Origin of the sequence: Lentzea sp. NPDC004782 (assembly GCF_040609115.1) — a bacterium.
GTDB lineage: Bacteria > Actinomycetota > Actinomycetes > Mycobacteriales > Pseudonocardiaceae > Lentzea.
Genome location: NZ_JBEXJN010000003.1, coordinates 185,909 through 241,678, shown reverse-complemented (window position 1 = coordinate 241,678; position 55,770 = coordinate 185,909). Strand labels below are relative to the sequence as shown.

General features: G+C 69.8%; 58 protein-coding genes and 1 riboswitch (1 of these 59 running past the window's edge). Of the genes, 20 read left to right on the top strand and 38 right to left on the bottom strand.

The genetic code is table 11. The features are described from left to right. Positions 1-25 carry the beginning of a transketolase C-terminal domain-containing protein gene (locus tag ABZV40_RS04440; RefSeq protein WP_355435604.1) on the bottom strand. The gene continues 869 nt to the left of window position 1, outside the view, so 25 of the gene's 894 nt are visible here — the first part of the coding sequence; its start codon is at positions 23-25; its stop codon lies beyond the left edge, outside the window. Next, complete coding sequence (locus ABZV40_RS04435) at positions 25-687, bottom strand: thiamine pyrophosphate-dependent enzyme (protein WP_355435601.1); 663 nt, start codon at positions 685-687, stop codon at positions 25-27. Before ABZV40_RS04435 ends, ABZV40_RS04440 begins: the two co-directional genes overlap by 1 nt. 55 nt (positions 688-742) lie before the next feature. On the opposite strand from ABZV40_RS04435, the gene soxR reads away from it, so the two are divergent. Continuing rightward, positions 743-1,207, top strand: a complete 465-nt coding sequence (gene soxR, locus ABZV40_RS04430; RefSeq protein ID WP_355435599.1) for a redox-sensitive transcriptional activator SoxR — start codon at positions 743-745, stop codon at positions 1,205-1,207. On the opposite strand, the gene ABZV40_RS04425 is transcribed toward soxR, so the two are convergent. Next, positions 1,151-2,026, bottom strand: coding sequence for an alpha/beta hydrolase (locus ABZV40_RS04425; protein WP_355435596.1), 876 nt, complete (start codon positions 2,024-2,026; stop codon positions 1,151-1,153). The genes soxR and ABZV40_RS04425 overlap by 57 nt on opposite strands. Before the next feature lie 52 nt (positions 2,027-2,078). Between ABZV40_RS04425 and ABZV40_RS04420 the strand changes: the two genes are divergently transcribed. Continuing rightward, positions 2,079-2,603 (top strand): RNA 2'-phosphotransferase, encoded by a 525-nt coding sequence (locus ABZV40_RS04420; RefSeq protein ID WP_355435593.1) that lies wholly within the window; start codon positions 2,079-2,081, stop codon positions 2,601-2,603. After that, positions 2,600-3,202: a class I SAM-dependent methyltransferase gene (locus ABZV40_RS04415; protein ID WP_355435590.1), complete on the top strand. Its 603-nt coding sequence runs from the start codon at positions 2,600-2,602 to the stop codon at positions 3,200-3,202. The genes ABZV40_RS04420 and ABZV40_RS04415 overlap by 4 nt, the downstream gene beginning before the upstream one ends. Here the strand turns inward: ABZV40_RS04415 and ABZV40_RS04410 are convergent. From ABZV40_RS04410 to hisD, 5 genes are all read right to left on the bottom strand, one after another. Further along, complete coding sequence (locus ABZV40_RS04410) at positions 3,189-5,828, bottom strand: hypothetical protein (RefSeq protein ID WP_355435588.1); 2,640 nt, start codon at positions 5,826-5,828, stop codon at positions 3,189-3,191. The genes ABZV40_RS04415 and ABZV40_RS04410 overlap by 14 nt on opposite strands. 132 nt (positions 5,829-5,960) lie before the next feature. Beyond that, positions 5,961-6,116: a hypothetical protein gene (locus ABZV40_RS04405; protein ID WP_355435586.1), complete on the bottom strand. Its 156-nt coding sequence runs from the start codon at positions 6,114-6,116 to the stop codon at positions 5,961-5,963. Beyond that, positions 6,116-6,715, bottom strand: a complete 600-nt coding sequence (gene hisB / locus ABZV40_RS04400; RefSeq protein ID WP_112273084.1) for an imidazoleglycerol-phosphate dehydratase HisB — start codon at positions 6,713-6,715, stop codon at positions 6,116-6,118. The genes ABZV40_RS04405 and hisB overlap by 1 nt, the downstream gene beginning before the upstream one ends. Beyond that, positions 6,712-7,818 (bottom strand): histidinol-phosphate transaminase, encoded by a 1,107-nt coding sequence (locus ABZV40_RS04395; protein ID WP_355435583.1) that lies wholly within the window; start codon positions 7,816-7,818, stop codon positions 6,712-6,714. The genes hisB and ABZV40_RS04395 overlap by 4 nt, the downstream gene beginning before the upstream one ends. Continuing rightward, positions 7,815-9,131: a histidinol dehydrogenase gene (gene hisD / locus ABZV40_RS04390; RefSeq protein ID WP_355435580.1), complete on the bottom strand. Its 1,317-nt coding sequence runs from the start codon at positions 9,129-9,131 to the stop codon at positions 7,815-7,817. The genes ABZV40_RS04395 and hisD overlap by 4 nt, the downstream gene beginning before the upstream one ends. A gap of 133 nt (positions 9,132-9,264) precedes the next feature. Here hisD and ABZV40_RS04385 point away from each other — a divergent pair, with 133 nt between their 5' ends. Beyond that, a complete protein-coding gene (locus tag ABZV40_RS04385) occupies positions 9,265-10,563 on the top strand; it encodes a M14 family metallopeptidase (protein ID WP_355435577.1) in 1,299 nt (432 codons plus the stop codon). On the opposite strand, the gene ABZV40_RS04380 is transcribed toward ABZV40_RS04385, so the two are convergent. Beyond that, a complete protein-coding gene (locus ABZV40_RS04380; RefSeq protein WP_355435574.1) occupies positions 10,544-11,668 on the bottom strand; it encodes an aminotransferase class V-fold PLP-dependent enzyme in 1,125 nt (374 codons plus the stop codon). The genes ABZV40_RS04385 and ABZV40_RS04380 overlap by 20 nt on opposite strands. Positions 11,669-11,701: 33 nt before the next feature. Here ABZV40_RS04380 and ABZV40_RS04375 point away from each other — a divergent pair, with 33 nt between their 5' ends. Beyond that, entirely contained in the window at positions 11,702-12,193 is a 492-nt protein-coding gene (locus ABZV40_RS04375; protein ID WP_355435571.1) for a hypothetical protein, read from the top strand. Here the strand turns inward: ABZV40_RS04375 and ABZV40_RS04370 are convergent. Further along, positions 12,186-13,685 carry an ABC transporter substrate-binding protein gene (locus ABZV40_RS04370; RefSeq protein ID WP_355435568.1) on the bottom strand — a complete coding sequence of 500 codons (1,500 nt, stop codon included), beginning with the start codon at positions 13,683-13,685 and terminating at the stop codon, positions 12,186-12,188. The two genes, ABZV40_RS04375 and ABZV40_RS04370, sit on opposite strands and share 8 nt — an antisense overlap. A 25-nt stretch (positions 13,686-13,710) precedes the next feature. Here ABZV40_RS04370 and ABZV40_RS04365 point away from each other — a divergent pair, with 25 nt between their 5' ends. From ABZV40_RS04365 to ABZV40_RS04355, 3 genes are all read left to right on the top strand, one after another. Further along, a complete protein-coding gene (locus tag ABZV40_RS04365; RefSeq protein ID WP_355435566.1) occupies positions 13,711-14,484 on the top strand; it encodes a carbon-nitrogen hydrolase family protein in 774 nt (257 codons plus the stop codon). A 5-nt stretch (positions 14,485-14,489) separates the two neighbouring features. Beyond that, on the top strand, positions 14,490-14,897 hold the full coding sequence (locus tag ABZV40_RS04360) for a cupin domain-containing protein (RefSeq protein WP_355435563.1): 408 nt from the start codon (positions 14,490-14,492) through the stop codon (positions 14,895-14,897). A 256-nt stretch (positions 14,898-15,153) separates the two neighbouring features. Beyond that, the gene (locus ABZV40_RS04355) at positions 15,154-15,561 is read left to right on the top strand and encodes a hypothetical protein (RefSeq protein WP_355435560.1); all 408 of its coding nucleotides are present in this window, start codon (positions 15,154-15,156) and stop codon (positions 15,559-15,561) included. A gap of 57 nt (positions 15,562-15,618) precedes the next feature. On the opposite strand, the gene nadC is transcribed toward ABZV40_RS04355, so the two are convergent. Genes nadC through nadA form a run of 3 tightly spaced genes read right to left on the bottom strand, consistent with a single transcriptional unit; the run spans position 15,619 to position 19,087 of the window. Beyond that, positions 15,619-16,458, bottom strand: a complete 840-nt coding sequence (nadC, locus tag ABZV40_RS04350; protein WP_355435557.1) for a carboxylating nicotinate-nucleotide diphosphorylase — start codon at positions 16,456-16,458, stop codon at positions 15,619-15,621. Continuing rightward, on the bottom strand, positions 16,455-18,068 hold the full coding sequence (locus ABZV40_RS04345) for an L-aspartate oxidase (protein ID WP_355435554.1): 1,614 nt from the start codon (positions 18,066-18,068) through the stop codon (positions 16,455-16,457). The genes nadC and ABZV40_RS04345 overlap by 4 nt, the downstream gene beginning before the upstream one ends. Then, the gene (gene nadA, locus ABZV40_RS04340; RefSeq protein ID WP_355435551.1) at positions 18,068-19,087 is read right to left on the bottom strand and encodes a quinolinate synthase NadA; all 1,020 of its coding nucleotides are present in this window, start codon (positions 19,085-19,087) and stop codon (positions 18,068-18,070) included. The genes ABZV40_RS04345 and nadA overlap by 1 nt, the downstream gene beginning before the upstream one ends. Positions 19,088-19,187: 100 nt before the next feature. Between nadA and ABZV40_RS04335 the strand changes: the two genes are divergently transcribed. From ABZV40_RS04335 to ABZV40_RS04320, 4 genes are all read left to right on the top strand, one after another. After that, the gene (locus tag ABZV40_RS04335) at positions 19,188-19,856 is read left to right on the top strand and encodes an NUDIX domain-containing protein (RefSeq protein WP_355435806.1); all 669 of its coding nucleotides are present in this window, start codon (positions 19,188-19,190) and stop codon (positions 19,854-19,856) included. Between the two features lie 10 nt (positions 19,857-19,866). After that, positions 19,867-20,547: an LON peptidase substrate-binding domain-containing protein gene (locus ABZV40_RS04330; RefSeq protein ID WP_355435548.1), complete on the top strand. Its 681-nt coding sequence runs from the start codon at positions 19,867-19,869 to the stop codon at positions 20,545-20,547. A gap of 298 nt (positions 20,548-20,845) precedes the next feature. Beyond that, complete coding sequence (locus ABZV40_RS04325; RefSeq protein ID WP_355435545.1) at positions 20,846-22,090, top strand: MFS transporter; 1,245 nt, start codon at positions 20,846-20,848, stop codon at positions 22,088-22,090. Then, complete coding sequence (locus tag ABZV40_RS04320; RefSeq protein ID WP_355435542.1) at positions 22,087-22,809, top strand: putative hydro-lyase; 723 nt, start codon at positions 22,087-22,089, stop codon at positions 22,807-22,809. The genes ABZV40_RS04325 and ABZV40_RS04320 overlap by 4 nt, the downstream gene beginning before the upstream one ends. A 54-nt stretch (positions 22,810-22,863) precedes the next feature. On the opposite strand, the gene ABZV40_RS04315 is transcribed toward ABZV40_RS04320, so the two are convergent. The 4 genes from ABZV40_RS04315 to bioD all read right to left on the bottom strand — a co-directional run bounded on the left by ABZV40_RS04315 (position 22,864) and on the right by bioD (position 25,471). Next, on the bottom strand, positions 22,864-23,454 hold the full coding sequence (locus ABZV40_RS04315) for a DUF2567 domain-containing protein (RefSeq protein ID WP_355435539.1): 591 nt from the start codon (positions 23,452-23,454) through the stop codon (positions 22,864-22,866). A 13-nt stretch (positions 23,455-23,467) separates the two neighbouring features. After that, positions 23,468-23,662 (bottom strand): hypothetical protein, encoded by a 195-nt coding sequence (locus ABZV40_RS04310; RefSeq protein WP_355435536.1) that lies wholly within the window; start codon positions 23,660-23,662, stop codon positions 23,468-23,470. Between the two features lie 2 nt (positions 23,663-23,664). Next, positions 23,665-24,681 (bottom strand): biotin synthase BioB, encoded by a 1,017-nt coding sequence (bioB, locus tag ABZV40_RS04305; RefSeq protein WP_355435533.1) that lies wholly within the window; start codon positions 24,679-24,681, stop codon positions 23,665-23,667. A 70-nt stretch (positions 24,682-24,751) separates the two neighbouring features. Beyond that, positions 24,752-25,471, bottom strand: a complete 720-nt coding sequence (gene bioD / locus ABZV40_RS04300) for a dethiobiotin synthase (RefSeq protein ID WP_355435530.1) — start codon at positions 25,469-25,471, stop codon at positions 24,752-24,754. A 154-nt stretch (positions 25,472-25,625) separates the two neighbouring features. On the opposite strand from bioD, the gene ABZV40_RS04295 reads away from it, so the two are divergent. After that, the gene (locus ABZV40_RS04295) at positions 25,626-25,868 is read left to right on the top strand and encodes a glutaredoxin family protein (RefSeq protein ID WP_355435527.1); all 243 of its coding nucleotides are present in this window, start codon (positions 25,626-25,628) and stop codon (positions 25,866-25,868) included. Here ABZV40_RS04295 and ABZV40_RS04290 read toward each other — a convergent pair. From ABZV40_RS04290 to dnaE, 3 genes are all read right to left on the bottom strand, one after another. Beyond that, a complete protein-coding gene (locus tag ABZV40_RS04290) occupies positions 25,841-27,043 on the bottom strand; it encodes an adenosylmethionine--8-amino-7-oxononanoate transaminase (RefSeq protein WP_355435804.1) in 1,203 nt (400 codons plus the stop codon). The two genes, ABZV40_RS04295 and ABZV40_RS04290, sit on opposite strands and share 28 nt — an antisense overlap. A 64-nt stretch (positions 27,044-27,107) precedes the next feature. Beyond that, positions 27,108-28,313, bottom strand: coding sequence for a cytochrome P450 (locus ABZV40_RS04285; protein ID WP_355435524.1), 1,206 nt, complete (start codon positions 28,311-28,313; stop codon positions 27,108-27,110). Positions 28,314-28,369: 56 nt separating this feature from the next. Next, a complete protein-coding gene (gene dnaE / locus ABZV40_RS04280) occupies positions 28,370-31,915 on the bottom strand; it encodes a DNA polymerase III subunit alpha (RefSeq protein WP_355435522.1) in 3,546 nt (1,181 codons plus the stop codon). Between the two features lie 169 nt (positions 31,916-32,084). Between dnaE and ABZV40_RS04275 the strand changes: the two genes are divergently transcribed. Then, a complete protein-coding gene (locus ABZV40_RS04275; protein ID WP_355435519.1) occupies positions 32,085-32,927 on the top strand; it encodes an AsnC family protein in 843 nt (280 codons plus the stop codon). A gap of 252 nt (positions 32,928-33,179) precedes the next feature. Here ABZV40_RS04275 and ABZV40_RS04270 read toward each other — a convergent pair whose 3' ends face one another. After that, the gene (locus tag ABZV40_RS04270; RefSeq protein WP_355435516.1) at positions 33,180-33,986 is read right to left on the bottom strand and encodes an inositol monophosphatase family protein; all 807 of its coding nucleotides are present in this window, start codon (positions 33,984-33,986) and stop codon (positions 33,180-33,182) included. A 23-nt stretch (positions 33,987-34,009) separates the two neighbouring features. Here ABZV40_RS04270 and ABZV40_RS04265 point away from each other — a divergent pair, with 23 nt between their 5' ends. Next, positions 34,010-34,912: a LysR family transcriptional regulator gene (locus tag ABZV40_RS04265; RefSeq protein WP_355435513.1), complete on the top strand. Its 903-nt coding sequence runs from the start codon at positions 34,010-34,012 to the stop codon at positions 34,910-34,912. Here the strand turns inward: ABZV40_RS04265 and ABZV40_RS04260 are convergent. From ABZV40_RS04260 to ABZV40_RS04235, 6 genes are all read right to left on the bottom strand, one after another. Continuing rightward, positions 34,884-35,492: an NAD(P)-binding oxidoreductase gene (locus ABZV40_RS04260; RefSeq protein ID WP_355435511.1), complete on the bottom strand. Its 609-nt coding sequence runs from the start codon at positions 35,490-35,492 to the stop codon at positions 34,884-34,886. The genes ABZV40_RS04265 and ABZV40_RS04260 overlap by 29 nt on opposite strands. Positions 35,493-35,565: 73 nt before the next feature. Beyond that, the gene (locus ABZV40_RS04255) at positions 35,566-36,450 is read right to left on the bottom strand and encodes an RluA family pseudouridine synthase (protein WP_355435801.1); all 885 of its coding nucleotides are present in this window, start codon (positions 36,448-36,450) and stop codon (positions 35,566-35,568) included. A gap of 41 nt (positions 36,451-36,491) precedes the next feature. Continuing rightward, positions 36,492-37,262, bottom strand: coding sequence for a signal peptidase II (gene lspA, locus ABZV40_RS04250; RefSeq protein ID WP_355435508.1), 771 nt, complete (start codon positions 37,260-37,262; stop codon positions 36,492-36,494). A 23-nt stretch (positions 37,263-37,285) separates the two neighbouring features. Then, positions 37,286-38,614 (bottom strand): aminotransferase class V-fold PLP-dependent enzyme, encoded by a 1,329-nt coding sequence (locus ABZV40_RS04245; RefSeq protein WP_355435505.1) that lies wholly within the window; start codon positions 38,612-38,614, stop codon positions 37,286-37,288. A 37-nt stretch (positions 38,615-38,651) separates the two neighbouring features. Beyond that, positions 38,652-38,766, bottom strand: a riboswitch (SAM riboswitch). 73 nt (positions 38,767-38,839) lie between these two features. Then, on the bottom strand, positions 38,840-40,318 hold the full coding sequence (locus tag ABZV40_RS04240) for a potassium/proton antiporter (protein ID WP_355435502.1): 1,479 nt from the start codon (positions 40,316-40,318) through the stop codon (positions 38,840-38,842). 158 nt (positions 40,319-40,476) lie between these two features. Further along, entirely contained in the window at positions 40,477-41,037 is a 561-nt protein-coding gene (locus ABZV40_RS04235) for a TetR/AcrR family transcriptional regulator (protein ID WP_355435500.1), read from the bottom strand. A gap of 57 nt (positions 41,038-41,094) precedes the next feature. On the opposite strand from ABZV40_RS04235, the gene ABZV40_RS04230 reads away from it, so the two are divergent. Continuing rightward, positions 41,095-41,553 carry an SRPBCC family protein gene (locus tag ABZV40_RS04230; RefSeq protein ID WP_355435497.1) on the top strand — a complete coding sequence of 153 codons (459 nt, stop codon included), beginning with the start codon at positions 41,095-41,097 and terminating at the stop codon, positions 41,551-41,553. Here ABZV40_RS04230 and ABZV40_RS04225 read toward each other — a convergent pair whose 3' ends face one another. Both ABZV40_RS04225 and ileS read right to left on the bottom strand, forming a co-directional pair. Beyond that, positions 41,554-42,183, bottom strand: a complete 630-nt coding sequence (locus tag ABZV40_RS04225) for a class I SAM-dependent methyltransferase (protein ID WP_355435495.1) — start codon at positions 42,181-42,183, stop codon at positions 41,554-41,556. A 221-nt stretch (positions 42,184-42,404) separates the two neighbouring features. After that, complete coding sequence (gene ileS, locus ABZV40_RS04220) at positions 42,405-45,509, bottom strand: isoleucine--tRNA ligase (RefSeq protein ID WP_355435492.1); 3,105 nt, start codon at positions 45,507-45,509, stop codon at positions 42,405-42,407. Positions 45,510-45,770: 261 nt separating this feature from the next. Between ileS and ABZV40_RS04215 the strand changes: the two genes are divergently transcribed. The 3 genes from ABZV40_RS04215 (at position 45,771) to ABZV40_RS04205 (ending at position 47,775) form a co-directional block, all read left to right on the top strand. Next, a complete protein-coding gene (locus ABZV40_RS04215) occupies positions 45,771-46,115 on the top strand; it encodes a DoxX family protein (protein ID WP_355435490.1) in 345 nt (114 codons plus the stop codon). Then, positions 46,112-47,263 (top strand): BTAD domain-containing putative transcriptional regulator, encoded by a 1,152-nt coding sequence (locus ABZV40_RS04210; protein ID WP_355435487.1) that lies wholly within the window; start codon positions 46,112-46,114, stop codon positions 47,261-47,263. The genes ABZV40_RS04215 and ABZV40_RS04210 overlap by 4 nt, the downstream gene beginning before the upstream one ends. Before the next feature lie 68 nt (positions 47,264-47,331). Then, positions 47,332-47,775 carry a hypothetical protein gene (locus tag ABZV40_RS04205; RefSeq protein ID WP_355435484.1) on the top strand — a complete coding sequence of 148 codons (444 nt, stop codon included), beginning with the start codon at positions 47,332-47,334 and terminating at the stop codon, positions 47,773-47,775. Between the two features lie 110 nt (positions 47,776-47,885). On the opposite strand, the gene ABZV40_RS04200 is transcribed toward ABZV40_RS04205, so the two are convergent. The 9 genes from ABZV40_RS04200 to crtI form a co-directional block, all read right to left on the bottom strand. Beyond that, positions 47,886-48,410, bottom strand: coding sequence for a hypothetical protein (locus tag ABZV40_RS04200; protein ID WP_355435481.1), 525 nt, complete (start codon positions 48,408-48,410; stop codon positions 47,886-47,888). Between the two features lie 15 nt (positions 48,411-48,425). Next, complete coding sequence (locus tag ABZV40_RS04195; protein ID WP_355435478.1) at positions 48,426-49,244, bottom strand: DivIVA domain-containing protein; 819 nt, start codon at positions 49,242-49,244, stop codon at positions 48,426-48,428. Between the two features lie 47 nt (positions 49,245-49,291). Beyond that, positions 49,292-49,576: a YggT family protein gene (locus tag ABZV40_RS04190; protein WP_355435476.1), complete on the bottom strand. Its 285-nt coding sequence runs from the start codon at positions 49,574-49,576 to the stop codon at positions 49,292-49,294. A gap of 10 nt (positions 49,577-49,586) precedes the next feature. After that, positions 49,587-50,240 carry a cell division protein SepF gene (locus ABZV40_RS04185; protein ID WP_355435473.1) on the bottom strand — a complete coding sequence of 218 codons (654 nt, stop codon included), beginning with the start codon at positions 50,238-50,240 and terminating at the stop codon, positions 49,587-49,589. A 67-nt stretch (positions 50,241-50,307) separates the two neighbouring features. Then, positions 50,308-51,006, bottom strand: a complete 699-nt coding sequence (locus ABZV40_RS04180; RefSeq protein WP_355435470.1) for a YggS family pyridoxal phosphate-dependent enzyme — start codon at positions 51,004-51,006, stop codon at positions 50,308-50,310. Continuing rightward, a complete protein-coding gene (pgeF, locus tag ABZV40_RS04175) occupies positions 51,003-51,707 on the bottom strand; it encodes a peptidoglycan editing factor PgeF (RefSeq protein WP_355435467.1) in 705 nt (234 codons plus the stop codon). Before pgeF ends, ABZV40_RS04180 begins: the two co-directional genes overlap by 4 nt. A gap of 71 nt (positions 51,708-51,778) precedes the next feature. Further along, positions 51,779-53,098, bottom strand: a complete 1,320-nt coding sequence (gene ftsZ, locus ABZV40_RS04170) for a cell division protein FtsZ (protein ID WP_355435464.1) — start codon at positions 53,096-53,098, stop codon at positions 51,779-51,781. A 300-nt stretch (positions 53,099-53,398) separates the two neighbouring features. Continuing rightward, positions 53,399-53,887, bottom strand: coding sequence for a DinB family protein (locus ABZV40_RS04165; protein WP_355435461.1), 489 nt, complete (start codon positions 53,885-53,887; stop codon positions 53,399-53,401). Between the two features lie 27 nt (positions 53,888-53,914). Further along, positions 53,915-55,330 carry a phytoene desaturase family protein gene (crtI, locus tag ABZV40_RS04160; protein WP_355435458.1) on the bottom strand — a complete coding sequence of 472 codons (1,416 nt, stop codon included), beginning with the start codon at positions 55,328-55,330 and terminating at the stop codon, positions 53,915-53,917. A 94-nt stretch (positions 55,331-55,424) separates the two neighbouring features. Between crtI and ABZV40_RS04155 the strand changes: the two genes are divergently transcribed. Beyond that, on the top strand, positions 55,425-55,547 hold the full coding sequence (locus tag ABZV40_RS04155; RefSeq protein ID WP_355435455.1) for a hypothetical protein: 123 nt from the start codon (positions 55,425-55,427) through the stop codon (positions 55,545-55,547). Positions 55,548-55,770 lie beyond the last annotated feature (223 nt).

Sequence of the window (55,770 nt, the reverse complement as noted above, 5' to 3'; positions counted from 1 at the left end):
TGAACGCCTGGCGCATCGTCGTCATCAGCGGCTCTTCTCGATCTTGGCGACCACCGCGTGCGGGCGGTCGTGCGGCGCGGTCAGTGCGGTGTGGATGGCCTCGTGGTCACGACCGTCGATCTCGGCGGTCTGCCAGCCCTCGACGGCGAACCGCCGCGCGATGCCACCGGGCCACCCGTGCATGGCGGACTGGTTGTCGATGACGATCGCGGTGAGGTTCGCGACGCCCAGCCGAGCCGCCACCGCGATCGCCTCGTGGTTGCTGCCCTCGTCCAGCTCACCGTCGCCGACCAGCACGAACGTCCGCCCCGGGCTCTTGCGGATCCGCTGCCCGATCGCCGTGCCCACCGCGATCGGCAGCCCGTGCCCGAGTGAGCCGCTGCTGATCTCCACGCCTGGGACGAGCACCCGGTCGGGGTGCTGGCCGAGCGGGCTGTCCCACGACGTCCAGTCGTCCAAAGTGGACTCGTCGATGAACCCCTTCTCCGCCAGGACCGCGTAGTACGCCATCGGCCCGTGCCCCTTGGAGAGCAGGAACCGGTCGCGGTCGGGGTCGTCGGCGGTGGCGGGCGTGACGTTGAGAACGCGGTCGTAGAGGACCCAGAGCACGTCGATCGTGGAGGCCGCCGCCCACTCGTGCTTCTCGTCCCCGGTCATCCTGGCGAAGAGCTCCGGTATCCGTTGCATGCCACCAACTGTTCAACCTCGACCAAGCTGGAGGTCAAGCGGCTACCATGATCCGGTGAGCAAGTTGCCGGAAATGCTGACCATCGGCCAGGTCGCCGAGCGCAGCGGCGTCCCCCACACCGCGCTGCGCTTCTACGAGGACCGCGGCCTCATCGCGTCCGTCCGCACCGCGGGCAACCAGCGCCGCTACCAGCGCTCGGTGCTGCGCCGCCTCGCCTTCATCCGCACCGCGCAACGCGTGGGCCTCACCCTGGAGGACGTCCGCGACGCGCTCGCCCAGCTGCCGGACAACCGCACGCCGACCAAGTCCGACTGGGAACGCCTCTCCCGTTCCTGGAAGACCGAGCTCGACGCCCGCATCGACGCCCTGTACCGGTTGCGCGACCGGCTGACCGGCTGCATCGGGTGCGGCTGCCTGTCGCTGCGCAGCTGCGCCCTGCAGAACATCGACGACGAGCAGGCGTCACACGGCCCCGGCGCGCCCCGCCTCAAGCCCGTCCTCGAAGGCGGCACCCGTTAGCCACCCCCGCACGGCCGCGAGATAACCGTCGGGGTCGTCGACGTGCAGCATGTGTCCCGCCTCCTCCAGCACGACGGCTCGGGCCCGCGGGATCAGCGCCAGCGTCGGCTCCACCAGGCCGACCGGGAACGTCATGTCCTGTCGTCCGTGCAACAGGAGCACCGGGATGCCCAGCTCCGCGATCCGTTGCGCCGCGTCGGGGAGCCGCACCGGGGCGAGGGTGCCGGCGAGGAACGGCCGCACCCACTCGGCACCGAACCGGACCTCCTCCAGCCGCCGCAGGTAACCGGGCATCGCCCCGGCACGCCGGATGTTGGCGGGCGCGGCCGCGAACGCCTCCGCGCGCACGCACTCCTCCGGCGACAGGTCCTGCCGCTGCCAGGGATCTTCCTGACGCGCCAGGACCGCGTCCCGTTCGGCCCATCCGGCGAAGGCGTCCGGCGGCACCGGCAGCACGCTGCTGCCCGAGACGATCAGGCTGCGCACCCGTTCCGGATGACTGATCGCGAGCCGCTGCGCCACCGTTCCGCCGTACGAGTGCCCCAGCACGTCCGCGCGCTCGACGCCGAACGCGTCCAGCACCCGCACCAGATCCCGCACCACGTCGTCCGGGTGGTACTCCCGCACCCGCTCCGACCTGCCGCACCCGCGCAGGTCCGGCAGGAGCAGCCGGCGGTCCAGCCGTTCCAGCGGGTCGCGCAGATAGCTGTGGTCCCAGTCGGGCCCACCGTGGATCGCGAGCAACGCCCGCTCGTCGCTCCCCTCCTGCCACGCCACGAAGATCTCGGCCTCACCCGGCACCCGCCGCTCTCGCCACACGGGGTCCATCGAACCGCAAAACCGGTGGACGCGCCGTGGTTTCCTGTGAGCGATGGAAGAAGACAGAATGATCCGCCTCTCGAAGCGGATGTCCAAGGCGCTGCGGCACAAGCCGGAGCGCGTCGGTCTCACCCTCGACCCCGCGGGCTGGGTGCCGGTGACCGACCTGCTGACCGCCCTCGGCATCACCGAGGCCGAGCTGCGCGAGGTCGTCGACAGGAACGACAAGAAGCGCTTCACGATCGACGGCGACCGCATCCGCGCCAACCAGGGCCACAGCGTCGAGGTGGACCTCGGCCTGCCGGCCGCGATCCCGCCGGACACGTTGTTCCACGGCACGGTCGCGCAGTTCCTCGACGACATCATGCGCGACGGCCTGCGCCCGATGTCACGCCACGACGTGCACCTCTCGCCCGACCGGGAGACGGCGCGCCGGGTGGGTGCGCGGCGTGGGCGGCCAGTGATCCTCACGGTGGACGCCAAGGCGATGAGCGATGCCGGGCACGAGTTCCGGCTCAGCGCCAACGGTGTCTGGCTGACCGGCCACGTCCCGGCCCGCTACCTTGACGCATCGTGAAGAAGATCGTCGAGGCCGGCTACGACGCGATAGCCGAGCACTACCTCTCCTGGTCCGCCCAGATCGCCGACGACCCGCGCCTGCGCTACCTCGAAGACTTCGACGGCCGCCTCGGCGACAACGCCCAGGTCCTCGAGCTCGGCTGCGGCGCGGGCATCCCGGTCGCGAGGAAGCTCGCCGAACGCCACGACGTCCTCGGCATCGACCTGTCGCAGCAGCAGATCGAGCTCGCCAGGGCCAACGTGCCCGGCGCGCGGTTCGAGAAGGCCGACATGACGCAGCTCGACTTCCCGGACGGCACGTTCGACGGCATCGCCGCGTTCTACTCGATCCTGCACGTCCCCCGCGCCGAACAACCCGGCCTCATCGCGAAGATCGCGCGGTGGCTCAAGCCCGGCGGGTTCTTCCTGGCCTCGCTCGGCACCGGGACGCCGGACGTCACCGAGACCTGGCTCGGCGTCGAGATGTTCTTCGGCAGCCACACCCCCGAGAAGAACCGCGAGCTGCTGGCCGGCCATCTGGAGATCGTCACCGACGACCTCGTGACCATGCACGAGCCGGACCCGGCCACGTTCCACTGGGTGCTCACCCGCAGGTGAGGTCCGCGGGCGGCTCCGTGCCGACGAACCGCCGCCACTCCGCGGAAGTCAGGGCACGGCCGGCGGACGCGCAGGCCGTGCGCACCCAGTCGTCCTCCGCCAGGTCCCACCGGAACAGCGGCAGGTCCGACACCGCGGTGACGACGGTCCGGTCGTCCGCGAACGCCATGCCCGCCCGGCCGAACCGGTCGCGCTCGCCGACCACCGGCACCTGGCCGACCAGCTCGCCGCTCACCAGGTCCGTCACCACCAGCACGTAGTCGCGGCGCAGCTGCGTGACCAGCGTCGTGCCGGGGTTCACCGCGATCCCCGGCAGGTAGGCGGGATCGCGCGGAACCGTGCGGCGCAACGAGGTACCCGCCGCATCCCACACCTCGACCGACCTCGCCCGTTGCACCACCAGGCTGTCGGACGTGAACGCCACCGCAGAAGCCGCACCGGGGAGCTCACGCCGCGTACCCCCAACGGTGTCGACGAGCACCACCGAGTCCTCGGTGGCGACGGCGGCTCTCGACGCGTCGGCGCTCACCGCGGCGGACAGCGAGCCCTGCCGCCCCAACGGGACAGTGCGCGCCGACGCCAGTGAAGTGCCCTCGAACACCTGCACGTCACCGAGCTCGTTCACCGTGACCAGCCGCTGCTCGTCCGGTGCCACGCCCATCGCCGACACGCGTTCGCCGATCACGTCTCCCTGCCACCGCACGGACTTCCGCAGGCCGTCGCGCACGTCCCAGATCTCGCCGATGCCCTCCGGCGAGGTCACGACGAACACCTTGTCACCGGCGGAGTTCCACACCACCGGGCCGAACCCGCTGGGCGGGCTGACGGACTCCGCGGACGTCCCCACCGCGACCCCGGAACCCGCTGCGACCGCGAACTTCCCGTGCGACGACGAGATGAGAGGCGGCGGGCAGGCGCGGCACGACAAGGGAACCCGCGTGGGCAGCGCCGAGCCGAGGCGCGTGTTGCGGGTCAGGTCCCACAGCACCAGCCGGTCGCGCGTCGACGAGACCAGGCGGTCGTCGCCGCCCAGGAACTCCACGAACGACGTCTCGCTGTTGCCCTCCAGCTGCAGCCGTTCGCCCGCGGCCGGGCCGGTCGTGTCGTAGACGTGGATCGAGCCGGTGTCCGCGACGGCCATCCGCGTACCGTCGCCGGCGATCGCCACGGCGGCAGGGTCGGCCCTGCCGTCCGGCAGCAGGAAGTCCTGGGTGTCGAAGCCGTACGCGGGCTGGGTGGTGTGCCAGACCCTGCTCGTGCCCTTCGCCGAGTAGCCGAAGTAGTCGCCGTTGCCCGAGAGGCCGACCGCGAAGCCACCGGCCGGCACCGCGTTGCCCGCCGCGGTCGCCGTGACGTCCAGTGTCGAGGGCGCCCGGCGGACCCAGTCGAAGAACGACACCTCCAGCAGCACGTCCTCGCTCGGCAACCTCAGCAGGTACACCGGGTAGCCGGTGTCGTCGCGCTCGGCCCGCCGACCCGTCTGTCCATCGTGGACGATCCGGTGGCCGCGGGTGCGACCGTCGGCGTCGGCGTTCTCCCGGACCGTGCTGTACACGACGGTGAACCGGCCCGACGGCGACACCGCGACCAAGCCGTCCTTGAGATCCGGCGTGCCGAACTGTTGCGTGGCACCGGAACTCACCTCCCAGCGCAACGCCGAGCCCGCGCCGAAGGCCGCGACCACGCCACCGTTCGCGCTCGTCGCCACCGCCGTCACCGGGCGCGTGCCGACCCGTTGCTCGGCACGCCTGCCCGAAGCGAGATCCACCCGGACCACGCGGCCGTCCTCGGTGCCCGCGACCGCGACCTTGCCGTCGGCGGACGACGCCAGCGCGGACACCTCACCACCGACCGGCACGTACCGGTCGAGCTGCGGACCGGCCGTCAACGACGAGAACAACGCGGCACGGGTCTGCGCGTTCGGCTCGACCCGGTACGCCTGCGCCGCGAGCACCTGGCTCAACGCGAGATCGGTCCGCAGGTTCGCCATCGCGGCCGACGCGAGGCCGCGCGCGGTCGCCGCACGAGCCTGCGCCTCTGCGGAACCGCGCTGGCCCACCACCACCAGCCCGGCGACCAGCAACGCGACGGTGAGCAGCACCAAAGCTCCGCGAGCTAACCGCACGGTCTGGCGGTGCTGCCGGGCGTGCTCGCCGACGAGGTCGTCCTCGGGCACCCCGCGCACCGCACTCGCGATGGAGGCCACGGCCTGGCGCAGCCGCGGGTTCGAGTCGTCGACGGGCCCGGCCGCACGGAGGTCGACCCAGCGCGGGTCCTCGCCCAGCGCCCTGCGCACCGCGGGCGGCACCGACCGCGCGTACTCGCCGGACGTCAGCACGACGAGGATCTGCCGCGCGGACCGGTGTTCCAGCCACCACGCCAGCTCGCGCCCGACCCGCTCCGACGCCGCCGCTTCCGGCGAGGCCAGCAGGACCAGCCGGCGCGAGCGGCTCAGGGCCGGTTCGATCGACGACCAGTCACCGGTGCCGTCGAGGAACACCCGTGCGGCGCGCAGCCGGTACCAGGGCTTGGCGAACCGCTGCACGCCGCGCCGGAGCACCGCGGCGAGCGGGCCGTCCAGAGCCCGGCCGCACGAGAGGAACGCGTCGTAGTCAGGCTCGCTCACGGGTCCGGATTCTGTCGGTTCGGAACTGAATGAGCCAGCGAGCCCGGCGGCCCGGGTGCTCGATGAAGGGCTCATTCATCCACCTGAGGTGGAACAAGGAGCCCTTCATCGAGGACGGCCAGGGCCAGGTGGTCAGATGAGCCAGAGAACCGCGCCGCCGACCGCGAGCACGATCAGCACCAGCAGGATGACCGCCATGAACCTGGCGGTCTTCCACGTGGTGTAGACGCCACCGGCCAGAAAGCCCGCGAGGGCCAGCAGGCCGATGACGACGACCTCTTTCGGCATCAGAGCACGCCCTTGGTCGACGGGATGCCGCCGACGCGCGGGTCCGGCTCGACGGCCGCACGCAGAGCGCGCGCGATCGCCTTGTACTCGGCCTCCGCGATGTGATGCGGGTCGCGGCCGTACTCGACGCGCACGTGCAGCGCGATCTGGGCGTGGAAGGCGAGCGACTCGAACACGTGCCGGTTCAGCACGAACGGGTAGTTGCCGCCGATCACGAACGAGTTGAACTGCTCCGGCTCGCCGCGGTGCACGGTGTAGGGGCGGCCGGAGACGTCGACCGCCGCGTGCGCGAGGGTCTCGTCCATCGGGATCCAGCAGTCGCCGAACCGGCGGATGCCCTTCTTGTCCCCCAACGCTTCCCGCAGCGCCTGGCCGAGCACGATCGCGATGTCCTCGACCGAGTGGTGGGCGTCGATCTCGACGTCACCGGTCGCGCGGACGATCAGGTCGAAGCAGCCGTGCACGCCGAACGCGGTGAGCATGTGGTCGTAGAACGGCACGCCGGTGCTGATCTCGACCTGGCCGGTGCCGTCCAGGTCGATCTCCACGTAGACCGACGACTCCTTGGTGGTGCGCTCCACCTTGCCCACACGGCTCACCGGCCGACCTCCTTGCTGGCCGCGAGGAAGGCGTCGTTCTCCTCGGGCGTTCCGATGGTCACCCGCAGGTGACCGGTGATTCCGACGTCCCTGATGAGCACGCCGTGGTCCAAATAGGACTTCCAGGTCTCGCGGGCGTTCTCGAACCAGCCGAACAGCACGAAGTTCGCGTCCGAGGGCACGACCTGGAAACCCATCTCCTTCAGCGCCGCCACGACGCGGTCGCGCTCGGCGGCGAGCAGCGCCACCGATCCCAGCGTCTCCGCGGCGTGCCGCAACGACGCCCGCGCGGCCGCCTGCGTCAGCTGCGACAGGTGGTACGGCAACCGCACCAGCTGCAGCGCGTCGACCACGGCCGGCGCGGCGGCGAGGTAGCCCAGCCGGCCGCCCGCGAAGGCGAAGGCCTTCGACATCGTGCGCGAGACGATCAGCCGCGAGCCGTACTCGTCGAGCAGCTTGATCGCGCTCTCCTGCGGGGAGAACTCCGCGTACGCCTCGTCGACCACGACCATGCCGGTGGACGACGCGATCAGCAGTCGCAGGTCCGCGAGCGGGATCGACTGTCCCGTCGGGTTGTTCGGCGACGTCACGAACACGATGTCCGGCCGCGTCTCGGCGACGATCGCGGCGGCCTTCTCCACGTCCAGCGAGAAGTCCGCGCGGCGCGGCGTCGGCACCCACTCGGTGCGGGTGCCGGCGGCGATGATCGGGTGCATCGAGTACGACGGCTCGAAGCCCAGCGCCGTGCGGCCGGGACCGCCGAACGCCTGCATGATCTGCTGGAGGACCTCGTTGGACCCGTTGGCGGCCCACACGTTCTCGGCCGTCAGCGGCACCGACGTCGCCTCGGCCAGGTACGCCGCCAGGTCCTCGCGCAACGCCACCGCGTCGCGGTCCGGGTACCGGTGCAGCTCACCCGCGATCTCCGCGACCGCCGCCACGACGTCGGCCGCGAGGGCGTCCGTCGGCGCGTAGGGGTTCTCGTTGGTGTTCAGGCGGTACGGCACGTCGAGCTGCGGCGCGCCGTAGGGCGTGCGGCCGCGCAGATCCTCGCGCAGGGGCAGGTCGGAAAGCTCCACCCGTGCGCCGACGACTGGCTTCATCGCGCGAACCTCGCTGTCACGGCCTGCCCGTGCGCGGGCAGGTCCTCCGCGTCGGCCAGCGCGACGACCTTGTCCGCGACCTCGCGCAGTGCTTCCTCGGAGTATTCGATCACGTGGATGCCGCGCAGGAACGTCTGCACGGACAGCCCCGACGAGTGCCGCGCGCAGCCACCGGTCGGCAGCACGTGGTTCGAGCCCGCGCAGTAGTCGCCGAGCGACACCGGCGAGTGCGCGCCGACGAAGATCGCGCCGGCGGACCGGATCCGCGCCGCCACCTCACGTGCGTCGGCCGTCTGGATCTCCAGGTGCTCCGCGGCGTAGGCGTCGACGACCCGGACGCCTTCGTCCACGGAGGACACCAGCACGCACCCGGACTGCTTGCCGCTCAGCGCCGTGCGGATCCGCTCGTGGTGCTTCGTCGCACCGATCTGGCGCTCCAGTTCGGCGTCGACGCGATCGGCCAGCTCGACGGAGTCCGTCACCAGCACGGACGCGGCCAGCGGGTCGTGCTCGGCCTGGGAGATCAGGTCGGCGGCCACGTGCACCGGGTCGGCCGTGGCGTCCGCGAGGATCGCGATCTCGGTCGGCCCCGCCTCGGAGTCGATGCCGATCAGCCCGCGCAGCAGCCTCTTGGCCGCCGTCGTGTAGATGTTGCCGGGACCGGTGACGATGTCGACCGGGGCCAGTTCGCCACCGTCGGTGTCCACGCCGCCGTGCGCCATCAACGCCACGGCCTGCGCACCACCCGCGGCCCACACCTCGTCGACGCCGAGCAGTGCGGCGGCGGCCAGGATCGCCGGGTGCGGCAGACCGCCGAACTCGGCCTGCGGCGGCGAGCACACGACCAGCGACTCGACGCCGGCGATCTGTGCGGGCACGACGTTCATGACGACCGTCGACGGGTACACGGCGAGGCCACCGGGCGCGTAGAGACCGACGCGCGCGACGGGCACCCACTTCTCCGTGACGGTGCCGCCGGGCACGACCTGCGTGGTCGTGTCCGTACGTCGCTGGTCGGCGTGCACGCGCCGGGTGCGCGCGATGACCTCTTCCAGCGCCTCGCGCACGGCCGGGTCCAACGAGGACAAAGCGGACGAAATCTCGGAAGCGGGCACTCGGACGGAACCGGGACGAACGCCGTCGAACTTCTCGGTGTACTCGAACACGGCCTCGACGCCGCGCTCCGCCACCGCGTCCACCACCGGCCGCACGTGATGCAGCACCGCGTCCACGTCCACCTCGGCGCGCGGCACAACGGCGCGCAACTGAGCAGGGGTCGTGGTGCGACCTCGCAGGTCGATGCGGCTGAGCATGCCCTACAGGGTAGTTCCTGCCGAATTCTGTCAACCGTCAGCCCGCGAACGGCGCTACCTCAGCGAGTGACACCCCAGCCACGCTCGGTCGAGCACAACTCCGTCGTAAACCCCTGCTGATGATGGAGGATCAATGTTCAACAAGCGCCGCGGTCTCGTGGCCGCAGTGCTCGGACTCAGCCTGCCGCTGCTGGTGGGCACGAGCGCCCCGACCCAGGCAGCCGGTTCCGGCCGCACGGTCTACGAGATCACCGTGCGGAACGTCGAGCAGCTCAGGCAGGTCGTCTACACGGGCACCGACCTGATCGACGAGACCACGAACGGTCCGGTGACCGTGATCGCCAGCGCGGCGGAGGCCCGTGCGCTGCGCAGGACCGGGTTGCCGATGAAGTACATCGGTGACGCCGAGGCCGAGTTCGCGAAGCTCGGCAAGGTCGACTTCACCGACCCGGTCCCCGGTCAGGTGACGACGCAGGACTTCCCGTCCGGCTACACCGGCTACCACAACTACGCCGAGATGAAGGCCGAGCTCGACAAGACCGTCGCCGCCCACCCGAACCTCGCGAAGCTCTCCAGCATCGGCAAGTCGTACGAAGGCCGCGACCTGTGGATGCTGAAGATCAGCAACAACCCCGCGGTCGACCAGGCCAAGCCCGAGGTCATCGTGACGTGCAACCAGCATGCGCGTGAGCACCTGACCGTCGAGATGTGCCTGCACTTCATCCAGCGCCTCACGGACGGTTACGCGTCGAACGCCTCTCTCAAGGCGCTCGTCGACTCCCGTGAGATCTGGGTCATCCCGAGCGTCAACCCGGACGGTTCCGAGTACGACATCGCGTCCGGCTCGTTCCGCGGCTGGCGCAAGAACCGCCAGGGCCCCGGCACCGACCTGAACCGCAACTGGGGCTACAAGTGGGGCTGCTGCGGCGGATCCAGCGGCAGCACGTCGTCGGACACCTACCGCGGCACGGCGGCGTTCTCCGCGCCGGAGACCGCCCGCGTCCGCGACTTCGTGAACTCCCGCGTGGTCGGCGGCGTGCAGCAGATCAAGACGAACCTCGACTTCCACACCTTCTCCGAGCTGGTGCTCTGGCCGTTCGGCTGGACCACCAACAACACCGCGCCCGGCCTGGACGCGAACGAGGAACGCGCGTTCCGCACGCTCGGCCAGCAGATGGCCGCCACCAACGGCTACACGCCCGAGCAGTCGAGCGACCTCTACATCACCGACGGCACCATCGACGACTGGATGTGGGGCCAGTACAAGATCTGGTCGTACACCTTCGAGATGTACCCGAGCAGCGGCGGCCTCAACGGCTTCTACCCGCGTGACAACGTCATCGCCGCGCAGACCAGCCGCAACGACCAGGCGACCGACCTGTTCCTGCAGTACTCCGACTGCGTGAAGCGGGTCATCGGGCAGACCTGCTGATCCTCTCCAGGGCCTGGTCGATCTCCTCAGGTGTGACGAAGTAGTGCGGGGAGGCCCGCACTACTTCGTCCAGGCCCCGCTTCGTCATGTCGATCATCGTCGACCCGCGCAGCGACACCGTCACGGCCACGTTCTGCGCCCACAGCCGTTCCTTGAGCTCCAGCGCGGGCACGTGCTCGGACGTGAAGGTGACGATGCCGGACTGCCGTTCGCCGAGATCCCGCACGGTGATGCCGGGGATGGCGCGCAACCCGTCGCGCAAGCGCTTGGCCCGGTCCGCGACCTCGGCCTCGATCACGTCCATGCCCCTGTCGAGGGCGTACCGCGCGGCGGCGATCAGCCCCAGCCGGTCGGCGACGCTGAACTCCCACAGCTCGAACACCCGCGCGTCGTCGCGCGGCTCGTACCGGTCGAGCGCGGCCCACGCGGCGGCGCTGTGGTCCATCAGCCGCGGCCGCAGCTTCTTCCTGACCTCGTCGCGCACGACCAGCGCGCCCGTGCCGCGAGGCCCGCGCAGCCACTTCCGCCCCGTGCAGACGAGCATGTCGTAGTCGTACCCGCGCAGGTCCAGCTGACCGGTCGACTGGCAGGCGTCGAGCAGCACCAGCGCGCCTGCCTCGCGGGCCTTCGCGGTCACCTCGTCGACCGGGTTGACCAGCCCGCCGTTCGTGGGCACGTGCACGAGCGAGATCAGCTTGACCCGCTCGTCCAGGTTCAGCGCCTCGACGTCGAGCTGCCCGTACCGGTCGGACGGCATCACCTCGACGGTCGCGCCGGTCTCCTCCGCGCGGCGCAGCATCGCCACGGCGTTGCCGCCGTACTCGACCTCGGTGACCAGGATCCGGTCACCTTTCCGCAGCTCAACGGCGTCGAAGGCGGTGAGCCACGAGCGGGTCGCGCTGTCGGTGAACGCGACCTCGGACGGCTTGCAGCCGAAAAACTCGGCCATCACGCCGTAGCCGGCTTCCAGGTCGTCACGGCGTTCGGCGGCGGCCCGGTAGCCACCGATCTCGGTCTCCCTGCGCAGGTGCCCGACCACCTCGTCGACCACCGGTGCGGGGGCGATCGACGAACCGGCGCTGTCCAGGAAGATCAGGTCGCTCACGCCCGCACTCTGCCACGAAATAGGCTCACCGCCATGGTGGAGATCCCCTACGGCAAGCGCATGCGGCCGCGGTACTGGCGGTTCCTGATCATCACGGCGGTCGGGATCGCGTTGGTCGCGTTTGCGCTGGACATCCCGTGGCTGCTCATCACGTTGATCGTGCTCGGCGTGCTGAACACCATCGTGTGTGTGGGTGCTCTCTACGTCCTGCACAAGCAGCCGCACACGATCTCCGACGACGAGCTGCGGTTGCGCCAGCTGGGGTTCTTCGACTGGCGCATCCCGACCGCGGACCTCGGCACGGCCCAGGTCGCCGAGCGCAGCCACACAGGCCGGCGCAGCGTCGAGGTGATCGGCGACTCGCTCGTCATCCAGTCGCTGACCAGGACGAACGTGTCGGTGCCGTTCCACGAGCCGCAGCTGGTGAACCTCGGCAAGACCGGCGTGCAGCGGGTCGAGCGCGTCGAGTTCTGGGCGGACGACCCGCAGCGAGCCGTCCGCGAGATCAACGCCAGGACTACTTAGGCTCCCACTTCTCCAGGTTCCACCACGGACCCCAGGCCAACGCGCCGTAGGAGTTCGGGTCGACCACGGGCTGATAGCCGTTCCACGAGTCACGCATCACGTACGCGTGCTCGGGGAAGACCAGCACGGCCATCGACGGTGCCGCGACGAACGCCTGCTGGAAGAGCTTGTACGCCACCGCCCGCTGTGCCGGGTCGATGAGCCTGCGCCCGTTCTCCAGCGCCGCGTCGGCCGCCGGGCTGCCCTGACCGCGCAGGTCGTAGAGCATCAGGTCCGGGTCGAACGGCGAGCCCTCGCCGTAGAGCAGCGCGTCCTGGGCGATGCGCGGCCGGATCGCCTCCCACGACAGCCCGGCGAGCTGCACGTCCACGCCCACCGCCTTGGCGTCCGCCGCGAACGCCGTGGCCAGGTCGGCGCGCAGGTCGTCACCGAGCGGGTACATCAGCGTGAAGCGCGCGGGCACGCCGTCCTTGACGCGGATGCCGTCCGCGCCGGGAACCCAGCCGGCCACGTCGAGCTGGCGAGCGGCCTCGGTCTTGTCGTAGCGGAACTTCGCGGTCGGGTCGAACTCCTCGGCCAGCGCGTCCGGCACCGGCGTGTAGGCGATCGTGCCCTTGCCGTCGAGCAGGCTGTCGATCATGCCCTGGCGGTTCGACGCGTAGTTCAGCGCGAGCCGGATGGCGGCGTTGCCGGTGACCGGGTTGGCCGACGGCAGCCGCACCGCGCGGTAGTCGGCGCTGCGGTGGTACCGCACGACCAGGTCCGACTTGCCGGTGAACTGCGTCGCGATCTTGGGCGGCAGCACCGTGCCGTCGAACTCGCCGTCCCGCATGCGGCGCGCGCGCTGGTTGTCGTCGCTGACGAACACGACGGTCAGCTTCTTGACCTTGGGCGCGCCGTCGAAGTAGCTCTCGTTGGCGTCCAGCAGCAGCCGGTCGCCCTTCTTCCACTCGGTGACCTTGTACGGTCCGGTGCCGATCGGCTGACCGTCCGGCCTGGCCTGCTCGCGGGGCAGGATCCCGAGGGTGAGCAGGTGCGGGAACGCCTCCTGCGTCTGGTTCAGCGTGAAGCGGACCGTGGACGGGTCGACCTGCTCGACGCCCTTGAGCGTGCCGAACCGCTCCTTGACCGGGTTCTGCAGCGCGGCGGTGTAGGTGGCGACGACGTCCTCCGCGCCGAACGTGCTGCCGTCGGTGAACTTCACGTCGCCGCGCAGCTTGACCGTCCAGCTGAGCCCGTCCGCGGCCGGTTCCGGCAGGTCCGCGGCGAGCTGCGGCTTGAGCGAACCGTCCTGGCGGTGCTCGACGAGCCCGTCGTAGATCTTCGAGACGCCCTGCGCGCCGTAGCCGAGCAACGGGTTCAGCGTCGTCGGCTCGTCGCGGTCGGCGAGCACGATGGACGTGCCGTTCGTGCCACCGTCCGGGCGGGGTGCGGCGGTCTCGGTGCAGCCCGCGACGGCCAGCAACACGACGAGGAGCAGTGGGAGACGCACGGTTGGGGACCCTACAGTGATCCGCATGCGCATCGCTGTGAGTCAGATCAGCTCCACCACCGACCCCAGGTCCAACCTGGAACTGGTCCGCGACGCGGTGCGCAGGGCCGAGGGCGCGCGGGTCGTCCTGCTGCCCGAGGCGACGATGTGCCGCTTCGGCGTGCCGCTCGCTCCCGTCGCCGAACCCCTGGACGGGCCGTGGGCGGCCGCGGTGCACGAGATCGCCGCATCGCACGACGTCGTGGTGGTGGCGGGCATGTTCACCCCGTCCGGCGACCGCGTGACGAACACGATGCTGGTGACCGGACCGGACCTCCACCTGGGTTACGACAAGATCCACCTGTTCGACGCGTTCGGTTTCCAGGAGTCGCGCACGGTCGCGCCGGGTTCCGAGCCGGTGACCTTCGAACTGGACGGGGTGACCCTGGGCGTCGCCACCTGCTACGACATCCGCTTCCCCGAGCTGTTCCGGGCGCTGGCCGACAAGGGCGCGTCGGCGGTGCTGGTCGGGGCGTCGTGGGGTGCCGGACCGGGCAAGAAGGAGCAGTGGGAGCTGCTGGTGCGGGCGCGGGCGCTCGACTGCACGTCGTGGGTGGTGGCGTGCGGCCAGGCCTACCCCGGCGAACTGGGTTCCTCCGCACCGACCGGAATCGGGTACTCGACCGTCGCCGACCCGTTCGGCAACGTCGTCCTGCAGCTCTCCGGCCAGCCGGAGGTCGTGGTGACGGAAATCGACCCGAAGTCGGTGGAACAAGCGCGCGAAGTACTGCCGGTGCTGGCGAACCGACGGCTACGTTGACCTTCATGCGCATCGTTTCGGCCGTAGTGGCCGCTTTGCTGTTGTTCTCCGGCGTCGCCAACGCAACGCCCTCGCGCGGCGTCACCGGCAAGATCCTCGCCCAGTGGACCGCCGGCGACCGCGACTACGTCCTCCGCGAGATCACCATCGACGCCGGCGGCAGCACCGGCTGGCACCACCACGACGGCACGCTCTACGCCGTGGTGAAGCAGGGCGTGCTGACCCGCACCGAGTCCGACTGCACGACGAACTTCGTGAACCGCCGCGGCGACACGCTGATCGAGCAGCCGCACCAGGTGCACATCGGGCGCAACCTCGGCACCGAACCGATGGTGCTCGACGTGCTGTACGTGAACCCTGTCGGTGCGCCGTTGTCGCGTGACGAGGCGAACCCCGGCTGCTCCTTCGAGTGAGCTCGACCCCGGCTTGGCCCGAGATCACGGGAGTCCGCGTGCGCTGAGCACCGGTCAGGAGTTCTTTGCGTTACGCGCCCGAACGCAGCGCGCCAGGTGCTCGATGATGGGCTCCTTCCTCCGCCTCAGGTGCGGGAAGGAGCCCATCATCGACGGCGAACAGCGCCGGGGTGCGGGGCCGCAGCTTCGTTCCGAAGGAGGAGCTGGTTCGCCTGGGCTTGACCTCGAGCCAGCTGGAGATCACAGGATCGGGGGCATGACTCTTCCAGTCCTGCCCCCGTTCGTCCGCAGCCGCACCGAGCTCGACGGCTACACGCTCTACCGATCCGCAGGCCCCAGCGGCGACGAGGAGGTCGGCTGCGTCGTCCTGGTGACCGTCGGCACCGAGGACGAGGCCACCGCGCGGGCGTGGATCGACTCCGTGTTCGCCGCCCTCGCGAGCGAGCCGAACCCGCATCCCGGTGGCATCTCCGCCGCCTTCCACATCCGCGACGACGGCAAGCGCGTCATCAACTACGCGGAGTGGGTCAGCGCGGAGGACCACCTGGACGCCGTCTCGGCCGGCAGCAACGGCGTCGGCTCGCGGACCGCCGACTGGCACCGGGTGCAGAACTTCCCCGGTGTCCGGCACGTCGCCGTCGAACGCCACCAGCCGCCCGCTTGACCACACGCGGGGAGCTTTCGTACTGCACGAGAGTACGAAAGCTCCCCGCGTACTCCTTCAGCGCAGGTCCATGCCGAGGTCGAGTGACGGCGACGAGTGCGTGAGGCCGCCGACCGCGAGGTAGTCCACGCCGGTCTCGGCGTACTGGCGGGCCACGTCCAGCGTGAGCCCGCCGGACGCCTCCAGCTTCACTCCGGCCGGCCGCCTGGCGACGGCCTCAGCGCACTGCTCGGGGGTGAAGTTGTCCAGCAGCACCAGTTCCGCGCCCTCGGCCAGCGCCTCGTCGAGCTGGCCGAGGCTGTCGACCTCGACCTCCATCAGCAGCTCCGGGGCGTGCGCACGGGCGGCGCGGATCGCCGCGCCGACGGAGCCCGCCGCGGCGACGTGGTTGTCCTTGATCAGGATCGCGTCGCCCAGGCCCATCCGGTGGTTCACGCCACCGCCGGTCCTGACCGCGTACTTCTGCAGAAGCCTGAGCCCCGGCAACGTCTTCCGCGAGTCGCGCACAGCGCATCCGGTGCCCTCGATCGCGTCGACCCAGCGCGAGGTCTGCGTGGCGATGCCGGACAGGTGGCAGATCAGGTTCAACGCCGTGCGCTCGACGGTGAGCAGGCCGCGGGTCGGGCCGGTCAGCACCAGCGCGGGCTCGCCGGGCACCGCCTTCGAGCCGTCCACCGCCTCGGACAGCACCTCGACCTCGGGCAGGTAGCGCTGGAAAGCCGCACGGGCGATCGAGACCCCGCACAGCACGCCGCCCGCGCGCGGGGTGATCTCCGCGGTCGCCACGGCCTTCTCCGGCACGGTCGCCAGCGTCGTGGCGTCCAGGCCGTAACGGAGGTCCTCCTCCAGCGCGAGCTGGATGACCCGGTTCGCGTCGTCCCAATCAATGGTGGTCATGCGACACCCTCTGCGAGAACAGGATCGGCCAGCACCGGCTGGCCGGTCGGGGTGAGCCGGACGAGCTGACTGCGTTGCCACTCCTCGGAACGCGAGGTGAAGTCCGTGCGGACGTGGCAGCCGCGCGATTCGGTGCGTTCCTGCGCCGCCGCGATCAGGGCACGGGCGGCCATGGTCAAAGCCGCGTCCTCGACCAGTTCCCGCGACTCCAGCTGCTTGTCCACAGTGGACACGTCCAGCACCGAGCCCACGACGGCGAGTCCTTCGGCGTCACGGCCGATCGCGGCGTAGCGGGACATCACGCGCTGGAGCAGGTCCCGGTCCGCGACCGGTGCGGTCGGCAGCACGGGGTCGACCGCGCGCACCGGCGCGATCAGGCCGAGCGCGAGGTCGGAGGCCACGGCCTCGGCGGCACGGGTGCCGCAGACCAGGCCTTCCAGCAAGCTGTTGGACGCCAGGCGGTTCGCACCGTGCAGACCCGTTCGCGCCACCTCGCCGACGGCGTACAGGCCGGTCACGCCGGTGCGACCGTCGACGGTGGACACCACGCCACCGCAGGCGAAGTGGGCCGCCGGGGCGACCGGGATCGGGTCCACGGCCGGGTCGATGCCCACCGAGACGCACGCCGCGTGCACGGTCGGGAACCGGGAAGCCATGTCGTGCAACGAAGTCGCGTCCAGGAACACGTGGTCGTCGACACCGCCGGGCTCCAACGCCATGTGCCGGGTGATCGCGGCCGCCACGACGTCGCGCGGGGCGAGGTCCTCCAGCGGGTGCACGCCCTTCATCACCCGCGCGCCGGTCGCGTCGATCAGCACGGCACCTTCGCCGCGGACGGCCTCGGTGACGAGCGGGCAGCGGCCACGAGCACCACGGCCGGTGTAGAGCACCGTCGGGTGGAACTGGATGAACTCGACGTCCGCGGCCAGCGCCCCGGCCCGCAACGCCAGGGCCAGCCCGTCGCCCGTCGCCACGGACGGGTTCGACGTCGCCTGGTACATCTGGCCGAGACCGCCGGTCGCCAGCAGCACCGCGGGCGCGGTCAGCACACCGGGTACGCCGTTGCCGTCCAGCACCAGCAGACCGGCCACCGCACCCAGCGGCGTCTTCACCGCGTCGACCGCGACGTGGTTCTCCAGCAGGGGAACCCGTCCGTCCACAGTGGCCTTCAGCAGCGCCCGTTCCACCTCGGCACCGGTCGCGTCACCACCGGCGTGCACGACGCGGAACGCGCTGTGCCCACCTTCGCGGGTGCGTTCCAGCAGCCCGTCGGGCCGGGCGTCGAACACGGCACCGCGCTCGCGCAACCGGGCCACGGCAGCAGGCCCGTCGGAAATGATCGCCGAGACGGCCTCCGCATCGCAGAGACCCGCGCCCGCCGTCAGCGTGTCCTCGATGTGCCGGGCGACCGAGTCACCGGGGTCGTGCTGGTCCTCCATGACCACCGCGACGCCGCCCTGAGCCCAGCGGGTGTTGCCGTCGTCGCCTGCCGCCTTGGTGACGACGAGAACGCGTAGCCCCAGCTCACGGGCGTGCAGCGCGGCCGTCAGGCCCGCCACGCCCGTGCCGACCACGATCAGGTCGGCCCGCGCCTCCCAGCGCGCGGCCATCACTCACCGCCGCCGGGCTGGCCGATCTCGATCATGCGCTGCACCGCGCCCCGGGCGCGACGCGCGGTCTCCAGGTCGACGTGCACCTCGTCCAGGCCCTCGCGCACGCAGCGCAGCAGCGCAGCCGGGGTGATCATCTTCATGTAGGTGCAGGACGCGCGGTCGTTCACGGCGCGGAAGTCGATCTCCGGGGCGGCCTTGCGCAGCTGGTGCAGCATGCCGACCTCGGTCGCGACGAGCACCTTGCGGGCGTTCGTCGAACGGGCGGCGGTGATCATGTCGCCGGTCGAGAGGATCTTGACCTTCTCCGACGGCACGATGCCTTCGCCGCTCAGGTACAGCGCGGACGTCGCGCACCCGCACTCCGGGTGGATGAACAGGTCGGCGTCCGGGTTCGCGGCGGCACGTTCGGCCAGCTCAGGGCCGTTGATGCCGGCGTGGACGTGGCACTCGCCCGCCCAGATGTGCAGGTTCTCGCGCCCGGTCTCGCGCTTCACGTGCGCGCCCAGGAACTGGTCCGGGCAGAACAGCACCTCGCGGTCGGCCGGGATCGAGCGCACCACGTCGACGGCGTTCGACGACGTGCAGCAGATGTCCGTCTCGGCCTTCACCTCGGCCGTGGTGTTCACGTAGGACACGACGACCGCGCCGGGGTGCTGCGCCTTCCACTCGCGCAGCTGCGCGCCCGTGATCGAGTCGGCGAGCGAGCAGCCCGCGCGCTCGTCCGGGATCAGCACGGTCTTCTCCGGCGAGAGGATCTTCGCCGTCTCGGCCATGAAGTGCACGCCGCAGAAGATGATGGTCTGCGCGTCGGACTGCGCGGCGATCCTGCTGAGGGCGAGGGAGTCGCCGGTGTGGTGGGCGATGTCCTGGATCTCGGGCAGCTGGTAGTTGTGCGCCAGGATGACGGCGTCCCGCTCCTTCGCGAGGCGCAACACCTCGTCCCGCCACGCCGCGTCCGGCTCGACTCCGCCGAACACACCTGACGCGGTTCGCCCCACAGTTGCGGTAGCGACCATCGCTGCCTCCTCGGTTCCAGGTTTTCGCCTATTGGTCGAAAACGTCGCCGATAGTATCAGCCGAGTGGCGGGCGTGGGGCATGAAGTGCTGGCAGCTGTGCTGCGGGTGAGAGGTGCGTCACTTCAGGTCATGCTGTGGGAGCGCGCACGGGAGCCACACGCTCACCGCTGGTCGCTGCCGGGTGGCGAGCTGCGGGTGGACGAGGACGTGGAGACCTCCATCCGCCGCCAGCTGACCGAAAAAGTCGACGTGCGACAACTCTCACACGTCGAGCAGCTCGCCGTTTTCAGCGCGCCGGACCGCGTGCCCGGCCCCCGTGTCGTGGCGACCGCGTTCCTCGGACTGGTCCCTTCGGACGCCGATCCGGCACGGCCGGCGGACACCGAGTGGCACTGCGTGGACACGCTCCCGCCGATGGCGTTCGACCACGCCTCGATCGTGCACCGGGCCCGGCACCGGCTCGCCTCGAAGCTGTCCTACACCAACCTCGGCTTCGCTTTGGCACCACCGGAGTTCACGATCTCGCTGCTGCGGGACCACTACTCGGCCGCACTCGGCTACCGGGTGTCCGCGACGAACCTCCAGCGCGTGCTGTCCCGCCGGTTGCTGCTGGAACCCACGGGCGGCACCGCTCCCCCCGGCCCGTCCGGCGGCCGGCCCGCCGCCCTGTTCCGGTTCAGCGCCAAGGGAATCAAAGTGACTGATCCGTTCGCCGTGCTGAGGCCGCCGGGATCCGGCCGTCCAGCAGGCGGGAGTGCCAACCCGTAACGTTGCACGCGTGGCCGAGACGCTTCCGCTCTTCCCCCTGGGCACGGTGCTGTTGCCGGGGGCGTCTTTGCCGTTGCACATCTTCGAGCCGCGCTACCGGCAACTCGTCGTCGACCTGATGACCGGCTCGCTCTTCGGCCGCACGTTCGGCGTCGTGTGCATCAAGGAGGGCTGGGAGGTGGGCGCCGACAACGTCGGTTCCCTCAAGGACATCGGCTGCTCCGCCGACCTGCTCGACGCCCGCCCGCTGCCGGAGGGCCGGTTCGACATCGTCACCCGCGGGGTCCGCCGCTTCCGGCTGCTCGACGTCGACTCAACCACCGCACCGTACCTGCTCGGCCACGTCGAGTACCTGGACGACGCTCCCGTGCCCGAGGCGGCGCTGGAGGTCGTGCCGATCCTGGAACGCGGCGCCCGCGCGGCCCACGAGCGCTACTGCGGCGCGGCCTGGCACCGCGAGGACTGGTCCCCGCCCGCCGAGGACGTCGACCTGGGCGCGTTGTCGTACCTGCTCGCCGCGGACTGCCTGCTGCCCGTCGAGGACCGGCAGCGGTTGCTGGAGGAGACCTCGCCGGCGCGGCGGTTGCGGTTGGTCAGGCGGATGCTGCACCGGGAGACCGGGATTCTCAGCGCGCTGAAGGCCGTTCCGGTGCCGCTGACCGAGTTCGGGCACGTGCCGAACCCGAACTGAAGAACCCGCGCGGACGACCCCTCGACCCCGGTCCTGAGCCCACGTCCGGCCCGGTGCGGCCACTTTCGCCACGTCCGCGACGGTCGCAGGCCGGGGCCGCTGCCCGTGGTGCGGCAGCCGACGGTGGTGACGCCCGCCGAGGTGATCACGCCGTTCAGACGTCCGCCGAGCGGGAAGTGTTGAGCCATACGCCGATCGCTGGATCGTTGAATTGTGGCCTTGTGGGATTGTTGAACAATCTTTACTCTGAGGTCCACATCACACCCAAGCACTCCTCCACCACGCTGCGAGGTGTCCCATGAGCACGACCACGACCGAGGACACAGGCCGTTTCGCCTGGTTCCGCAGTCTCGGCCAGAAGGGCAGGCGCGCGTTCGTCGGCGCGTTCGGCGGCTACGGGCTGGACTCGTACGACTACTGGGTCCTGCCGCTGAGCCTGGTCGCGATCACCGGCTACTTCGGCCTCACCAAGGCGGAAGCCGGGCTGCTGGGCACGTCCACCCTGCTGATGAGCGCCATCGGCGGCGGGGTGGCCGGAGTCATGGCGGACCGGTTCGGCCGCTCCAGAACGCTGATCATCACGGTCGCGGCGTACGCGTTCTTCACCGTGCTGTGCGGCTTCGCGACGAGCTACGAGACCCTGCTGGTGTTCCGCGCCCTGCAGGGACTGGGCTTCGGCGGTGAGTGGGCGGCCGGGGCGATCCTCGTGGCCGAGTACTGCAAGCCGAAGTACCGCGGCCGCACGGTGGCGTTCATCCAGAGCGCGTGGGCGGTCGGCTGGGGGCTCGCGGTCGTCATCAACACCCTGGTCGCCTCGCTCGCCGGCCCGAGCTGGTCGTGGCGGATCATGTTCTGGACCGGTGCGCTGCCCGCGATCCTCATCTTCTACGTGCGCCGCAACGTCGACGACGCGCCGGAGGCCAAGGCGCACGCCAACCAGAGGGGCACGTTCCCGCAGATCTTCCAGGGCGGCACCCTCAGGACCACGGTGTTCGCCGCGCTGCTCGCCACGGGTGTCCAGGGCGGCTACTACACGCTCGCGACGTGGTTGCCCGCGTTCCTGCAGACCGGCCGCAAGCTCACGGTCATCGGCACGGGCGGGTACCTCGCGTTCCTCATCACCGGCGCGTGGATCGGGTACGTCAGCGGCGGCTATCTCACGGACCACCTGGGGCGCAAGAAGACCTTCACGCTGTTCGCCACCGCGAGCGCGTTGCTGATCGTCGCCTACACGCAGATCCCCAACGGTGCCAACACGTTGGTGATGTTCCTGGGCTTCCCGCTCGGCTTCTGCATGTCGGCCATCTTCAGCGGGTTCGGCAGCTATCTCTCGGAGCTCTACCCGACGCGCCTGCGCGGCACCGGCCAGGGCTTCACGTACAACTTCGGGCGCGCGTTCGGCGCCGTTTTCCCCGGCCTGGTCGGGTTCATGGCCGATCGGCTGGGCATCGGCGGTGCGATGCTGTTCGGCGCGGCGGCCTACGGGATCGCGGTCGTGGCGCTGTTGTGGTTGCCGGAGACGGTCAACAAGGAGCTGGAATGACGACAGCGGGCAAGGCACCGGGACAGGCGCAGGCCAACCTGATCGCCATCGACAAGGACTGGGCGTACGACTTCCTCCTCTTCACCCACCGCAATCCCAAACCCTGCCCGGTGCTCGACGTGCTGGACGCCGGCGAGACGGTCAGCGCGCTCAAGCCGGACGCGGACGTGCGCACCCACGCGCCGCGTTACCGGGTCTGGGAACACGGCGAACTCGTCGCGGAACCCGAGAACGCCACGGAGTTCTGGCGCGACGACCTGGTGACGTTCCTGATCGGCTGCAGCTTCACCTTCGAGACCGCGCTGGAGAGCGCCGGTGTGCCGCTGCGGCACGTGGATCAGGGCAAGAACGTCTCGATGTTCGTCACGGACGTCCAGTGCCGCCCGGCAGGACGGCTGCACGGCCCGATGGTCGTGTCGATGCGCTGGATCCCGGAGTCCCTTGTGGACATCGCGCACAAGGTGACGGCGCTGATGCCGGCGGTGCACGGCGCTCCGGTCGGCGCGGGCGATCCGCGGATGTTCGGCATCGAGAACGTCCACGAGCCGGACTTCGGCGACACCGTCGAGCCGGAACCCGGTGACGTGCCGGTGTTCTGGGCGTGCGGCGTGACCCCGCAGGCGGTGCTGATGAACTCCAAGCCGCCGTTCGCGATCACGCACGCGCCGGGTCAGATGTTCGTCACCGACATGCCCGACTTCGCCTACCGCGTCGGCTGACGATGAAGGGCTCCTTCTTACACCTCAGGTGGATGAAGGCGCCCTTCATCCACCTCAGCCGAGGCGGCGGCCCAGGTCGTCCAGGCCGTTCCAGGCGGCGCAGCAGCCGTAGGCGAGGGCGGCCGCGAGAGGCCACGCCAGCACTCCCCACCACGTCTCCAGCGACGGTGCGATGAGCAGGGTGTCGTTGGGCTTGATCGTCGACGGCATCGGGTACGCGGCCGCGGCCAGGTTCCCGCCGAGGTACTGCGCGAACCACGCCGCCGCCAGCGATCCCGCCGTCATCGCCAGCATCACCACCGGACCGCGCCGTTGCCGCAGCAACCACACCGCGATGCCGGTGATCACGCCCGCGCCGAGACCGATCAGCACGAACACCATCAGCGCGTCGAGCCGGTGATAGCTCTCCACCCCGATCGGGTAGAACTTGTTGTCCTGCGCCGACACGATCTTGAGCTGGGCCGGGGCGAGCCACGACCACAGGTACCCGGCGGGCAGCCCGAACGCGAACGTCGTGAGCAGCACCACCAGGCCCGGCAGCAGATCCCGCTTCACCACGACCTTCGGCCGCGGCCGGACGTAGTGGTAGACGTACGGCGGCTCCGGCAGGGGTTCGATGCGAACCGGGGCTGCTTTCTCGTCCATTCGCGAGAGGTTACTACCGACCCGAGGTGATCTCGCCGTGGCGGCTGCAGCGCGCCGCCCAGCCGTCCGGGGTCACCTGGACGACCATGCGGCGCGCGCACTGCGAGCAGTACCGCGGCGGGTCGATCATCGACAGGCGCTGACGGCAGAACGCGTGGTCGCCGTCAGCTTCCTCTTTGCCGCAGAAAGAACAGAACACGGTCGTCATCATCACAGGGTCTGGCTCAGCGCCTTGATCGGCATCGACAGTTCCTCCAGCATGTCGAGGTCCTGCTGCGCCGGGCGGCCGAGGTTCGTCAGGTAGTTGCCGACGATGATCGCGTTGATGCCGCCGAGCATGCCCTGCTTCGCGCCCAGGTCGCCGAACGTCAGCTCGCGACCGCCGGCGAACCGCAGGATCGTGCGCGGCAGGGCCAGCCGGAACGCGCCGACCGTGCGCAGCGCCTCGGCACCCTCGACGACCGGGTAGTTCTCGTACGGCGTGCCGGGGTTCGGGATGAGGAAGTTGAGCGGCACCTCGTCCGGCTCCAGCTCGGCCAGCTGGACGGCGAACTCCGCGCGCTGGGCCAGCGATTCGCCCATGCCGATGATGCCGCCGCAGCAGACCTCCATGCCGGCGTCGCGGATCATCTTCAGCGTGTCCCAGCGCTCCTCCCAGGAGTGCGTGGTGACGACGTTCGGGAAGTGCGAGCGGGCGGTCTCGAGGTTGTGGTTGTAGCGGTGCACGCCCATCGCCACGAGCTCGTCGACCTGCTCCTGCGTGAGCATGCCGAGCGAGCAGGCGATCTGGATGTCGTTGCCGTCCTCGCGGATGGCCTTGATGCCGTCGCGCACCTGCGAGAGCAGCCGCTTGTCCGGTCCGCGCACGGCCGCGACGATGCAGAACTCGGTCGCGCCGGTCTCCCGCGTCTGCCGGGCGGCGCGCACGAGGCCGGGGATGTCCAGCCACGCCGACCGCACGGGCGACGGGAACTGACCGGACTGCGAGCAGAAGTGGCAGTCCTCGGGACAGCCGCCGGTCTTCAGCGAGACGATGCCCTCGACCTCGACCTCCGGCCCGCACCAGCGCTCACGCACCTCGTGCGCCAGCTCCAGGAGCTCGGGAATCCGGTCGTCGGGCAGCTCGAGGACCTTGAGAACCTGAGCCTCGGACAGGCCGACACCTCGTTCGAGCACCTGCTCACGAGCCTCGTCGAGCACGTCGATCTGTTCCGGAGCTGCGGTCACGGTCTCTCCTCCTCCTGTGGCCTGGCGAGCAGTCTGCCTCACTGAATCCTTCATCGTGGAGCGACGTAGGTCACTGGACCGCGAACTGAGCCGCGAACGTCTCCGGGTCGAACTCCCCGCCGAACCACGGTGAAAACGATCTCTTGGCGACCGCCAGGAAATCCACAGAACCGAGTTTTGTCACACCTTGCGGCAACGCGCCGAGCAGCGGACCACCCGCTGCCTCCGGCAGATCGGCCAGGTTCGTGAGCGACGCGAGGTCGGGGTGCAACGGCCAGCTGCCCACCACGACCCCGATCGACTCGATGCCGCGCCGCTGCAGCGCCTCGGCCGTCAGCGCGGTCGCGTTGAGCGTGCCGAGCCCCGCCTGCGCCACGACCAGCACGGGCGCGTTCACCGCCCACGCGATGTCGGCCAGGGTGGACCCGCTCTCGTCGAACCGCACCAGCAGCCCGCCCGCGCCCTCGACCAGCACCAGGTCGTGCGTCTCGTCGAGCTGGGTGACCTCGGCGGCGACGTCCTTCGGGTGGACGGTGGCCATGCCCGCCCGTCTGGCGGCCGTGGCCGGCGCCAGCGGATCGGGGTATCTGGCCAGCTCACGGGTCGTCACGTCACCCGCCAGCCGCGCCACCTCGGCCACGTCACCCGGCTCGCCGGGCAGCAGACCGGTCTGCGCGGGTTTGAGCACCGCGACCCGTCTGCCCTCTGCCCTGGCCAGCGCCGCGATACCCGCGGTGACGGCGGTCTTGCCGACCTCGGTCCCAGTTCCCGTGATCACCAGCACGCTCACAGGCACTCACCTTAGGGCTTGTCGCCCGCGCACGGCCCCGCCGGTCACCCGCCGGTCACCCGCTGAATGCACGCGGGGAGCTTTCGTGTACTCAGAGCGCACGCGGCGTCCCCGCGTGTCCTCAGCCAACAGGGGCGAGACATAGGGTGAACCCATGAGTGAGCAACCGATCGTGATGTACGGCGCCGAGTGGTGTGGCGACTGCCGCCGGGCCAAGTCGTGGCTGACCCGCAACAACGTGCCGTTCACCTACATCGACGTCGAGAACGACGACGAGGCGCGTGACCGGGCGATCGAGATCTCCGGCCGCAAGAACATCCCCGTCGTGGTGCTGCCGAACGGCGAGTTCCTGGTCGAGCCGTCCGACACTCAGCTCGCCGCCGCGATCACGCCCTGACAGATCGCCGCGACGTCGTCGTCCGTGCTGATGAACGGCGGCATCGTGTAGATCAGGTCGCGGAACGGCCGCAGCCACACGCCGTTGTCGACCGCGGCCTTTGTGGCTTTCGCCATGTCCACGGGCTCGTGCAGCTGCACGACACCGATGGCGCCCAACACGCGCACGTCCTTCACTGTGGGCAACGCGCGTGCGGGCGCGAGACCGTCCTTCAGACCGTCCTCGATGCGCTTGACCTCGCGTTTCCAGTCCTGCGACAGCAGCAGGTCGACCGACGCCAGCGACACCGCCGACGCGAGCGGGTTGCCCATGAACGTCGGCCCGTGCGCGAGGACCGGCACCTCGCCCTTGCTGATCCCGTCCGCCACCCGCGACGTGCACAGCGTCGCGGCCATCGTCAGGTACCCGCCGGTCAGCGACTTGCCGAGGCACATGACGTCCGGGCTGACGTTCGCGTGGTCGGCGGCGAACAGCTCGCCCGTGCGGCCGAAGCCCGTGGCGATCTCGTCGAACACGAGCAGCACGTCGTGTGTGTACGCGAGCTCACGTAGCACGTGCAGGTAGCGGGGGTCGTGGAACCGCATACCGCCCGCACCCTGCACGACGGGCTCGACGACGATCGCCGCGAGCTCGTCGGCGTGCTGTTCGACGAGGTCGGCGAGGTGCTGGACGTACGCGGTGTCCATCTCGGCGGGCGGGGCGTCCGCGAAGACCTGCCGCGGCAGGATTCCACGCCACAGCGAATGCATGCCGCCATCGGGGTCGCACACGGACATCGGGTTGAACGTGTCGCCGTGGTAGCCGCCGCGCCACGTGAGCAACCGGTGCTTCTCCGGCCTGCCCCGCGAACGCCAGTACTGCAGGCACATCTTGATCGCGACCTCGACCGACACCGAGCCGGAGTCGCACAGGAAGACGTGCCGCAGCTCCGCGGGCGTGATCTCGACGAGCTTGGCCGCGAGGCGGATCGCGGGCTCGTGCGTGAGCCCGCCGAACATCACGTGGCTCATCCGGCCGAGCTGGGCGGTGGCGGCGGCGTCGAGCACCGGGTGCCGGTAGCCGTGGATCGCCGCCCACCAGGACGACATGCCGTCGACCAGCTCCCGGCCGTCGGCGAGCCGGAGCCGGACCCCGGAAGCCGACTCGACGAGCAACGGCTCCTGGGTGCCCGGCATCGGACCGTACGGGTGCCAGACGTGCGCCTGGTCGAGCTTCAGCAGGTCGTCCACCCGCCGAAGATTAAGCGAGACGCACGGGAAGCGTGTGCAGCCCTCGGATCAGCGTGCTGTCCCGCCACTCCAGCGTCTCCGGCTCGGCGGCCGACGTCAGGTTCGGGAACCGCGCCAGCAGCTGCGTCAGCGCCACGTCGAACTCCAGCCGGGCCAGCGGCGCGCCCAGGCAGTAGTGGATGCCGTGGCCGAACGCCACGTGCCCCTGCGCGGACCGCGTGACGTCGAGCTGGTCGGCGTTCTCGTACTTCTCCGGGTCGCGGTTCGCGGCCACCAGCGACACCAGCACGATCTCGTTCGCGGGGATCGTGACGCCGCCGATCTCGACCGGCTCCTTGGTGTAGCGGAAGGTCGCGAGGTTCACCGGTCCCTCGGCCCGCAGGAACTCCTCGGCGCTGGCCGGGATGAGCTCCGGGCGGTCCTTGAGGATCTGCAACTGGTCCGGGTTCCTCAGCAGCGCCAGCACGGCGTTGCCGATTAGGTTCACCGTCGTCTCGTGGCCGGCCACGAGCAGCAGGAACGCCATCGAGACGAGCTCTTGGGTGTTCAGCCGGTCACCGGAGTCGTCGGCGTGCACGAGCGCGGAGAAGAACGTGTCGTCCGGCTCCTGCGCGGCGACCTTCTCGACGTGGCCGACGAGGAACTGGGCCATCGCGCCGGACGCGCGCACGATGTCCTCGTTCGAACCGAACGACAGCAGCGTGTTCGACCACTCGCGGAACTCGTCGCGGTTGTCGATCGGGATGCCGAGCAGCTCGCAGATGACCGTGATCGGCAGCGGGAACGCGAACGCCTCCAGCAGGTCGACCTCGTCGCCGTCGTTCAGCTTCGCGATCAGCTCGGCCGCGATCTCGTTGACGCGCGGGCGCATCAGCTCGATGCGGCGCGCGGTGAAGGCCTTGTTCACGAGCTTGCGCAGCCGGGTGTGGCCGGGCGGGTCCATGTTGAGCATGTGGACCGACAGCGCCTGGTTGAACTCGCGCCGGGCACCGCCGGTGGTGGAGTGCACGTCGAAGAGATGACCGCCCTCGGCGGCGTTCTTGCTGATCCCGGGGTCGGTGAGGGCGACCTTCGCCTCTTCGTAACGAGTCACGAGCCAGACCTTCAGTCCCCGCGGCATGAGGACTTCGCGCACGGGCCCCTCGGCACGCAGCCACGCGTGCACCTCGTGCGGGTTCTGGATGTAGTCGGCGGGCAACTGGGTGAGTGTCGTCACCCCACCCAGTTAACCCCGTTAACACATCTCTCGCCACTACTTTCGAGCAACGCTCGCTAACCGAGGCAGCCGGGCCCGAGCAGTGCCTTCAGGTCGCCCATCAACGACGGCGTGGGCGCCACCCGCAGCGCGTCGTCCAGCTTCAGCACGGTGTTGCGGGAGGCGTTGATCACCAGGTTCAGGTGCACCTCGGTCGAACCGGGGTGCGCCCGCAGCACGTCCTTGAGCTGCGTGACGATCTCCGGCCGGCACTTGGTGGCGGGCATCTTCAGCCGCATCGCCCGCGAGCCGATCTCGCTCAGGTCCGGCACGACCAGGTCGTTCGCGATCAGCGAGATGCGGTCGTCCCGCTTGGCCACGCGAGCCTTGACCAGCACGATCGCGTCCTCGACCACGGACATGCCGTGGACCATGAAGCTCTTCGGGAAGAACAGCACCTCGATGCCACCGGCGAGGTCCTCGAGCTGGGCGGACGCCCACGACTCGCCGTTCTTGTTCACCCGGCGCATCACCGAGGCGAGGATGCCGCCGATGGTGACCTGGGTGCCGTCGGAGACGTCGCCTTCCAGGATCCGGGCGATCGAGGCGTCCGAATAGGACTCCAGCACGTGCTCGACGCCGTTCAGCGGGTGGCCGGAGACGTAGAGGCCCAGCATCTCGCGTTCGAGGGCGAGCTGGTGCTTCGACTCCCACTGCTCCTGCGGGATCTTGACGTCGAAGACGCCCGCGATGTCCTCGTCCGCCGCGTCACCGCCGCCGAAGAGGTCGAACTGCCCCTTGGCCTCTTCCTTCTTGGTGATCATCACGGCGTCGACCGCGTCGACGTGGACCATGTGCAGGCCCTTGCGCGGGTGGCCGAGCGAGTCGAACGCGCCCGCCTTGATCAGCGATTCCACGACCTTCTTGTTGCAGGCCGTGGCGTCGATCTTGCGCAGGAAGTCGGAGAAGTCGACGAACTTCCCCTTCTCCTTGCGCGCCTTGATGATCGCGTCGACGACGTTGGCGCCGACGTTGCGGATGGCGCCCAGACCGAAGCGGATGTCGTTGCCGACCGGGGCGAACTCGCGCTCGGACTCGTTGACGTCCGGCGGGAGCACCGTGATGCCCATGCGCCGGCACTCGGCGAGGTAGATCGCCGACTTGTCCTTGTTGTCGGAGTTCGTGGTGAGCAGCGCGGCCATGTACTCGGCCGGGTAGTTCGCCTTGAGGTACGCGGTCCAGTACGCGATGACACCGTAGGTGGCGGAGTGCGCCTTGTTGAACGCGTAGTCGGCGAACGGGACCAGGATGTCCCAGAGGGTCTTGATCGCCTCTTTCGAGTACCCGTTGTCGAGCATGCCCTTCTCGAAGCCCTCGAACTCCTTGTCGAGGATCTCCTTCTTCTTCTTGCCCATCGCGCGGCGGAGCAGGTCCGCTTGGGCCAGCGAGTAGCCCGCGACCTTCCGCGCGATCGCCATGACCTGCTCCTGGTAGACGATCAGGCCGTAGGTCGTGTCCAGGATCTCCGCGAGCGACTCCCTGAGCTCCTCGTGGATCGGCGTGATCTCCTGGAGCTTGTTCTTGCGCAGCGCGTAGTTGGTGTGCGAGTTCGCACCCATCGGGCCGGGCCGGTACAGGGCGATGACGGCCGAGACGTCTTCGAAGTTGTCCGGTTTCATCAACCGCAGCAGGTCGCGCAGTGCCGAACCGTCGAGCTGGAACACACCCAGCGTGTCACCGCGGCCGAGCAGCTCGTAGGTCTTCCTGTCGTCGAGCGGCACCTGGTTGCCGTCGGTGATGTCGATCTTGCCCTTGCCGTTGAGCTCGATGTTGCGCAGGGCGTCGTCGATGGTCGTGAGGTTCGACAGACCGAGGAAGTCCATCTTCAGCAGGCCGAGCGTCTCGCAGGTCGGGTAGTCGAACTGCGTGATGATCGACCCGTCCTGCGGGCGCATCCAGACCGGGATGTGGTCGGTCAGCGGCTCCGCGGACATGATGACCGCACAGGCGTGCACACCGGCGTTGCGGATCAGGCCCTCGAGACCGCGACCGGTGTCGATGATCTCCTTGACCTGCGGGTCGGTGTCGTAGAGCCCGCGCACCTCGGCCGCCTCCGCGTACCGCTTGTGCGAGGAGTCGAAGATGCCCGACAGCGGGATGTCCTTGCCCATGACGGCGGGCGGCATCGCCTTGGAGATCCGGTCGGCGACGGCGTAGCCCGGCTGTCCGTACAGGACACGCGCCGAGTCCTTGATGGCCGCCTTCGCCTTGATGGTGCCGAACGTGATGACCTGGGCGACGTTCTCCTTGCCCCACTTCTCCGTCACGTACCGGATGACGTCACCGCGCCGGCGCTCGTCGAAGTCGATGTCGATGTCGGGCGGCGAGACGCGGTCGGGGTTGAGGAACCGCTCGAAGATCAGGCCGTGCGGCAACGGGTCGAGGTCGGTGATGCCCAGCGCGTACGCGATCAGCGCGCCCGCGGCCGAACCGCGGCCGGGACCGACGCGGATGCCGTTGGACTTGGCCCAGTTGATGAAGTCCGCGACGACGAGGAAGTACGACGGGAACCCCATCTGCAGGATGACGCCGATCTCGAACTCGACCTGCCGGGTGTGCTCCTCGTCGACCCCGTCCGGGAACCGCCGGTGCATGCCGCGCCAGACCTCGTCGCGGAAGTACTGGTCCTCGGTCAGCCCCTCCGGCACCGGGTAGCGGGGCATGAGGTTCTTGAACTCGAACATGCCGGTCGTGTCGACCTTCTCCGCGATCAGCAGGGTGTTGCGGCACCCCTCCTGCCACGCGTCGCTGGAGTCGACCGCCCGCATCTCGTCCGGCGACTTCAGGTAGTAACCGGTGCCGTCGAACTTGAACCGCGTCGGGTCCTGCAGCGTCTTGCCCGTCTGGATGCAGAGCAGCGCCTCGTGCGTGTCCTTGTCCGTCGGGTACGTGTAGTGCGAGTCGTTCGTCACGACGAACGGGATGTCGAGCTTCTTCTGGATCTCCAGCAGCCCACCGCGGACCCGGCTCTCGATCTCGATGCCGTGGTCCATGATCTCCATGTAGAAGTTCTCTTTGCCGTAGATCTCCTGCCACTTGGCAGCAGCCTCCAGCGCTTCCTTCTCATGGCCGAGACGCAACCGCGTCTGCACCTCACCCGACGGGCACCCGGTGGTCGCCATCAGCCCGGCGCTGTGCTCGGCGATCAGCTCCGCGTCCATCCGCGGCCACTTGCCCAGCTGCCCCTCGGTGGAGGCCAGGCTGGACAGCTTCATCAGGTTGTGCAGCCCCTCGGCGTTGCGCGCCCAGATCGTCTGGTGCGTGTACGCACCCGACGCCGACACGTCGTCCGCCTTCTGTCCCGGGTCACCCCACAGCACGCGCTTCTTGTTGAACCGCGAGTCCGGCGCCATGTACGCCTCGATGCCGATGATCGGCTTCACCCCGGCACCCTGCGCCTGCTTGAAGAAGTCGTAGGCGCCGTACATGTTGCCGTGGTCGGTGATCGCCGCAGCGGGCATGCCCATGCGCTCGCACTCGGCGAACATGTCCTTGAGCTTCGCCGCACCGTCGAGCATCGAGTACTCGGTGTGCACGTGCAGATGCACAAACGAGTCCGACACGGTACCTCCAGGAAGATCGAACGGGCGCGCGGGGAAGGCGCGAATCCGGATCTGCCAACCCTATCCCGCCGCAGGGTCCCCGGCGGTGAGCGACCGGGGGTCTGTCGCCGTGATCTCGATCCGGTACGCGGTGACACGAAGATCGTGACCGCGAGGTAGCGTTCTTCCCGTGGTGGCCCCCGATCCCGTTGACGCCCGACTGCTGGCCCTGCTGGCCGACTCGGGCCGCGCAGCCGTGCACGAGATCGCGCAACGCCTGGGCATGGACCCGCGCGAGGCAGCCATGCGCCTGATCACCCTCTCCGGCAGCGGTCTCCCCCTGCTGGTGGGCGTCGAATGCGACCCGAACGGCCTCCGCAGGGCCCTCGCGAACGCCGCCGCCTACGGCAACTACCTGGGTCCGCCCGCCAGCGGCCCGTACGCCGTGCACCAGAGCGGCCCCCACCACGTCAGCGGCCCGCACCAGGTCCCCCACGCCCCGCCGCCGCCCCCGACCAGCCAGCCCTTCCCTGCCCAGCCCCAGGCCACCTGGGGCCCGCCGCAGTCGGCCGGCTGGGTGCGCGCGGACCAGCCACAACCGCGGCCGATCTCGCGCACCGGCAAGATCGGCACCGCGCTGGAGGCCGACAGCCTCGAAGGCGCCCACCTGTCCATCCAGCTGGTGGAGGTCGTCGACCCGGCGGACTTCCTGTTCACCGCGGCGGGCTACAAGCTGGCCGAGGGCGAACGCGCCGTGGTCGTCCACACCGAGGTGACCAACACCTCGCCGGTCCCGTACACCTCGCTGCCGGACATGTACCTGGTCCTGGTCACCAAGACCGGCGAGACCGTCACCAAGGCCCCCGTCTCGCTGTCCTCCCGCCCGGCGCACAAGCTCGGCGCGCAGCCGGGCGAGACCTCGGGCGGCCACACGGTCTTCGTCCTCCCGGAGACGACCGAGGTGATCCAGGTCCGCTGGAGCGTCCGCCCGGAGGTCGACCTGAACACCCTGGTGTGGACGGTCGAGGACTAGGCAGGTCGTCGATGAAGGGCGCCTTCATCGACGTCACCACGCGCCCTGGCGAGGCCTGATCGCACGGTGCACGGCAGTGCGGCGGTTCTGGTACGCCCAGCGGGAGCGGGGAACCCGACCCGGATGAACGGCGCATTTGTCCACCTGAGGTGAACAAATGCGCCGTTCATCCCGAACCTGCCCGCGAAGGTCGGCGCAACGCGTCGCCGCCTGAGTTCCTGGCATTGCACCCCAGGTGGATGAAGGAGCCCTTCATCCACCACGAGGAGCGGCCGGACTCGCACCGTCGGGTGCTTGGGCGAGGATGGCCAGCGCGGCGGCGTGCACGCCCGGCGCGGCGGCCAGGTACTCGCGGCTGGTCAGCTCCCACGGCTCGCCGTCGAGATCGGTGACGACACCACCCGCCTCCCGCACGAGCAACACACCAGACGCGTGCGCGCGCACGTTGTCGTACTGCCAGTGCAGGTCCATCCGGCCGGCGGCGACCTGGGCGAGCTGATGGGTCACCGGCACGGAGATCCGGACGTAGAGCGCCTCCTTCGCCACCGCGCTGTACGAGGCACCCACCCGGTCCGCCATCTCCGGTCCCTGGCCCGGCCGGGCCTGTCCGGTGCCGGCCAGCGCCCCGTCCAGTGACGTCTTGTCCGAAACCCGCAGCCGGACGCCGTTCAGGAACGCGCCGCCGCCCTCGGTGGCCGTGAACATCTCGTCGAACAGCGGGAAGTACAGGACGGCCAGCACCGGGCGGCCGTCGCGGACGAGGCTCACCCCGATGTTCCAGTCGGTCATGCCGTGGACCGCGTTCATGTTGCCGCCGACGGGGTCGACGAGCCACCAGTCGCCCTCGCCGAGCGGTCCGGAGCCGTGTTCGTCGTCGAGCCGGCGAGCGTTCGGATGAATGTCGGCCAGCTCGGGCTTCAGCAGGTCGGCGACGGCCGCGTCGTTGGCGTGGACGGCGGCGACGATCTCGGCGAGGCCGGACGCGCGGGACTCCGTGGAGTACCGCTTCAGCATGCGCGTTCCGGCACGGCGGACGGCCGCGGTGGTGGCGGCGATCATGGCTTCCTCCAGGATCGAGTGTCATGCAAGCGGATCTGAACCTGTTGACCGTGCTGGACGCCCTGCTCGAGGAGGGCAGCGTGATGGGCGCGGCCGAGCGGCTGCACCTGTCGTCACCCGCGGTCAGCCGGACGCTCGGCCGGATCAGGAAGGTGACCGGCGACGACATCCTGGTGCGCACGGGCCACTCGATGACGCCGACGCCGTACGCGCTCGCGATCAGGGAAGAGGTGCACCGGCTGGTGCGGCAGGCCAACGCCGTGCTGTCGCCGAGCCGGGAGCTGGACCTCGCCGCGCTGGACCGCACGTTCACCCTGCAGTGCCACGACGCGCTGGCCTCGTCGCTGGTACCGCGGCTGGTCGGCAGGGTCGCGGAGCAGGCACCGGGCGTGCGGCTGCGGGTGCTGGCCGAGCACTCCGCCGACACGGACGACCTGCGGCACCGAGTCGACCTGGAGCTCGGCGGTGGCACCCCGGACCTGCCGGAGTTCCGCTCGGAGACGCTGGGCACCGATCCGCTCGCCGTCGTCATGCGGTCCGGTCACCCCTGCGCCGACCTGCTCGACCTGCCGGCCTACGCGGCCCAGCCGCACGTGGTGATCTCCCGGCGCGGCCGGCTCACCGCACCGATCGACGACCTGCTGGCAGCGGCCGGCCTGCACCGCAGGGTGATCGCGAGCGTGGCGACCGTGCACTCCGCTCTGCAGATCGCGGCGGCGAGCGACGCGCTGGTCACCACCACGGCGATCCTGTGCCGCCCGCTGGTCGAGGCGTTCGGGCTGATCACCAGGCCGCTGCCGGCCGAGTCCCAGGAGGCGGCGATCAACTGCAACTGGCACCAGCGCTACGACTCCGACCTCGCCCACGCGTGGCTGCGCGACCAGGTGCGTGCCACCCTCACCGAGGTGCTAGCGGCAACGCGATGACGCCGGGAAATCGCGGGTTCTCGGCCTCGTCGAGCATGGCGGCCGCAACGGTCTCCCGGCTCACCGCGGCGCCGAGGTCGAACGGCGGCGCGGCATCCAGTCCGACCGTGCGCCGGCCGGGGCTCTCCGGCCCGTCGCTGAGCACCCCGGCGTGGAAGACGGTGCCCCCGGCGGCGAGCACGGCGTTGTCGGCCGCGATCTTGTCCGGAATCCGGTCGCCCATCAGCTTCCAGAGCACGGCGGCGCCTTCGCCCGCGGCCTCGGCGGACGCGCCCGTGCCGTAGGCGCCGAGCCAGATGATCCGCTTCGGCTCGGCGGCGATCACCGCCTTGGCGCCGTCGAACAGCACGCCGGCCACGTCGGTGCCGAGGCCGGACAGGACGACGGAATCCGTGTCGACTGCCGCGGCGATGCTCGCTGGGTCGCTCACGTCGCCGGCGACCTTGCGCAGGTTCGGGTGATCCAGGCTGATTTTCCGCAGGTCGCGGGCGATCGCGGTGACGGTGTGGCCGCGTTCCAGAGCCAGCCTGGCGAGAGTGAGACCGGTCCGGCCGGAGGCCGCGAGCACGATGAGGTTCATGCCGAAGACGCTAGGCAGGCCACCGATTGACATCAAATGAAAGCTCGTCAACCGATGATTTACCCAGGCGCAATCAGCCCTCGTCGCGCAGCTTCTCCAGCGCGGAAGCCAGATCGTCCGGGTACTCGGACGTGAAGGTGACCCACTGACCGTCCGCCGGGTGGTGGAACCCGAGCTGCCGCGCGTGCAGCCACTGCCGCGACACCCCGAGCCGCTTGGCGAGCGTCGGGTCGGCGCCGTAGGTCAGGTCGCCCACGCACGGGTGGTGCAGCGCGGAGAAGTGCACGCGGATCTGGTGGGTGCGCCCGGTCTCCAGGTGCACCTCGACCAGCGAGGCGGCCCGGAACGCCTCGATCACCTCGTAGTGCGTGATCGACGGCTTGCCCGAGTTCATCACGGCGAACTTGTAGTCGTGCTTGGGATGCCGGTCGATCGGCGCGTCGATCGTGCCCTTGATCGGATCCGGATGCCCCTGCACGATCGCGTGGTAGACCTTGTCGACGGTCCGCTCTTTGAAGGCGTGCTTCAAAGCCGAGTACGCCGACTCGGACTTCGCGACCACCATCACACCGGTCGTGCCCACGTCGAGGCGATGCACGACACCCTGCCGTTCGGCGGCACCGGACGTGGCGATGCGGTGCCCCGCTGCGGCGAGCCCGCCCACGACGGTCGGCCCGGTCCACCCCGGTGACGGGTGCACGGCGACACCCACGGGCTTGTCGACGACGATGATGTCGTCGTCCTCGTGGATCACGACCAGACCCTCGACGGGAATCGCCTGGACGGTGACGGGCTGCGGAGGCGCGGGCAGCGTGATCTCCAGCATCGCCCCGGCCGTCAGCCGGTCGGACTTGCCGACGACCCGTCCGTCGATCAGCACGTCGTCCGCGTCGGCGATGGCCGCCACCGCGGTGCGGGACAGACCCAGGAGCTTGGCGAGGCCCGCGTCGACACGCATGCCGTCCAGCCCGTCGGGAATCGGCAGCGTTCGGTATCCGCTCACGCCTCGACCTTCTTCTCTTCTTTGTGGACCGTCCCGTCGTAGTCGTGCTGCATGAGCGCCAGCACCACGATCGTCGCGCCACCGCAGACGATCGCCATGTCGGCGACGTTGAACACCGGCCACACTCGGCCGAACGGGTCGAAAAGCGACAGGAAGTCCACCACGTGGCCGCGCATCGGACCCGGCTCGCGGAACAGGCGGTCGGCGAGGTTGCCGACGGCGCCGCCCAGCACGAGGCCCAGGCCGACGGCCCAGGGCTGGGAGCGGAGGTTGCGCGAGATCCAGAGGATGAACCCGACGACGCCGAGCGCGATGAGCGCCAGGATCCACGTCATGCCCTCGGCCATGCCGAACGCGGCGCCGGGGTTGCGGACGAACGTCAGGTAGAGCACGCCGCCGAACAGCTTGATCGGGTCGGCACCCTCGAGGAACGCCACGGACAGGACTTTGGTGAGGACGTCCAGGGCGAGCACGCCGGCCGCCAGCGCGGCGAGGAGCTTGATCCTCGGCTCCGGCAGCGACCCGCTGAGCGAGAACTCCGGCTCGATGACGTCGTCGTCGGACACGACCCGTTCGGCGGCGGGCTTGTCCTCCGCGGGCTTCTCGGCAGCCTCGCCGGCGTCGGAGTCGGTGTCGTCGTCGTCATCGGCGAGCTCGACGCCGACGAACTCGTTGGACTTCGGTTCCTCGACCGGCTTCGGCTCGCTGACCTGCGCTTCGGCAGGCGTGTCAGCGGCCTTCTCCTCGGCCTTGGACTCGTCACTCACCAGGTCATTGTCCACTACCGGGACTACGCGAGGAACGGCGGCAGGGTTCGGCTGTCGTCCTCGGGCACCCAGCGACCGTCGCGCTGCGTGTAGGTCCACTTCGGACCCTCGGTGACGAGAGTGCGCAGCGCCGCCACCAAACGGTCCACGTGCTCGGCCGTCGTGCCCAGGCCGATCGACGCGCGGACGGCGCGCTCCTCGTGCGATCCGACCTGCTTGACGAGCCTGCCGACGATCACGTGCGCGCAGAACGCCCCGTCCCGGACGCCGATGCCGTACTCGGCGGACAGCGCCGCCGCGAGGAAGCCCGCGTCGAAGCCGGAGATCGTGAAGCTCACGACACCCACCTTGTCGGCGTCGGTCAGGATCGACAGCTCGCGGAAGCCGGGGACCGCGCGCAGGCCGTCCCGCAACCGGGCCAGCAACTCCTGCTCGTGCGCGACGGTCTGCTCCCAGTGCCGCGACAGGATCTCGCAGGCCGACGCCAGCGCGTGCACGCCGACGACGTTCGGGCTGCCGGCCTCGTGCCGCTCCGGCACCGCGGACCACGCGACGCCCAGGCGGTCGCCGTGGTCGGTCACCTTCGCGGTCGCACCGCCGCCGACCAGGTACGGCTGGGCCTGCTGCAGCCAGTCCGCGCGGCCGACGAGCACACCAGCGCCGAACGGCGCGTAGATCTTGTGACCGGAGAACGCGATGTAGTCGACGCCCAGCTCACGCACGTTGATCGGGCGGTGCGGGGCGAGCTGCGCGGCGTCCAGCGCGATGCGCGCGCCGTGCCGGCGGGCGACCTTCGCGAGCTCCGCGACCGGCCACAGCTCGCCCGTGACGTTGGACGCCCCGGTGACGATCACGAGCCGAGGGCCGACCGGGGCGGCGGCCAACGCCCGGTCCAGCGCGACAACAGCGGCGCCGGACGAAGACGGGGCAGGAATGCGCTGAACGTTCGGGCCGCGCCACGGCAGCAGCGCCGCGTGGTGCTCGCTGTCGAACAGCACGACCGCGGTGTTGCGGGGAATGCTGCGCGCCAACAGGTTCAGCGAATCCGTGGTGTTGCGGGTGAAGACGACGGTGTCGGACGAGTGCGCGGCGACGAACCTGCGGATGCGGTCCCGCGCCTGCTCGTAGACCCGAGTCGAGACCTGGGAGGCGAACCCGGCGCCGCGGTGCACGCTGGCGTACCAGGGCAGCAGCTCGTCGACGGCGTCGCGCACCTCCTGCAGACACGGCGCCGAAGCCGCGTGGTCGAGGTTGGCGTACGTGACGCGCTCTCCGGTGACGAGCGGAACGCGCAGGTCAGCGCCGACAACAGCGGGAACGACCGTGGTCTGAGGGGTGATCGCGAGCGTCATCGAGCTGCCTCCGAGGCCAGGGGCCTCGCCGTGCGAAGGCCCGCGCTTGACCGGCGCCCCACGCGCCGGACCAGGTCCTCACCAAGGGCACCCCACCGCGGTTGGAGGGTTGCCGGCCAGCAAGCTTGGGCTTGACGCTGGCTCTCATGACCTGCCGATGACGTTAGCGGAGCCTCGCGGCGTCCGTCGACAACCGATCACATGCTGAGAAGCCTCGGAAACCGACTAATCGCCGGTCTCGCCCTTCCACCGTGCGTAGCGACCGGCCCGGTCCACAGCACGTATGCGCCGCTCAGCGGCTTCACGTGCCTCCTCGGTGGTGACGATGAGCAACTGGTCGCCGATCTGCAGCCGGGTCGTCGGTTGTGGCGTGAAACTCTTCCCCGACCGCACCACGAGGCTCACCGTGGCACCGATCGGCAGCCGCAGCTCGGTCATGTAGACGCCGTGCAGCTTCGACCCGCGCTGGATGTGCACCTGCAGCAGCTCGGCGCTCAGCTCGTCCAACGGCGAGGAGTCGACCTGCACCTCCTGCGGCTCGCCCTCGCGCACCAGCCCGAGCCGCCGCGCGAGGAACGGCAGCGTCGTGCCCTGCACCACCGTCAGCACGACGACCAGCACGAACACCGCGTCGACCAGCTGCCGCGCGCCCTCGACGCCCTGGATCAACGGGATCAGCGCGAACACGATCGGCACCGCACCGCGCAGCCCCGACCAGGACAGGAACACCTGCTCCCGCCACGGCACCCGGAACGGCAGCGAGGCGAGCAGCACCGACAACGGCCGCGCCACGAACGTCAGCACCACCCCCGCGATCAGCGCCGGGACCAGCACGTCGAGCAGCCGCGTCGGGGCGGCGTAGAGGCCGAGCAGGACGAAGAGGCCGATCTGCGCGAGCCACCCCAGTCCCTCGGCGAACGACAGCGTGTCCGCGCGGTGCGGCAGCCGGGCGTTGCCGAGGGCCAGCGCGGCGACGTAGGTGGCGAGGAAGCCGGAGGCGTGCGCCAGATCGCCTGCCGTGTAGGCGATCACGCACACGGCCACGGTGGCGAGCGGGTACAGGCCGGTGGCGGGCAACGCGGCCCGTCTCAGCGCGGCGGCACCGAACAAGCCCAGCAGCACGCCGATGAGCGCGCCCGCAGCCAGCTCGTAGACGACCAGCAGCGGCGCGGTCCACGAGATCTTGTCCGCCGAGGCCAGCAGCACGACCGCGATGTAGACGGGCGCGTCGTTGAGGCCGGACTCCAGTTCGAGCGCGCCGGTGAGCCGCGCTCCCACGCCTAAGGACCGCAACACGCTGAAGACGGCCGCCGCGTCCGTGGACGACAGCACCGCACCCCACAGCAACGCCATCCGCCAGTCGAGGCCGAGCAGGAAGTGCAACGCCGTGCCGGTGACCGCGACGCTCACCGCAACGGCCACTGTGGACAGTGCCACGCCTAACCACAGCGAGGACTTCACGGCGTGCCAACGGGTCGTGATGCCGCCCTCGGTCAGGATCAGCACGAGTGCCGCGATGCCGAGAGACTGCGTCAGGCCGGCGTCGTCGAACTTGATGCCGAAGACCGCCTCGCCGAGGAGCACCCCGATGCCCAGGTACAGCAACAACGAGGGCAGCCCGAGCCGGGTCGACACCCGCACCGCGATCACCGAGATCAGCAGAACGGCTGCGCCGATGCCCAGTACGACCGTGATGTCACCCACCTGGACCATTCTGGTTGATCACCACCGGATTGGACGAATCCGAAACCGCAAGGCAACCAGACGTTCGCACCTGGCGAGCACGTGCACGGTGGAGCATGTTGATCAGTGGCTCAACCCCCTGCCCTGCACGGCGTTGCACCCCACGCGGACGTGATCGCCTACACGCTGCGGGGCCTGGCCGCCTGAGGTTTCTGCGTCAGCACCTGCACGGCCTCGTCGAGCACCGGTTCGACGAGGCCGGGCAGGGTCGCGAACATCTGCGCCTGACCGAGGTAGAGGCTGAACGCGATCAACGCGCGCTTCTTGGCGTGCTCGTGGCCGAACCCGAGCTGCTCGAACAGCTCGGTCAGGTAGCCCAGCCTTCTCTCCGTGACGCGCCTGAGGACCGGCGCGATCACCTCGTTCTCGGCGTTGGCCTGCAACGCCATCTCCACCGAGCCCTTGCGGTGCCGGTCGAGCACTGTTTCGAACAGCGTCCTGAGCTTGTCGTGCGGCGTCCGCCCCGACTCGACCAGCTCGATGACCTTCTCGGTGTGCTCGCGCTCCCACCGCTCGACCGTCGCTTTGAGCAGCGCGTCGCGGTTCGGGAAGTGGTGGTAGACGCTCCCCTTGGTCGCGCCCGCCCTGGCGGCGAGCGGTTCGACGGCGACGGCCTGGAGCCCGCCTTCCGCCAACGCTCTCAGCGCGATCTCAGTCCAGTCGTCACGGGTGCGGCGCATTTCCGTACGCTAGCGTATGGTTCGCCAACATACGGTGCCGTATGGAAGGAGCGTGTCGTGGTTCGCAACGTGCATGTGCGGGAGCTCCCGGTCCCGGCCGGGCCGTTCGTCGAGCGCATCCAGGAGCTGTGGCCGGTGGCGTGGCCCGCGATGAGGTTCGACCGGCCGTTGGGCGTGGGCGCGGACGGCGGCCACGGCCCGATCCGCTACCGGTGCACGGCCTTCGAGCCGGGTTCCTCGATCACCTTCGAGTTCGTCGGCGTCTCGGGCACGCACACGTTGTCCGCCTCCGGCAACGTCCTGCGCCACGAGCTGGTCGCGTCGTTCGGCCTCGCCGGCCGCCTGCGCTGGGCGCTCGTCGTCCGGTGGCTGCACGACGCCCTGCTGGAGGACTTCCTCGACAACTGCGAGCGGACCGCAGGCCGCGAGCCTGCCGCACCGGCGCGGTGGTCACCCTGGGTGCGACTGGTGCGACGGGTGTTCGGCATGCTCGACCGGCAGCCGTCCCGCACCTGATCAGGACTTGCGCACCAGCAGCTGCGCCTGCTGGAACCGCTCGCCCTCGCCCGGCTCCCGCACCAGCCGCGCGACCTCTACGAACCCGGCCTGGCACAACAGGTCCGCGAGACTGCCGGGCGACCACCGGTAGGCGAGCGTCACCTTGTGGTCGAACTCCCGCGGCTCCGGGTCGTCCCCCGCGAAGAACCCGAGCAGCAGATGGCCACCGGGCGCCAGCACCCGCTCGAACTCCGCGAACACCGCCGGTAGCCGCACCGGAGGCGTGTGGATGACCGAGTAGAAGGCGAGGATGCCGCCGAGCACCCCGTCGCCGAGGTCCAGCGCGGTCATCTCGCCCTCGTCGAACCGCAGTCCCGGATGCGCCCGGCGTGCCAGGGCGATCATCTCGGACGACAGGTCGACACCGAACGCGTTCAGCCCGAGCGCGTTCAGGTGCGCCGTCAGGTGGCCGGGCCCGCACCCGAGATCGGCAACCGGCCCGGCGCCGCGCACCAACTCGGCGAACGCGGCCAGCAGCGCGCGTTCCAGCGGCAGCCGGTCGAGGATGTCGCTGAACAGCTCGGCGTACAGGGGCGCGACGGCGTCGTAGGCGGCCTTGGTGTCGTGCAACGCGGACTGGTCGGTCACGTCGAAAACCGTAGTGCCCCAAGGCGAGGCGGCCTCGGCGGGCCGCCTCGCCCCGCAACGAACCACGACCGGCGCGTACGTCCCCCTCCGCAGGAGGCCACCGAACAATTCCCCCTTGCTCGTCGGTCTGGGATCGACCGTAGCGAGGGGGTCTGACAATTTTCGGCGGCAGACGCGGAACGGGGCCGCCGTCCGAAGACAGCGGCCCCGCTGAACCGACATCACACCCGTGCGACCGCCACGCGAACCTTGAGGCCGTCACCCACGGTGCCCTCGGAGGTCCCGGAACCGAACACCACCGACGACGTGAGCGTCTCGGCCTGCACGAACTCCAGGTGCGGCTGCACGGCCGAGCGCACGGCGTCCGGGAGCTCCAGCGTCAGCGCGATCCGGTCGGACACGTCCAGCTGAGCGTCCTTGCGGGCCTGCTGCACGACGCGCACCAGGTCGCGCGCGATGCCCTCGGCCTCCAGCTCGGGCGTCACCGCCGTGTCGAGCACGACGACGCCCGCACCGCCCGGCAGCGCCGCCGTGGCAGCCGGATCCGTTGCCACCAACCGCTGTTCGTACTCGCCCTCGAACAGCTCGACGCCGGCGGCGACCACCCGGCCGTCCACTTCGGACCAGTCACCGGCCTTGACGGCCTTGATGACCTTCTGCACGTTCGGCCCGAGGCGCGGACCGGCGGCACGCGCGTTCACGACGAGCTGGAACTGCCCGTAGGCGTCGACGTCCGTGGACAGCGACACCTCCTTGACGTTGACCTCGTCGCGCACGATCTCCGCGAAGTCCTCCAGCGACGCCGCCACCGGAGACGCCACCGTCAGGCGCGCCAGCGGAAGCCGCACGCGCAGCTTGTTGGCCTTGCGCAACGACAACGCCGTCGAGCAGACGTCCCGCACCTCGTCCATCGCCGCCACGAGCGCGTCGTCGGCTGGCAGGTCCGCCGCCGACGGGAAGTCCGTCAGGTGCACCGAACGCCCACCGGTCAGCCCCCGCCACACGACCTCGGTCGTGTACGGCAGCAACGGCGCCGCCACGCGCGTGACGACCTCCAGCACGGTGTGCAGGGTGTCGATCGCGTCCTGCTCGCCGTCCCAGAACCGCTGCCGCGACCGCCGCACGTACCAGTTCGTCAGCACCTCCAGGTACTCGCGCACCAGCTGGCACGCGCCGGAGATGTCGTAGACGTCCATCGCCGCCTGGACGTCGCGGACCAGGTCGTGCGTCTTCGCCAGCGCGTACCGGTCGAGCACGTGCTGGGAGTCGACCCGCCAGGTGCCCTCGCGACCGGAAGCGTTGGCGTACAACGCGAGGAAGTACCACGAGTTCCACAACGGCAGCACCGCCTGGCGCACCGCGTCGCGGATGCCGCGCTCGGTCACCACCAGGTCGCCGCCGCGCAGGATCGGCGACGCCATGAGGAACCAGCGCATGGCGTCGGAGCCGTCGCGGTCGAAGACCTCGTTGACGTCCGGGTAGTTCTTGAGCGACTTGGACATCTTCTGACCGTCGTCACCGAGCACGATGCCGTGCGCCACGCAGTCGCGGAACGCCGGCCGGTCGAACAACGCCGTCGCGAGCACGTGCAGCGTGTAGAACCAGCCGCGCGTCTGCCCGTTGTACTCGACGATGAAGTCGCCGGGGTAGTGGTTCTCGAACCACTCCGCGTTCTCGAACGGGTAGTGCACCTGCGCGAACGACATCGAGCCCGACTCGAACCAGCAGTCGAGCACGTCCGGGATGCGGCGCATGGTCGACCGACCGCTCGGGTCGTCCGGGTTCGGCCTGGTCAGCTCGTCGATGAACGGCCGGTGCAGGTTGTCGGGACGCACGCCGAAGTCGCGCTCCAGCTCGTCCAGCGACCCGTACACGTCCGTGCGCGGGAACTCGGGGTTGTCCGAGACCCACACGGGCAGCGGCGAGCCCCAGTACCGGTTGCGCGAGATGTTCCAGTCGCGCGCGTTCTCCAGCCACTTGCCGAACTGGCCGTCCTTGATGTGCGCGGGCACCCAGTTGATCTGCTGGTTGAGCTCGACCATCCGGTCCTTGAACTGCGTGACCGCGACGAACCACGCCGACAGCGCGCGCTGGATCAGCGGGTTCGCGCACCGCCAGCAGTGCGGGTAGGGGTGGTCGTAGGTCTCGTGGCGCAGCAGCAGGCCCGCTTCCTTGAGGTCGCGGATGATCAGCTTGTTCGCGTCGAAGACGTGCACGCCCTGGTACGGCGCCACCTCGGCGGTGAACTTGCCGTCCGGCCCGACCGGCACGACGACGTCGATGCCCGCCGCGTCCGTCACGACCTTGTCGTCCTCACCGAACGCCGGTGCGATGTGGACGATGCCGGTGCCGTCGTCGGTGGTCACGTAGTCGGCCGTGAGCACCTGGTGCGCGTTCTCGCGGCCCACGAAGAAGTCGAACGGCGGCAGGTACTTCTTGCCGACCAGGTCCGAGCCCTTGTAGCGGGCGACGACCTCGGGCTCCTCGCCCAGCTCCCGCGCGTACGCGGCGACCCGCGCCTCGGCGAGCAGGTACTTCTCACCGTCGGCGCCCACGACCGTCACGTAGTCGACGTCCGGGTGCACGGCGGCGGCCAGGTTGCTCGGCAGCGTCCACGGCGTGGTCGTCCAGACCAGGGCCCGCTCACCGGACTCCAGGCGCAGCGCCACCGTGACGGCCGGGTCCTGCCGGTCGCGGTAGGCGTCGTCCATCTTGGTCTCGGTGTTGGACAACGGCGTCTGGCAGCGCCAGCAGTACCAGAGCACCCGGAAGCCCTCGTAGATCAAGCCCTTGTCCCACAAGGCCTTGAACGCCCACATGACGCTTTCCATGTAGTCGAGGTCGAGCGTCTTGTAGTCGTTGTCGAAGTCGACCCAGCGCGCCTGCCGCGTCACGTACTCGCGCCACTGGTCCGTGTACTGCAGCACGGACGTGCGGCACGCCTCGTTGAACTTCTCGATGCCGAGCTCGTCGATCTCGTGCTTCTGCGTGATGCCGAGCTGCTTCTCCGCCTCGTACTCGGCGGGCATGCCGTGCGTGTCCCAGCCGAACCGGCGCTCGACGTGCTTGCCGCGCATGGTCTGGTAGCGCGGTACGACGTCCTTGACGTAGCCGGTCAGCAGGTGCCCGTAGTGCGGCAGACCGTTGGCGAACGGCGGGCCGTCGTAGAAGACGAACTCGTTCGCGCCGTTCTCGCCGGCCGGGTTGCGGTCGATGCTCGCCTGGAAGGTCTCGTCGTCCTTCCAGTACCCGAGCACGTCCTGCTCGAGGTTCGGAAAGGACGGCTGCGCCGGGACCTCGTTCGCTCCGGCCCTGGGGTAGGCCATCGTCACTGCTCCTCGCGGTCATGTGGGACACGCGAGGACGACACGCCGGACGTTGCCCGGCAGGCCGCGGTACCACCCCGCTTGCCCACCCTCCGCTCGGCGAACAGCGGGTGAGCCTCTCGTTCATCGGCTGTGACGGGCCGGTCCCGTCCGGTTCTACTGAGGTTCGGCGAACCCGTTCTTCCGGAGGCTCCCCGGTGATGGCCGGATCGGTGCCTGTAGCTACAGGGTACGGGTCGGTGCAAACCGTATGCTCGCCGGATGACGTTGACCATCGCGTTGTCGATCGTGCTGGCCCTGCTGTTCTTGGCGACGGGCGCGGGCAAGCTGTTCGGGGCGAAGGCGTCGCTGCAGGCACGTGACCACTTCCGGATGAGCGGTGCGCTCTGGCGGACCATCGGCGCTCTGGAGTGGGCCGGCGCCGCGGGCCTGATCGTCGGACTGGTCACGTGGCCGTGGGTGGCGCAGGCGGCCACCGTCGGACTCGGGCTGCTGATGGTCGGCGCCACGATCACGCGACTGCGGTACGACTCGAAGCCGACCGGCGTGGTGGTGGACCTGGTGCTGCTGGCGCTGCTGATCACGTTGCTGTTCCTGGACCGGTGAGCCACGAGTTCCTCGTCCTCGGCACGCCGGAGGTCCGGCGCGGCACCGCGCTCGTCGACGTGGGACACGCCCGGCAGCTGAGCGTGCTGGCGGTGCTGCTGGTGGACGTCAACCAGGTGGTCGGCGTCGACAGTCTGCTCGCCCGCGTCTGGGGTGAGACGCCGCCGCGCCAGGCCAAGGCAGCGCTCTACAGCTACGTGTCGCGGCTGCGGACCGCGCTGGACGGGCTGCCGATCGTGCGCCGCTCCGGCGGGTACGTGCTGGAGGCCGATCCTGCCTCCATCGACCTGCACCGCTTCCGTTCTCTCGTGGCTCGGGGCCGGCCCGGCGAGGCCCTGGCGCTCGTGCGCGGCGAACCGTTCGGGGGGCTGCACGGGCCGTGGTTCGACGGTCTGCGCGAGACGGTGGCCCGCGAGATCACCGCCGCCGAACTGGACCACACCGACGCCAGGCTCGCCGCGGGCGAACACCGGTCCCTGGTGACCGAGCTGACCGCGCGCGCCACGTCACGTCCTCTCGACGAACGGCTCGCGGGGCAGCTGATGCGCGCGTTGATCGGCGCCGACCAACGGTCCGATGCGCTCGCCCACTACTCACAGCTGAAACACCGGCTCGCGGACGAACTGGGCCTCGACCCCGGCCCCGCACTGCGCGACCTGCACGCGTCGCTCGTCCAGCGTCCACAGTGGAGCCCACGCCAGCTTCCCGCCGCACCAACGGGTTTCACGGGCCGGGAAGCCGAGCTGGCGGCGCTGGACGACGGCCCGATCGTCACGATCACCGGACCCGCCGGCACCGGCAAGACGTGGCTCGCGCTGCACTGGGCGCACGCGCACGCCGCCGACTACCCGGACGGCCACCTGTTCGTGGACCTCAACGGCAGCGACCCCGCCGACGTCGTCCGCGCGTTCATCACCGCGTTGGGCACCGCGCCCGACGGCATCCCGCCTGAACCGCACGCGCAGACAGCGCTCTACCGCACGTTGCTGGCGGACCGGCGCATGCTGATCGTCCTCGACAACGCCGCCGACACGGCCCAGGTCGTGCCGTTGCTGCCCGGAACGCCACGGTGCCGTGTGGTCGTGACGAGCCGTGAACGCCTTCCCGGCCTGGTCACAGCGCACGGCGCCCGTCCCGTGGTGCTCTGAGTAGATCCACTCATGGCGCCCTCGGCGCCGGTTCCCCAGACTTACCGCCGAGGGGATTGGGGGATCACATGAAGATTCTGGCACTCGCCGCCCTGGTGAGCACCGCCGTCACGCCGGTGCAGGAGTTCTCGTTCGAGGCGGAGGCAAACGCCTGGCCGGTGCACGGCAGGTCCGCGCACTGGTCGGCTCCGACCGATGAGATCAGGGTCGGGCTGCGGCGTTCCGACAACACGATCAGGATCCACGCGGAGCACGGCGGTCTGCGTGACTACCTGCTGGTCGAGCTGTCCCGGCACGACGGGCAGCCGATCACGGCCGGCACGTACCACGACGAGAAGGTCCTGGTCGTGAGCGACGGCTACGGATGCGTGGACGACACGGCCGACTTCACGGTCGATCGCGTCGAGTACAACGCCGACGGGTGGACCGACGTGTTCCAGGCGTCGATCACGCACACCTGCGGCGACCAGCCCTTCAACGCGTTCCGCGCACGGGTCGACTTCAACCGCTGACCTCAGAACCGCGGGGAGTCCGCTACCACCTGTCGGCCGGATCGACGAGAACGGCGACTTCGTCGTCGAGCACCACCTCGAAGACCGGGGCGGCTCTGCCTTCAGGGTCGTCAGGTGGGGTCCTCGGAGACCTCCTGGCGGGGCGCGCGATGGCGCGACACCAGCGTCGCGTCGGGGCGGCACACCGCGCACGGCGTGAACTGCAACTGTCGTGCCTCCTGCACCGGGAGGCCCAGACTGGGCCTCCCGGCGAGCCAGGAACACGAGCTCAGGTGGTACCGGGGCCGCTCGTCCAGCACCCGCACCTCGTCCACCAGATCGGCCACCGCGAGCAGGTCCGCCGCGTCGGTGTCCTCTTCCGGTGGTTCTTCGTCAGCGGGCGGCGTGTCGGCTCCGGACGAGATCTCCGGCGCAACCACCACCCGTTGATCATCAGCTACAGCTAGTTGATCTACACTCTGCGCGACGGCTGCGGGGTCCCCCGGACGTCGTCGCCACCAGTCCCAGAGCAGGACCAGGGCGGCGAGCACGCTCGCGCCCACGGACGACCACGCCCAGATCGTGTTGGACGTGGTCAGCGCGGGCACGAGCAGGCCGAGGGCAGCCAGCACCAGAAGTAGAACTACGAAGAGCACCTAATGAACAGTAGTTCAGCCCGCTTCGGCGCGTGCGCCGAAGGAGTAGCCCTGGGAACGGCCCTCGGACGGTGCGGCCGGGCCGCGGTCCTGCAGGTCGCGCAGGGACGACTCGAGCATCGTCTTCAGTCGCGTGCGGTACTCGCGCTCGAACGTCTGCAGCTTGTCGATCTGCTTCTCGAGCGTGTTCTTCTCCTGGGTGATGTTGCCCATCACCTCGGCGTGCTTGCGCTGCGCGTCGCGGTCGAGCGCGGTGGCCTTCTCACGGGCCTGCCGCTCGAGCGTCTCGGCGCGCGTGCGCGCGTCGTTCAGCATGGTCTCGGCACGCGTGCGCGCCTCGTTGACCATCGTGTCGGCCTTGGCACGGGCCTCGGACAGCAACTGCTCCGACTTCGTGCGGGCCTCGGACAGCATGCCGTCGGCTTCGGCCTTGGCCTCGCCGGTCAGCCGGTCCGCCATCTCCTGGGCCAGACCCAGGACCTTCGCGGCCTGCACGTGGTGGTCGCCGCCCCCACCGGGGGACGTCTGCTCCAGCACCGACGGCGGCGGGACCGGCGCCAGGCGGCGCGGCTCCTCGACCACCGGGACGCGGGTCGTCATGGGGCTGGAAGAAGCCTTCGCGCGCGCGTCGTCGAGGTCGGCGCGTGCGGTCTCGAGCTGCTGGTCGAGCTGCTCGACCTGCTGACGGAGGTCGTTGTTCTCCTCGATCAAGCGGGCCAGTTCGCCCTCAACCAGGTCGAGGAACGCGTCCACCTCGTCCTCGTTGTAGCCCCGCTTGCCAATCGGCGGCTTGCTGAACGCGACGTTGTGCACGTCAGCGGGGGTCAACGGCATCGGATCACCTCTCGCACTCCTGGGCTGCGGTCATCCCCGGTTCCCCGTCACCTGGGATCTGCGAATCGCATCAGAATGATAACGACCAGCCACAGCACAATAATCGATAGGTCCAGCCCGACGCCCCCGATCCGCACAGTCGGGATCAACCGACGGACGGCGCGGACCGGAGGATCGGTCACGGTGTAAACGGTCTCCAGCGTCACGGCTACGCCGCCCGCGGGGCGCCACTCCCTCGCGAACGTCCTCACCATCTCGACCACGACACGCGCGGTCAGGAACAGGGAGAACGCGAACAGGAGGTAGAAGATGACGAGACGGATCGGGTCCACGGGGTCAACTCTAACCGTGGTTGCCGAACCCGCCCTCCGCCAGCTTCCGCCGGTCCTCCGCCGTCACGTCAACGTTGGGCGGTGAGAGAAGGAACACCCTGCTGGTGATCTTGTCCATGGACCCGCGCAGAGCGAACGCGAGACCTGCCGAGAAGTCGACGAGACGCTTGGCGTCCGCGTCGTCCATGTCGGTCAGGTTCAGGATCACCGGAGTGCCGTCGCGGTAGTGCTCCCCGATCGTGCGCGCCTCGCTGTAGTTACGGGGGTGAAGCGTGGTGATGCGCGCCAACGGGTTGCCTGCCGGCTCAGCGACCGGGCGCAGCCTGCTCACGGGTTCGCGCTGCGGCTCGACCGCGAGTGCGCCGTGCACGGGTGCATCGGCGCTCCAGCGCCGCGTGCTCGAGGGGCTGCCCCCGCGCCGCGACTCCGGCTCGTAGTCGTCCGACTCGTCGATGTCGGCCCGGTACCCGGAGCTCTGCAGCTCCGACCGGCCCGGCGTGAACACGCGGCTGCGCCGCGGGTAGGGGTCGTAGTCGTCGGCCTCGGCCGCGTACTCGGACCGGTAGTCGCCGTAGCGACCTCGGTCCTCGTCGTAGCCGGGGTCGTCTGCGTACTCGGCGGGGACCATCCCGAAGTAGGCCTTCAGCTTGTGCAAAGCGCTCATTCCAGCCCCTCCTCGGCGGTGCCCCACTCTTAGGGACGGTGCGGACGGTCCCGAGGTTCCCGACAACCTAAGGCAACGTTAGCCGTCGACTGCCGAGCAACGCCGTTCCGACACGCACACAGGTCGATCCGTGCGAGATGGCATCTTCCAGGTCTCCGCTCATCCCCGCTGACACCCGGGTGGCAGTGGGATGATCATCACGTAGGCCTGATACCACTGACGCCAACGCCTCAAACGCCTGCGCTGGCTTCATCGTCAAGGGAGCGACAGTCATCGCACCGCGAAGAATAAGATCACCCGAACGAGTGATCACGCCAGCCAGTTCCGGCACATCCGGGATCGCACACCCGCCGCGCGAGGTGTCACCGTCGATGCTGACCTGCAACAACACGTCGAGCTTCGTGCCTTTCGCGTGCGCGGCCCTCGCGAGCGCCTCGGCCAATCTCACGCTGTCCACCGAGTCGACCTGATCCGCCCACTCGACGACGGACTTGGCCTTGTTCCGCTGCAATCTGCCGACCATGTGCCATCTCGCGCCTTCGAGATGTCTCAATTGGCCGACCTTCGCGCTCGCCTCCTGATCGCGGTTTTCCGCGAAGTTCCGCAAACCGAGTTCGTAAAGGAGCTCCACATCGCTCGCCGGCCAGGTTTTCGTCACCGCGAGCAACATCACTTCGGAACGATCACGGCCGGCGGCTTCGCAGGCCTTCGCGATGCGTTCCTCGACCTCGGCGAGGTTCGCGGCGAGCTCTTCCCGCCTGCTCACGGTTCGATCCAGACGACCGACGCGAGCCGCCCGGTCGGGGCCTGCCTGCGGTGGCTGAAGAGGTCCTTCTCCTCGAACGTGCAACGAGGATCGACGCCGATCCTGCCCACCCCCGCGCTCGCGAGCTGGTTCCACAGCCCGGCCCGCAGATCGAGAGCGGGCGTGCCCCTGCGCGACTTCGAGGCGCTGCCGGGCAGGTGCTGCTCCACGTCCTTCTGCATCTCCGGCGGCACCTCGTAGCACTCGCCGCACACCGCGGGCCCGAGCAGGACCTCGATCCGTTCGAGCTCCGCGCCCTGCGCCATCATCGCCTTGAGCGCCTCGACGACCACCCCGACACGCGCACCGACACGCCCGGCGTGGACCGCGCCGACGACCCCGGCCTCCTCGTCACCGAGCAGCACCGGGACGCAGTCCGCGGTCAGCACCACGAGCCCGAGACCAGGCTGTTTCGTCACGACCGCGTCGGTGGCCTCCAGCGGTTCGGCCTGAGGTCCGTCGACCACGCCGACCGTACGGCCGTGCACCTGTTCCATCCACACCAAACGGTCCGGCGTGAGCCCGATGCCCTCGGCGAGCCGGGCACGGTTGGCCTCCACCGCTCTCTCGTCGTCCCCCACGTGGTCACCGAGGTTGAACGAGTCGTACGGGGCCTTGGACACGCCACCAGCGCGAGTGGTGACAACACGACGAATGCGCACACCCACACCCTAAAACGATGAACGGCGCATTCGTTCACCTCAGGTGGACAAATGCGCCGTTCATCGAGCTGCTAGCGCCGCATGAACGGCGGGACGTCGACCTCGTCGTCCGGGTCGTCGGTCACGGGCACCGGACGCGACGGCAGCGAACCGTTCTGCGACAGCGACCGCGGCACGCTCGGCACGTACCCGTTGCCCTGCACCGGCGACGGCTGCGGCGGCACCGTGGTGGGCGGCGGCGTCACCGGCGGGGCGGGCTGGGGCGTCGGCTGCGGCACCGGCGGAGGCGCCTGCACCACGGGCGGCGGGGTGTGCGTCTGCGCGACCGGCTGCGGCTGCGGTGCCGGGGTGTGCGTCGGCGCGGCCGTCGCGGTGGCGATCGGCCCGGAAGCCGTCCTGGGCGGCGACGACAGCGCCGTCGGCTCCAGCTTCTTGTGCGTGGGGCCGCCGCCGTCGAACCCGGCCGCGATCACCGTGACGCGGACCTCGTCGCCGAGGGAGTCGTCGATGACCGTACCGAAGATGATGTTCGCGTCCGGGTGCGCGGCCTCCTGGACCAGCGACGCGGACTCGTTGATCTCGAACAGGCCGAGGTCGGATCCACCCGCGATCGAGAGCAGCACGCCGTGCGCGCCCTCCATCGAGGCCTCCAGCAGCGGCGAGTTGATCGCCTTCTGCGCGGCCTGGACGGCGCGGCCCTCTCCTCTCGCGGAACCGATGCCCATCAACGCCGACCCGGCACCGGACATGACCGACTTGACGTCGGCGAAGTCCAGGTTGATCAGACCGGGCGTGGTGATCAGGTCGGTGATGCCCTGGACACCGGAGAGCAGGACCTCGTCGGCCGAGCGGAACGCGTCCATCAGGCTGACACCGATGTCGCCCAGCTGGAGCAGCCGGTCGTTGGGGATGACGATCAGCGTGTCGCACTCGTTGCGCAGCGCCTGGATGCCGTCTTCCGCCTGCTTGGCGCGGCGCTTGCCCTCGAACGAGAACGGCCGGGTGACGACACCGATGGTCAGCGCGCCGAGCTTGCGGGCGATCGAGGCCACCACCGGCGCGCCGCCGGTGCCCGTGCCGCCGCCCTCACCGGCGGTCACGAAGACCATGTCGGCCCCCTTGAGGACCTCCTCGATCTCCTCGCGGTGGTCTTCGGCGGCCTTGTGCCCGACCTCCGGGTTCGCGCCGGCACCGAGGCCGCGCGTCAGCTCGCGGCCGATGTCGAGCTTGACGTCGGCATCAGACATCAGCAAGGCCTGTGCGTCGGTGTTCACCGCGATGAACTCGACGCCCTTGAGCCCGACCTCGATCATGCGGTTGACGGCGTTGACGCCGCCACCACCGATGCCGACGACCTTGATCACCGCGAGGTAGTTGTGCGGGGGCGTCATCGGATCCGCCTTCCTGATCGTGGTCCGTGCTGTGGTGCTGGGTGGTGATGCACCCGGATTGAAACCCTCAACCTCTCATCGAGGCTCAGAGTTATGTCAACCCCATATGTTCCTGCTGGACGGTAAGCACCGGCGGTGCGTCGGTCCAGCAGGCGCGCCGTAGGGTCCCAACACTGTGCGCTACTACTCCCCGGTCGTGCCGTCAAGTAGGGCGCACGGCACTGTGCACGCCGCACCACAAGCCTAGTCGGACCCCGAATCAGAGATCGTCTCGCCCATGTGTTGACCACATTTCGGCCACTAGTCGCCGGTGGCGCCGTCCAGCAGCTCCCTGACGACGTCCAGCTGACCGGCGTGCCGGCCGGTCTCCTCGACGACGTGGGCCAGGACCCACCGGGCCGAGACCTCGCGATCGCCGCGGAACGGCACCACCTGGTCGAGGTCGCCGAGGATCTCCCGGCTGGTCTCGCACTGCCGCCGGTAGTCCGCGAGCAGTCCGGCGAGCGTCTCGCCCGGCTCGATGCGCCAGTCCGCGTCGGGGTCTTCCATCGTGTACGGCGCGCGCGACTCGCGTCCGGCAAGCACCACCTCGAACCAGTGGTGCTCCATCCACCGCACGTGCTTCACCACACCCGCGGCCGTCGTCAGCTTCGACGGCAGCACCGCGCGCGTCGCGTCGTCGTCCGACAGACCTTCGACCTTCAGCTCGATCGTCGCGCGCAAGTAGTCCAACAGGGCCGTGTACGTCGCGCGTTCATCGGCGACGAGTGGTGGTGCGGTACGTGTCATGCGGCGCAGCCTGCAGGAGCGTCTTCGTCACCGCACCGCATTTATCCGCTGGGCCGCGAGCCGCCCGGAGATGAGCACCGGCGGCACCCCGACGCCCGGTGTGGTGCCCGCGCCCGCCAGCGCCACGTTCTCGGCGCCGGGCACGACGTTGCGCGGCCGGAACGGCCCGGTCTGGGCGAAGGTGTGCGCGAGCCCGAACGGCGTGCCCGCGGCGTTGCCCCAGTCCATCGGCGTGACGAGCAGCTCGTCGCGAATGGCGTCGCCGAACCCGTCGAGGCCGCGTTTCTCCAGCGCGGCGACGAGCTCGTCGCGGTACCTCGGGCCGACGCGCGGCCAGTCGATCGGCGCCGTGCCGAGGTTCGGGCACGGCGCGAGCACGTAGTGCAGACCGTCCTGCGCGTGCGTGACGAGCAACGACGGGTCCGACATCAACCGTCCCTTGTGGACGATCTCGGCGAACGTCTCCCGCCACGCCGCCCCGAACAGGATGTTGTGGTGGCCGAGGTCCCACGTGCGGTCCGTCGCGACGTGCAACACCACGGCCGATGGCGACCAACGGTGCTTGAGCAGCCGCCGCGGGCGCTTCCCGAGCAGCCGGTACGCGTCCGGCAGCTCACACGCCAGCACGACCGCGTCCGCCGCAATCCGCTCGTCCGCGGTGTGTACGGCCGTGACGCGCGCACCGCTCCACTCCAGCCGCGTGACCGTTGCTCCGTAACGAAATTCAGCGCCGTGCTTGGTCGCCACTGCGGCAAGCGCTTGCGGCACTGCGTGCATCCCACCGCGCGGGTAGTACACGCCGGCAATGGTGTCCATGTACGCGATGACCCCGTACGCCGCGAGGGCCTGCTGCGGCGGCACACCGGCGTACAACGCCTGGAACGAGAACAGCCGAACCAGCCGCTCGTCGGTGATGAACCGCCGCAACTGCGGTTCCAACCGGCCGAACCCGCCCAGTCCTGCCAGCTTCACGAGCTCCGGCCTCAGGAGATCGGCCGGTGAGTCGAAGTTCGCCCCGATGAAGCGCTCGCGCTGCACCGCGTACAGCTCGCCGAGCCACCGCCGCAGCGCCCGGTACCCGGCCGCTTCCCTTGCCCCGCAGACGTTCCGGACCTCGTCCTCCATCGCGGCGGCATCGGTGTGCACGGCGATCCGCGACCCGTCCGCGAACCGCGCGTGGTAGGCGGGGTCGACCCGGTCGAGCGTCAGCCAGTCCGGCAGTCGCTCCCCCACCGCGGCGAACGCCTCGTCCAGGTACTCGGGCATCGTCAGCACCGTGGGCCCGCTGTCCGCCGTGAACCCGCCGACCTGGACGGTCCCGGCGCGCCCCCCTGGCACGTCTGCCTTTTCGAGCACGGTGACCCGGCGACCGGTGCCCCGCAGGTGCAACGCGGCCGACAGCCCGGCAAGACCAGCGCCCACCACCACGACGTGTCCTGCCATGCGTACTTCCTTCGGGTGACAACGGTCAATGCGGCTAATGCCGCGCGGAGCAGTCCGATGAGCACGGTAGTCGTTCACACCCAGGAGGCTCGTCTTGGCACCCGCACCCGCGTCCGTGCGTTCGCTCGTCATCGAAGCGATCGTGTTGGAACTCGTCACCAGCAGGCTGGGCAGCCTGTTCGTGCGGGTCGCGACAGCGCTGCGAGCGAACGGCTGAACCGGCGGGAGATCTCCATGTGCTCACAACCGGCTCCGTGGTCCCCGTACCGGCGTCCGCGCCGGTATCCCACCCCGTCACGGCCACCGACACCGCGGCCGTGACCTGTCGGTGAGCTTTTCCATCTGTTGTGGCCGGCAGGAGCCCTTGCGTCGTGGGGGGGGGGGGGGGGGGAAGGAGACGGGGGCCGAGGGGGGGGCGCGCAACCACCACCCACGGCGGC

What these genes read in the sequence shown, in the direction of transcription:
- ABZV40_RS04255 (WP_355435801.1), bottom strand. Translation starts at nt 36,450, where the DNA reads ATGCGTGTCGACGCGGGCCTCGCCAAGCTCCTGGGTCTGTCCCGCACC.
- ABZV40_RS04270 (WP_355435516.1), bottom strand. Translation starts at nt 33,986, where the DNA reads ATGATCGCCGCCACCACCGCGGCCGTCCGCCGTGCCGGAACGCGCATG.
- ileS (WP_355435492.1), bottom strand. Translation starts at nt 45,509, where the DNA reads ATGGCCTACCCCAGGGCCGGAGCGAACGAGGTCCCGGCGCAGCCGTCC.
- ABZV40_RS04235 (WP_355435500.1), bottom strand. Translation starts at nt 41,037, where the DNA reads ATGCGCCGCACCCGTGACGACTGGACTGAGATCGCGCTGAGAGCGTTG.
- ABZV40_RS04360 (WP_355435563.1), top strand. Translation starts at nt 14,490, where the DNA reads ATGCGCATCGTTTCGGCCGTAGTGGCCGCTTTGCTGTTGTTCTCCGGC.
- ABZV40_RS04165 (WP_355435461.1), bottom strand. Translation starts at nt 53,887, where the DNA reads ATGACACGTACCGCACCACCACTCGTCGCCGATGAACGCGCGACGTAC.
- ABZV40_RS04215 (WP_355435490.1), top strand. Translation starts at nt 45,771, where the DNA reads ATGACGTTGACCATCGCGTTGTCGATCGTGCTGGCCCTGCTGTTCTTG.
- nadA (WP_355435551.1), bottom strand. Translation starts at nt 19,087, where the DNA reads ATGGTCGCTACCGCAACTGTGGGGCGAACCGCGTCAGGTGTGTTCGGC.
- hisD (WP_355435580.1), bottom strand. Translation starts at nt 9,131, where the DNA reads ATGCTCAGCCGCATCGACCTGCGAGGTCGCACCACGACCCCTGCTCAG.
- ABZV40_RS04435 (WP_355435601.1), bottom strand. Translation starts at nt 687, where the DNA reads ATGCAACGGATACCGGAGCTCTTCGCCAGGATGACCGGGGACGAGAAG.
- ftsZ (WP_355435464.1), bottom strand. Translation starts at nt 53,098, where the DNA reads ATGACGCCCCCGCACAACTACCTCGCGGTGATCAAGGTCGTCGGCATC.
- ABZV40_RS04260 (WP_355435511.1), bottom strand. Translation starts at nt 35,492, where the DNA reads ATGAACCTCATCGTGCTCGCGGCCTCCGGCCGGACCGGTCTCACTCTC.
- ABZV40_RS04325 (WP_355435545.1), top strand. Translation starts at nt 20,846, where the DNA reads ATGAGCACGACCACGACCGAGGACACAGGCCGTTTCGCCTGGTTCCGC.
- ABZV40_RS04205 (WP_355435484.1), top strand. Translation starts at nt 47,332, where the DNA reads ATGAAGATTCTGGCACTCGCCGCCCTGGTGAGCACCGCCGTCACGCCG.
- ABZV40_RS04195 (WP_355435478.1), bottom strand. Translation starts at nt 49,244, where the DNA reads ATGCCGTTGACCCCCGCTGACGTGCACAACGTCGCGTTCAGCAAGCCG.
- ABZV40_RS04265 (WP_355435513.1), top strand. Translation starts at nt 34,010, where the DNA reads ATGCAAGCGGATCTGAACCTGTTGACCGTGCTGGACGCCCTGCTCGAG.
- ABZV40_RS04310 (WP_355435536.1), bottom strand. Translation starts at nt 23,662, where the DNA reads ATGACGACCGTGTTCTGTTCTTTCTGCGGCAAAGAGGAAGCTGACGGC.
- ABZV40_RS04355 (WP_355435560.1), top strand. Translation starts at nt 15,154, where the DNA reads ATGACTCTTCCAGTCCTGCCCCCGTTCGTCCGCAGCCGCACCGAGCTC.
- ABZV40_RS04405 (WP_355435586.1), bottom strand. Translation starts at nt 6,116, where the DNA reads ATGCCGAAAGAGGTCGTCGTCATCGGCCTGCTGGCCCTCGCGGGCTTT.
- ABZV40_RS04365 (WP_355435566.1), top strand. Translation starts at nt 13,711, where the DNA reads ATGCGCATCGCTGTGAGTCAGATCAGCTCCACCACCGACCCCAGGTCC.
- ABZV40_RS04185 (WP_355435473.1), bottom strand. Translation starts at nt 50,240, where the DNA reads ATGAGCGCTTTGCACAAGCTGAAGGCCTACTTCGGGATGGTCCCCGCC.
- ABZV40_RS04245 (WP_355435505.1), bottom strand. Translation starts at nt 38,614, where the DNA reads ATGACGCTCGCGATCACCCCTCAGACCACGGTCGTTCCCGCTGTTGTC.
- ABZV40_RS04395 (WP_355435583.1), bottom strand. Translation starts at nt 7,818, where the DNA reads ATGAAGCCAGTCGTCGGCGCACGGGTGGAGCTTTCCGACCTGCCCCTG.
- ABZV40_RS04320 (WP_355435542.1), top strand. Translation starts at nt 22,087, where the DNA reads ATGACGACAGCGGGCAAGGCACCGGGACAGGCGCAGGCCAACCTGATC.
- ABZV40_RS04420 (WP_355435593.1), top strand. Translation starts at nt 2,079, where the DNA reads ATGGAAGAAGACAGAATGATCCGCCTCTCGAAGCGGATGTCCAAGGCG.
- nadC (WP_355435557.1), bottom strand. Translation starts at nt 16,458, where the DNA reads ATGACCACCATTGATTGGGACGACGCGAACCGGGTCATCCAGCTCGCG.
- crtI (WP_355435458.1), bottom strand. Translation starts at nt 55,330, where the DNA reads ATGGCAGGACACGTCGTGGTGGTGGGCGCTGGTCTTGCCGGGCTGTCG.
- ABZV40_RS04295 (WP_355435527.1), top strand. Translation starts at nt 25,626, where the DNA reads ATGAGTGAGCAACCGATCGTGATGTACGGCGCCGAGTGGTGTGGCGAC.
- ABZV40_RS04385 (WP_355435577.1), top strand. Translation starts at nt 9,265, where the DNA reads ATGTTCAACAAGCGCCGCGGTCTCGTGGCCGCAGTGCTCGGACTCAGC.
- ABZV40_RS04345 (WP_355435554.1), bottom strand. Translation starts at nt 18,068, where the DNA reads ATGGCCGCGCGCTGGGAGGCGCGGGCCGACCTGATCGTGGTCGGCACG.
- ABZV40_RS04375 (WP_355435571.1), top strand. Translation starts at nt 11,702, where the DNA reads ATGGTGGAGATCCCCTACGGCAAGCGCATGCGGCCGCGGTACTGGCGG.
- ABZV40_RS04290 (WP_355435804.1), bottom strand. Translation starts at nt 27,043, where the DNA reads ATGCCGGGCACCCAGGAGCCGTTGCTCGTCGAGTCGGCTTCCGGGGTC.
- ABZV40_RS04315 (WP_355435539.1), bottom strand. Translation starts at nt 23,454, where the DNA reads ATGGACGAGAAAGCAGCCCCGGTTCGCATCGAACCCCTGCCGGAGCCG.